The organism is Pseudoclavibacter sp. VKM Ac-2867, from assembly GCF_015351275.1.
Classification (GTDB): Bacteria; Actinomycetota; Actinomycetes; order Actinomycetales; family Microbacteriaceae; genus Pseudoclavibacter.
This window is the reverse complement of the sequence record NZ_JADKSL010000001.1, coordinates 388,439-445,535: the sequence shown is the minus strand read 5'-3', so window position 1 is coordinate 445,535 and position 57,097 is coordinate 388,439. Positions and strand designations below refer to the sequence as shown.

The following is a 57,097-nucleotide window of genomic DNA, read 5'->3' as shown; positions in this document are numbered from 1 at the left end:
CTTCGCGTCGACCGAGCCGTCCGCGACCATGATCTTGCCCGTGTAGCCGGCCGATCGCAGCTGCTGGGTGATCAGGCCACCCTCCTGGTAGTAGCCGGTCCAATACATCATGTCGGGGTTCGCCGAGACGACCTTGTTGACGTTGGCCGCGTAGTCGGACTCGCCGGCGTTCACCGACTCCTCGAGCACGACCTCGATGCCGAGCTCCTTCGCCTGCTCGGAGGCGGACTTCGCGAGGTCCGTCGAGTAGTCCGTGTTGTCGTCGACGAGTGCCAGCGTCTTCACGCCCTGCTTCTCGGCGTACTTCAGCATCGCCTGAGCCTGCTGCGTTCCCGTGCCGTTGATGAGGAACACGTTGTCGAGGCCGGCTGCGACGAGCTGGTTCGAGTTGGCGGCCGGGATGACCATGGGAATCTCTGCCGTGTTGAAGATCGGCAGCGTCGGAAGCGTGGCGCCTGAGCAGTAGCCGCCGACCGAGGCGACGACACCGTCGGTGACGAGCTTGTTCGCGGCGGCGGTCGCACTTGTCGCGTCGCACGCGTCGTCGGCGGTGACCAGCTCCAGCTGACGGCCGAGAACTCCGCCGGCTTCGTTGAGCTCGTCGACGGCCATCTGGGCGCCGTTCTCCATGTACGGGCCGAAGGCAGATTCTGACCCCGAGAAGGGTGCCGCGAGTCCCAGCTTGATGGGTCCGTCCTCGGACGCGGCGTCTCCGCCTCCGGCGACACCCCCGGAGCATCCGGTGAGGGCGAGTGCGGCCGTGGCGAGCAGGGCTCCGGGGAGGAGCACCCTCTTCCAGATGCCAGCACCCCGAGGGCTGGTGGAACGACGTGCAGTCATGGTGAGTTCCTTCCGAACAGACGTCAGAATCGCCGGACCATCTCCGGTGATGGGATGTCACACATTACTGTTCGGTAGAAGTCCGCAGAAGGCCCTTCCACAGCCTTGAAACAGAGTTGTTACAAAGTGTTTCGCTGTGTGGAGGGTTTGTTAAGCCTCTTCGGGTAGCCCTGCCCACCAGCCCACGACGTGGCCGATGTGCCGGTGCATGAGCTCTGCAGCCTCATCTGCCTTGCCCGCCTCGAGCAGCACCAGCAGATCCGCGTGCTCACGAGACGACGCCGTGAGCTCCTCCGAACCGAGCATCTCGGTCAGGCCCGTGAGTCTTGTCTGCCTGCGCAGCGCCGTCACGATGGACACGAGACGCTCATTGCCGGACAGCCCGAGGAGCTTCGCGTGGAACTCGATGTCGACCGCCAGGTACAGGGGAAGATCCCCCGCCGCGGACGCCGCGTCGATCTGGGTCGCGAGCTCGCGCAGCTCGGCGCGAGGGGCCTCCGGGAACTCGACGGCGAGCTCGCGCACGATCGGCACCTCGAGCATCTGCCGCACCTCGACGATCTGTCGCAGCTCCTCGACGGAGACGTGCGTCACCCGGAACCCCTTGTTGCGAACCGGCTCCACGAACCCCAACTTCTCGAGGTTCAGCATCGCCTCCCGCACAGGAGTCGCCGAAACCTCGAAGCGAGCCGCGAGCGCTGGAACGGAGACGAGCTCACCCGCCGCAAGCCCTCCCGAGACGATCGCAGCAGCGACGGAATCCTCGATAGTGGCACGCAGGTTCGACTGCTGCGCCGCTGGCTTGAAGTCCAACGCGTCGATCATGGGCACTCCGCTCGTAAGGCTCGCTCTGGTCGGGAAGCGTAAGCACACCTCAGGGGTGTTCATTACTTCCACTCAATAATGTGTCACATGCGTCAACAAAACACGGTCTTCAGCAAACATCTGGCCACGGACGCTCAGAAGCGAATCGCGTACGGATCCTCGCCTGGGTCCCGATCGCGCTGATCCCCAGACGGTTCCGACTGCGCGAGACCGGTCTCGCGGATGAGCCCCATCCCGAGCGCGCTCGGCTCCGGAGACGGCCGCCTGACCGCGTCCTCGAAGATCTCGAAGTCCCGACGAGACAGCTCGAGCCAGCCGGCGCGCAACCGCTCCCCCCAGTACTTGTCATTCCGCGTCAGATCCAGCAGATCACGCAATGGCCGAATGAGTGCAGGACGCGCCTCGCGCATCCACTGCACCTCCCTGCGCCACGGCGACGACCCCCTCCCGCCAGCACGATACGGCTCGTCGTCGAGCACGTAACCCGCCTGCACGACGCTGCGAAGCGGCTCCCCATCCGGATTCACCTCGCGCGGACAGTAGAGAGCAACACCATCGGACACGCGCATCTGCTCGACCCCCTCGAGCGCACCCCACGGCGCCTGCACGAAACCGCCCTCCACCATCGCGAGGGCGCGATCGAAGGGCTGCACGACAAGCCAGTAGCGGATAGCCACGGTCAGATGGTCGAAGGGCTGGAGGCTCTGGGGCCCCTACGGCCAGAGGCCGAGGTGGCCGATCGCCGTGCGAAGCACCTGGCCGCGGCCACCCTCGAGCTCCTCGAGGAGGTCGGGGTCGAGTGCCTGCTGCGGAGTCAGCCACGTGATCTCGAGCGCGTCCTGACGAGGGTTGCATTCCCCGGCGACCGGAACGATGAACTCGAGCGCCACGGCATGCTGGCGCGAGTCGAACAGCCCAGAACCGGGCATCGGCGAGAACTCTGCCACCGTGAACGGGGCGAGCGCCTGCGGCAGAGCCGGGAACGCCATCGTGCCGAGATCCTTCTCCAGGTGCCGAAGGAGGGCGCCCCGAATCGACTCCCCGTACTGCACGCGCCCGGAAACGAACGAGCGCGTCATGACGCCCTGGTTGTCGGCCCGAAGCAGCACCCCGAGGTGCTCGACCTTGCCCGAGGCGTCGACACGCACCGGGATGGCCTCGACATACAGCATCGGCACGCGACGCCGCACGAGCGCGAGCTCGTCGTCGTTCATCCAGCCGGACTCAGGATCAGGAGTGCGCACCGTCATGACCCCATTGTGGACCATGTATGTTTCCCGGGTGAGCACAGCATCCACAGGTATCGATCCCACGACGCTCCTCTGGCGGGGCGGCGACACCGAGACGGCGGCCACGAGCACGCTCCCGCTCGTCGTCGGACTTCACGGCTACGGCGCAGACGGAACGGACATCCTCAGCCTCACCGGGCAGCTGCCCCAGGGGGTCAGGTACGTCTCCGTGCCGGCACCGCACCCGCAGCCGGAAGGCGGCCGCGAGTGGTTCCCCTTGCGTTTCGCGGACCCGGCGACGGGTGAGGTCGCGGTCGACGCCGACGCCCAGATCACTCTCGAGCAGGGCGCGAACGACGCCGCGGCGGCCGTCATCTCACTCCTGGACACGCTCGGCGTCCTCGACTCGGGTGCGCCACTCGCGCTGCTCGGCTACTCGCAGGGCGGCATCGTCGCCATGCAGGCGCTCCGCCAGCGTCCCGCAGCATTCCGGGGAGCCCTGCTGCTCTCGGGCCTCGTCGCCGTGGGCACCGTGCCAGGGGACGCCGAGCTCGCGGAGTCCCGGCCGCCCGTCTTCTGGGGTCGGGGTGACGCCGACACGGTCATCCCCTCGCTCGCTGTCGAGCACACGGCAGCATGGCTCGAGGCCCACTCCGACGCAGAGGTCTACGTCGAGGCGGGCCTCGGTCACGCGGTCTCCGAGAGGGAGCTCGTGCGCATGGCGAGCTTCCTCGAGCGCACGCTCGGGTAGCTCACCGCTGCTCTAGTCGTTCGGGATGAGCAGCCAGAGTGCCAGGTAGATGATGACCTGGGGGCCGGGGATGAGGACCGACAGGACGGTCAGCAGGCGGACGACAAACGGCGACCAGCCGAATCGCTGCGCGATTCCCGCGCAGACTCCGGCGATGACGCGGCCGCTACGGGGGCGGACAAGACGCTTCATGTGAGATCACTCCTTCAGAACGTGGTGCATCCAGCTTCGCGCATACCGGCTGAACGATCGTCCCCCGGGAGGTTGATCCGGTCCTCCTGGAGGCTGATGTCGGTGGTGTGTGGTTCTGTTGTCGTCATGCCTGAAACGACCGCGCTCGACGCGTTCTCCCCCGCGACACGGGAGTGGTTCCGCGGCGCATTCGTGAGCCCGACCGCGGTCCAGGAAGCGTCCTGGCGCGAGATCGCCGACGGGCACCACACCCTGGTCGTGGCACCGACCGGCTCGGGGAAGACACTGAGCGCGTTCCTGTGGGCGATCGATCAGCTCGCGGCCGAGCGCGGCGCACAGAGCGAGGAAGCGAAGGCCGAGCGGCGCACACGCGTCGTCTACCTGTCCCCCCTGAAGGCGCTCGGCGTCGACGTCGAGCGCAACCTGCACTCGCCGCTCGTCGGGATCACCCAGACCGCAAGGCGGCTCGGCTCGGTGGCACCGGACATCCGTGTCGGAGTGCGCTCAGGAGACACGAGCCCAACCGAGCGCAGACAGCAGCTCCGCAATCCTCCCGACATCCTCATCACGACGCCCGAGTCGCTCTATCTCATGCTCACGTCTCAAGCGCGGAAGACGCTCACCGGTGTGACAACCGTCATCATCGACGAGGTGCACGCCGTCGCCTCGAGCAAGCGCGGCGCGCACATGGCCCTCACGCTGGAGCGCCTCGACGCGCTCCTCGACAAGCCGGCGCAGCGCATCGGCCTGTCCGCGACGGTGCGGCCCCTCGACGAGATGTCCCGATTCCTGGCCGGAAACGCACCGGTCAAGGTCGTCGCCCCGCCGAGCACGAAGACGTTCAAGCTCGAGGTGCGAGTTCCCGTCGAAGACCTCAGCGACATCGGCATGACCCGAGCCGGGGCCGCGACTCCGACCTCCGCCGACGCATCCGGAGCCATCGCAGATGCAGACCCGTTCGCGGACTTCGAGGCGGGGGCCGCCGCTGGCTCACTGCGCGACCCCGCAGCCGACGCAGAGGCGTCCGGCTCGGTGTGGCCGCACATCGAGGAGGCCATCGCCGACCTCGTCGAGTCGCATCGCTCCACGATCGTGTTCGTCAACTCGAGGCGCCTTGCCGAACGGCTCACGGCCCGACTCAACGAGATCGCCGACGAGCGAGCGTCGGCCGATGCCCCGTCGGTCGAAACGGCGGAAGCACCAGACCCCTACAGTGCGGCAGCACCTGGCGTGCGCTGGTCCTCCGGCGACCACAGCGCCAGCCCGAAGGCCGCGCCGAAGCGACCGCCCGCCGCGTCCATGGGGCAGGCGGGCCAGTCCTCCGGTGCCCCGCTCTCCTTCGCACGCGCCCACCACGGCTCCGTCTCGAAGGAGTCTCGCGCCGAGGTCGAGAACGCACTCAAGAGCGGCACCCTCCGCTGCGTCGTCGCCACCTCCAGCCTGGAACTCGGCATCGACATGGGAGACGTCGACCTCGTCGTCCAGGTCGAGTCGCCTCCCTCGGTCGCAAGCGGACTCCAGCGCGTGGGTCGAGCCGGACACCAGGTCGGCGAGACCTCCGAGGGCACGATCTTCCCCAAGCACCGCGCCGATGTCCTGCACTCCTCCGTGCTCGCATCGCGCATGGTCACCGGGCAGATCGAGCGCATGCGGGTGCTCGCCAATCCCCTCGACGTGCTCGCCCAGCAGACGATCGCCGCAGCGGCGATCGAAGACCTCGACGTCGAGGAGTGGTTCGACCTGGTGCGGCGCTCGGCACCGTTCGCGTCCCTGTCACGCCCCCTCTTCGAGGCGACCCTCGACCTGCTGTCCGGCAAGTACCCATCCGACCAGTTCTCCGAGCTGCGGCCACGCCTCGTCTGGGACCGCGACCAAGGCACCCTCACTGGCAGACCCGGTGCGGCGAGGCTCGCCGTCACCTCCGGAGGGACTATCCCCGACCGGGGCCTCTTCGGGGTCTTCCTGGCCGGTTCTGAAGACGCCGACGCGCAGCGAGGGCCGCGCCGCGTCGGCGAACTCGACGAGGAGATGGTCTACGAATCGCGCGTCGGCGACATCTTCGCGCTCGGGGCGACCAGCTGGCGCATCGCCGAGATCACCTTCGACCGAGTGCTCGTGACCCCGGCATACGGCCAGCCGGGACGACTGCCGTTCTGGGTCGGCGACGCGCTCGGGCGACCCTCCGAGCTCGGCCAGGCCATCGGCGCCATCACCAGGGAGATCGCCGCCAAGGGGCAGGTGCCAGGGGCACTCGCCGCCCTCATGGACGACAACGCCGTGCAGAACGCCGTCGCCTACGTGCGCGAGCAGCAAGACGCCACCGGCCAGGTACCCAGCGACCACACGCTCATCGTCGAGCGCACGCGAGACGAACTCGGCGACTGGCGCATCATCCTGCACTCTCCGTACGGCTCTCCCGTGCACTCGCCGTGGGGCCTCATCGTGGCGGCGCGCATCCGCGACCGCTACGGCCTCGACGGCGGAGTCGTCGCAAGCGACGACGGCATCATCGTCCGCATTCCGGAGGGCGACGCCGAACCGCCCGGGGCAGAGCTGTTCGCCCTGGAGGCCGACGAGATCGAGCAGATCGTGGCTCGCGAGGTGGGCGGCTCGGCCTTGTTCGCGTCGCGCTTCCGCGAGGCAGCGGCCCGTGCGCTGCTCCTGCCGCGCCTCAACCCCGGCAAGCGCTCGCCGCTCTGGCAGCAACGGCAGAAAGCTGCCCAGCTGCTCGACGTCGCAAAGCAGTATCCGACCTTCCCGATCATTCTGGAGGCCGTGCGCGAAGTCCTGCACGACGTCTACGACCTCGACGCGCTCGTCGACCTCGCGAAGCGCGTAGCGGGCCGCGAGGTACGCCTCGTCGATGTGACCACCGAGCAGGCATCGCCATTCGCGCGGACGCTGCTCTTCGGCTACGTCGGCGCGTTCATGTACGAAGGCGACAGTCCGCTCGCCGAACGCCGAGCGGCCGCACTTGCGCTCGATACGAGCCTGCTGGCCGACCTCCTCGGCAGGGTGGAGCTGCGGGAGCTGCTCGACGCGAAGGTCATCTCGAGACTCGAAGCCGAGCTGCAGCGCACGGCCCCCGACCGTCTCGCGCGGGACGCCGAAGGGGTGGCCGACCTCCTGCGCGTGCTCGGCCCGCTCAGCGTCGACGAGATCGCAGACCGCCTGCGCGGCGAAGATGCCGGCACCGCTGGCGACGTTCCTGGCGACGGCGACGGCGACGAGCACGAGCACGTGCACGTGCCCACGGCCACCGTCGCCGTCGCTGGAGAACACGTCTCGGCTCTCGTGACAGCGAAGCGCGCGCTGCGGGTTCGTATCGCGGGGGTCGACCGCATCGCCGCGATCGAGGATGCCAGCCGCTTGCGTGATGCCCTCGGCGTCGCGCTCCCCATCGGCGTCCCTGTCGCGTTCATCGACCCGGTAGACGACCCGGTCGGTGACCTCGTCTCCCGCTACGCTCGCTCGCACGGCCCCTTCTCCGTCACCGAGGTCGCCGAGCGCTACGGCACGGGCCAGGCGGTCGTGCGCGAGGCGCTCACGAGACTCGAGCTCGCCCGTCGTGTGGTGGAGGGCGAGTTCCGACCAGACCGCGAAGGCTCGGAGTGGGTCGACGAGACCGTGCTCAAGCGCCTCCGCGCCCGTTCCCTCGCCGCGCTCCGCAGCGAGATAGAGCCCGTCGACCATTCCGCGTTCGCCCGGTTCCTGCCGGCTTGGCAGCACGTCGGCGGCGAGCTGCGCGGAATCGACGGCCTGATCACCGTCATCGATCAGCTCGCGGGCGTGCCCGTCCCCGCCTCGGCGCTCGAGAGCCTCATCCTCCCCGCCAGGGTGCGCGACTACCACCCGAGCATGCTCGATGAGCTCACCACGGCGGGCGAGGTCCTCTGGCGTGGGCATGGCGCGATCGGTTCGAGTGACGGCTGGATCAGCCTGCACCTCGCCGATACGGCGCACCTCACACTCCCCGACCAGCCAGAGGGCGAACCGGATGCGCGCGGCAGGCACATCCTCGACGCCCTTGCCGGGTCCGGGCCGGGCTTCTTCCCTCAGCTGTCGCGGCACGTGCGGCTCATGCTCGAACCCGAGTCGACCAGCGACCGCGAACTCTCCGACGCCCTCTGGGCGCTCGTCTGGCAGGGACGCGTGACCAACGACACCCTCTCTCCGCTCCGAGCGCTGATCTCCGGCGGTCCCGGCTCGGCAAGCACCTCAGCGCATCGGGCTCCCAGCCGAGCCGCACGCGGCAGGCTCTACCGTGGCCGCGTCGCCATGGCGCCGAGCGACTCCGCCGGAAGCCCAACCGCTTCCGCCTTCGCCTCCCAGCGGCCCGCGCCATCGCAGCCCCACACGAGCGGCCGCTGGACCCTCGGCCTGCAAGGCGTGAGCGACGCCACCGAGCGTGGCCTCGCCATCGGTGACCTGCTGCTCGACCGCTACGGCATCGTGACCCGCGGCAGCGTCATGGCGGAGGAGGTGCTCGGCGGGTTCGCGCTCGTCTACCGAGTCCTCGCCCGCTTCGAGGAGTCGGGGAAGGCCAGACGCGGCTACTTCATCGAGAAGCTCGGCGCCGCCCAGTTCTCGACCGTCGGCGCCGTCGACCGCCTGCGCGGGTTCACGCAGGAGCTCGATGCCGAGAAGCAGTTCGAGACGCTCACGCTCGCCGCGACCGACCCCGCCAATCCCTACGGGGCGGCGCTCGCGTGGCCGAGCGACGAAGACTCGCAGACCAAGCATCGGCCCGGCAGGAAGGCTGGCGGGCTCGTGACGATGGTCGACGGTGCCCTCGCGCTCTACGTCGAACGCGGCGGCAAGACGCTCCTCACCTTCACCGACTCCGACGACGTCCTGCGGGCTGCAGCGAGGTCCCTTGCCGACACGGTCCGGCGGGCGCGCATCCCGAACCTCGTGATCGAACGGGTCGACGGCACGTTCGTGCTCGAGACGCCCCTCGCGAGCATGCTGCAGGAGGGCGGGTTCTCGCTCACCACCCGCGGCCTGCGCATGCGGCCTGGCCAGTGAGCCACGCCACGACGTGCGTCAGGACCCAGACCAGACCAGACCCAGAAGCAAAACCGACAGCAGAGGCGGCACAGTGGCGACAGCACGCGGACGACGAGGAAACAGGGCAGGCGGCACAGAGCCGAGGATCGAGGCGCCGTACCTGCCGGAACTCGACGACGCCAGCGCCGCGGACTTCGCGACGGCGCGGGTGCACGAGCTGCAGCACTTCACCGAGGTGCGCGGCGAGGAGCTCGACGCCGCCGGCGTGACGTTCTCCGAATGCCGCATAGAAGGCCTCACGGCCCGCAGGCTCCTCCTGCACTCGGGCCGGGTGAGCGAGTGCGTGCTCGAGCGCATCGAGGTGCCGGTCGTCGAGGGGCAGCGCCAGTCGTTCCGGTCCGTGAGCTGGACGGCATCCCGACTCGGCTCGGCAGACCTCCACGAGTCGGACTTCCAGAACGTCGAGTTCCGCGACGACCGGCTCGGCTACGTCAACCTGCGCGGCGCAACCCTCACCGATGTCCGCTTCGCCGACTGCGCGTTCGACGAGATCGACCTCGGCGGTGCAACGGCACGGCGAGTGGCCTTCACGGAGAGCCGCACGGGCATCCTCGACGTCACGGGCGCCCGCCTCGAGCACGTCGACCTGCGAGGGCTCGAGTTCTCGACCATCACGGGCCTCGAGGGGCTGCGCGGCGTCACCGTCTCGCCATCGCAGCTCGAGGCGCTCGCACCCCACCTCGCGGCCCACCTCGGCATCGAGGTGCGTGATGCCGGAAGGTGACACCGTCTACCGGGCGGCGACCCGGCTGAACCGCGCCCTCGCGGGCCGCGAGCTGACACGCTTCGAGCTGCGAGTGCCGAAGTACGCCGCCCTCGATCTGGCCGGCCTCGCGGTCGACGAGGTCGTTCCGCGCGGCAAGCACCTCCTGACTCGCATCGGCCCACACACCCTGCACACTCACCTCGGGATGGACGGCAGCTGGCAGCTCGTGACCGCAGGCGGGAAGTGGCCCCGTCCGGCGTACCTGGCGAGGGCGGTGCTCGGCACGACTGCCGGCAGCGCCATCGGCTTCGAGCTCGCCGTCGTGGAGATGCTCGCGAGCGAAGACGAAGCCGATGCCGTCGGGCACCTCGGTCCCGACCTCCTCGGTGACGACTGGGATGCCGAGCTCGCCGTCGCGAACCTGCGCCGAGACCCAGACGCCGAGCTCGCCGGAGCCCTCCTCGAACAGCGCAATCTCGCGGGCCTCGGGAACGTCTACGTGACGGAGCTGCTCTTCCTGCGCGGCCTGCATCCGCACACCCCGGTGTCCGGCGCCGGCGACCTCGACCGGCTGGTCGAACTGGGCCACAAGCTCATCGTCGCGAACCGCGACCGGGTGGAGCGCACGACGACCGGTGACCTGCGGCCCGGCAAGCGAACCTACGTCTACGGCCGATACGGCAAACCGTGTCTGCGCTGTGGGACGCGCATCCAGCGCGGCGTCCAAGGCCGCGAGCGGGTCGCGGCCTGGTGCCCCAGCTGCCAGCCCGCGCTGCCCGCCTGAATCCCGACTCCGCCCCCGCACCCGCTCTTCGAGCCTCAACCCCCGCACCACCCCACTCCCCACCCCACACCCGGCGCCCCGCACAGGCGCCGCAAGCCGCGAGCCCGCCCCCAGCACTCAGAGTTGTGGCTCGGCGCTGCACAACCCCTCGCCAACGACACCACGCCACAACACTGTCGCCAGGAACGCCTCATGCAGAGCGCCCGGCACCCTTCAGCCCCGGCCGAGACGCTCGGCGCGAAGCCGTTTCGCGTAGTCGGTGAAGTTCTGCAGGCCAGCGGCAGGCACGAGGTCAGCGACGGTGAGGCGCACATGCCGCATCCCCACGCTCTCGATCTCCCTGCTGCGTGTGATGTCCAGGCGCCACTGACGCTGACTTGTGCGGTGCCCGTCGCCCTCGTAGTCGTATCCGATGCGAGCCTCGCGATCAACGAGGTCGATTCGGGCCACCTGACGTGCTCCCGACATGAGCGGGACGTTGATGTCTGGTTCGGGATAGCCGGAATCCACTAAGGCGATCCGCGTCGTCGACTCCCAAGGCGACTCGACGCGCTCGCGAATGCGCAGCGTGGCAGACCGCAGCACGGCTGCACCCGCGCATCCCGACCAGGCATGAGCAGCGGATTCCAGACGATCCCGCGTCGTCAGCGCACGAGGCCGAGCGCGCCCTGGATAGTTGTCCGCGTCCGAGATGAGGGCGTCGCCGACCTGCACGAGCTCAAGCACGTCCAGGTGGCGGGCGAGGAGACAGTAGGTGAGCTCCGGTGAGGCCACCGGCAGACCCCCAAGACGGCCGATTCGCCAGAAGCGCGGCGGGATGGACCTCGCCGCCACACCCTTCGCGCGAGACGGGTTCCTCCCCTTGGGCACGATGACATGGACCAACGTGTCGGCGAGGAGTCTCAACGGAAGGGGCAGCCCATAGAGCCGGGCAGCCGAGACACCGCCGAACGCCTGGTTCGGAGACATGACCGGCCAGTAGCTGCGATCGAGCTCCTGCATCCGGGCGGCCAACGCAGCGAACTCGTCGCTGGCCCCGCGCACTCCGATGGGGGCCTCGGCAGTCTGCGGTTCCGACTGCGGCACCCGGACTCCGCGGAAGGGCCGCGCCTCAGCGCTGTTGCGCAGCCGGGACTTCGAGATACCTGCAGCTCGAGCCTCGGCCACGCTGAACGCCGCGAACCTCAAGTCGATGGGCAGCTGGATGCGCGGCTCCCGCCGGCCCCCGCGGCCTGCGCTGCCTGCTCGGCCCGCACCCGAGACTCCACGCAGGTCAGCATCATCCGCGCCGCCACCTTGTCCCATTGCTCGAACGTAGACGCGTCGCGAGCGCCACGACGATCACCGGCGAAAGCTGTGGACAGCTGGGCCAGAGGAAAGCCCGGTGCAAGAGGATTGTGGCCAACCGCGGTTGAGGGACGCACCAAGCGCATCCGCACCGCGATCCTGGTCACAGGTCGGCAGCGTGCTCTGCCGGAGGCTCGCTCCAGCCTCTCTCCGCCCCGGGGGAAAGTTGTGGCGAAGTGCCACCAGACCGATCCCCAACCGCACCAACCCACAACGCTGCGCCATGAGCGGGGCGAACCTCACGGGAGGGAGTGCACGGTGCGGGAGGGGCGAACCGCGCGGGAGGGGTCAACGTCGAAACCAGGAGGAAAGTTGTGGCCAAGTGCGACCAGACCCGCTCCCGACCGCGCTAACCCACAACTCTGCGCCGGGGGCGGGGCGAACGGCGCGGGGGTGGGGCAGACGGCAGACGGCAGACGGCAGACGGCAGACGAAGATCCCGCCGCAAGCTCTGGGCTGGCGACGGGATCGACGTGCTTGCGTGCGTGCGTGCGTGCGCTTACGCGTAGGGGTTCGGCGTGAGCGTGTACTTCGTGTACAGGTACTCCTCGATGCCCTCGAAGCCGCCCTCACGACCGATGCCGGACATCTTCACACCGCCGAACGGCGCCGCCGCGTTGGAGAGGACACCGATGTTGAGGCCCATCATGCCCGTCTCGATGCGGTCGATGAGGCGCTGGCCGCGCTTGAGGTCCTCCGTGAAGACGTACGAGACGAGGCCGTACTCGGTGTCGTTGGCGAGGCGGATCGCCTCTTCTTCGTCATCGAACGTCGTGATGGAGAGCACCGGTCCGAAGATCTCCTCGCGGAAGATCTCGCTCGACGAGGGGGTGCGGTTGAGCACGGTCGGCTCGTAGAAGGAGCCGTCGCCCTCCACGCGCTTGCCTCCGTGCAGGAGCTCAGCTCCCGCCGCCACTGCGGAGTCGACCAGCGAGGCGACCTTGTCGACGGCCTTGTCCTCGACCAGTGGGCCGATGATGACGCCGTCTTCGGTGCCGCGGCCGATCTTGAAACCGGCGACCTTCTCGGTGACCCGACGCGCGAACTCGTCCGCGACATCCGTGTGCACGAGGATGCGGTTCGCAGCCGTGCAGGCCTGTCCGATGTTGCGGAACTTCGCCGCGATGACACCTTCGACGGCCTTATCGAGGTCAGCGTCCTCGAACACGACGAACGGGGCATTTCCGCCGAGCTCCATTGACGTGCGGAGCACGTTCTTCGTGGCCTCCTTCATGAGGCCCTGCCCGACACCCGTCGAACCGGTGAACGAGATCTTGCGCAGGCGCGGGTCGGCGATGATCGGCGACGAGACCGCGGCGGTGCTGCGGGTCGTGATGACGTTGACGACTCCCTTGGGCAGGCCAGCCTCTTCGAGGATCCTCACGAAGTAGAGGGTCGTGAGCGGCGTGAGCGACGCCGGCTTCACGACCGAGGTGCAGCCTGCGGCGATCGCGGGCGCGATCTTGCGGGTCGCCATGGCGAGGGGGAAGTTCCAGGGCGTGATGAGGAACGCGGGGCCAACGGGGTGCTTCGAGACGATCATGCGCCCCGTCCCCTCGGGCTGCGTGCCGTAGCGGCCGTGCACACGGACGGCCTCCTCGCTGAACCAGCGCAGGAACTCGCCGCCGTAGGTGACCTCACCCTGAGCCTCTGCGAGGGGCTTGCCCATCTCGAGGGTCATGATGAGCGCCATCTCGTCGCGGCGCTCCTGCAGGATGTCGAACGCGCGTCGGAGGATCTCCCCGCGCTCGCGCGGTGCCATCCGGGCGAAGTCTTCTTGCGCAGCGACAGCGGCGTCGAGCGCCTGGATGCCCTGCTCGGGGTTCGCGTTGGCGATGTGCTTGAGCGGCTTGCCCGTCGACGGGTCGTTGACCGCGAACGGCTCGTCCGCACCGTCGATCCATTCGCCGCCGATGAACAGCTGGCCGGGGACCTTCGCAAGCAGTTCCGCTTCGTTGGGGTACGTCATTGTGCAAACTCCTCGGTTGTTGGCGAGCTCGCGCTTCCCGGGCCCTGAGTCTCGGGCGCGGTGGCGATGGATGCTCCAACGCTACTCGGGCGGGCTGGGCGCTTCACGAACATCTCGCCCAGCCCGGGGAGCCGAGGTAGTGCATCCGCACAATTAGGACAGCAGGTCCCTGACCATCGGGATGACCTTCGTGCCGTACAGCTCGATCGCCTTCATGCTGTGCTCGTGTGGGAGCGTGCCTGCGCTGTACTTGAGGTCGAAGCGCTGCAGACCGAGCACCTTGACCGTGGCAGCGATCTTGCGCGCGACGGTCTCTGGCGAGCCGACGTAGAGCGCCCCGCGCTCGCCGGCTTCCTGCTCGTACTGTGCGTACTGCATGGGCGACCAGCCGCGTTCCTTGCCGATGCGCATCATCATGGTGCGGTAGTTCAGCCAGTGCTCTTCACGCGCCTGCTCGTCGGTGTCCGCGATGTGGCCAGGCGAGTGCGCGCCGATCTGGCCGTTCGGGTGGCCGAACTGCTCGTTGGCCTGGCGGTAGAGCTTCGCGAACGGCGCGAAGCGCGCTGATTCGCCGCCGATGATGGCGAGCATGAGCGGCATCGAGTACTGGGCGGCGCGCACGACGGACTGGGGCGTGCCCCCGACGGCAGCCCACGTGCGCAGGCGGCCCTCCTCGAGCTGCGGATGCACGGTGACGTCGTTGAGCGCACCCCGCACGGTTCCGCTCCAGCTGACGGGCCCACCCGCCGCGATCTTCATGAAGAGGTCGAGCTTCTCGTCGAAGAGCACCTCGTAATCCTGGAGGTTGAGCCCGAAGAGCGGGAACGATTCGGTGAAGGAGCCTCGCCCGAGCATGACCTCTGCGCGCCCGCTCGAGATGGCGTCGACGGTGGAGAACCGCTGGAAGACCCGGACGGGGTCATCGGAGCTGAGGACCGTGACCGCGCTGCCGAGACGGATGCGCTCCGTGCGGGCGGCGATTGCGGCGAGCACGGTCTCCGGCGTGGAGATCGCGAAGTCGTCTCGGTGATGCTCGCCGACGGCGAAGGCGTCGATGCCGACCTCTTCAGCTAGGACGCCCTCCTCGACGACGTCGCGGATGACCTGCGCGTGTGAGCGCGGGGTGCCGTCGAGGTCGTTGGTCGCGTCTCCGAAGGTGTTGAGGCCGAACTCGATCGTGCCGGTCATGGCAGCTCCATCCATTTCAATGCGTTTACATGAACTCTAGTCGCAAGAAAAAGCGCCGCCCCGGGGGAACACGGCATCCCCGAGGCGGCGCAGCTTGTGGTCGAGTGCAACGACGGGTGACACGAGGTCGAAGGCGTCGTTCCATGCAATCGAATGAAGTTCGATGATCGTGCCAAAAATGCCATGACACGTCAACTCAGGCACCCCTCGCCGCGCCAGGTGGCCAAGTTCCGAGGTTCACTTGTCGGCGGCCAGCGGATGTGCGCGAAAACGTATATCGTCGCCCGTATCCCCCACCCGAATAGCCCACCCGAGACACCGAGAGGTCGAGCATGACAGGCGTGGCGGAGCCCCTTGACCCGAGCTCATCCGGCAAGACCCAACTGGCCTACGAGTTCATCGAACAGCGGATCTCGGACGGCACCTTCGCCCCGGGCCGCCGACTTGTCCTCGGCACTATCGCAGGAAAGATCGGCGTCAGCACGCTCCCCGTGCGCGAGGCCCTCCGGATGCTGGAGGCGGAAGGCGCAGTCACCTACGAGCGCTACGTCGGCGCTCACGTGACCGGACTCGACCCCGAGCGCTACTGGCAGGCCCTGGAATCACTCGCCGTGCTCGACGGCTACGCGACCGCGAGCGCCGCCCGATACGTCACGGACGAGGTGATCAGCGAGGCCCGCAGCACAAACGCCGAGATGGCGCACACGCTCGTCGACTCCGAGGCCTTGCGCGAGCTGCATTCGAGATTCCACCATCTCCTCTTCCGCCGGAGCCCCAACGCACACCTCGTCGACCTCGTCGAACGAACCTGGGGACACCTCGAGCGTCTGCGATCCATGGCACCGGAATCCAGCACCCGCAACACCACCACCGCGATCGCCGAGCATGATCACCTCCTCTCCCTCCTCGAGATCGGCGCGCCGAGCAGCGTGATCGAGAAGACGGTCCGCGACCACCACCGGGCGGCGTCGCGGTCCGACACGAGCGAGGTGACCGAGACGGCCTAGACCCTGCCGGCCGCTGCGATCTCGTCCATGAGCAGCGCGAAGGCGACATCGCCGCCGGCCGCTGCACCCTGCCCGATCGAGACCGGCACGTTGGCGCGAGGGTCCCCCGCGTTGCCGACGACCCAGACCCGGGACTCCGGATGCTCCGGGCCGCGGATATCCACACCGTCGAGCATCCCGGTCAGGGGCACGAAGGTCGGGTTCGTGAAGATCGCCTCGAGCTCCAGCTCGCTGCCGTTGGCGAGACGGACTCCGCGAACACGCCCGTCGGTACCGGCGAGCACTTCGTCGACCCCGGACCGCTCGACCCTCACCCCGCGGGCAGCGAGTGACCTCGCCTCCGCCTGGCCGAGCGTGAAGGAGCCGTTGACGAGGAGCACGAGGTCGCCGCTCCACTGCCGCAGCAGGTGCGCCTTCAGGTCCGAGTGCTCGCCAGCGGCAAGCACGGCAATAGGTCGATCGCGGTACTCGTAGCCGTCACAGAAGGGGCAGGCGTAGACACCTCGGCCCCAGAGCGCACGGAGCCCTGGCACGTTGGGCAGCTCATCGCGCAGCCCCGTCGCCACGACGACCGTGCGCGCCCGGAAGGCACGTCCGTCCTTCGTCGCCACGTGCACGCGTGCGCCATCGTCGTCGCCGATGGGCGTGACGCTCACCACCTCAGCCTCGTCGAAGACCCCCTCATGGGCTTCGACCTCGGCGCGACCCAGCCGCCGCAGCTCGCCGGGCGCGAGGCCCTCATGGCCGAGGACGCCGTGCATGTGGTCGGTGAATCGATTGCGGGGAACTCCGTGATCCAGCACGAGCACCCGCCTGCGCCCCCGCGTGAGCATGAGCGCAGCGCTCAGACCGGCGGGGCCGGCGCCGATCACGATCGTGTCCCAGAGCGGGTTCTCGTTCTCTGCCGCGTGCTGCGGCGCATCCAGTTGTGTCATGGCTCGAGTCTCCGGCGAGACTCTCGCTTTTAGCAACTGGGTTTGCTAGTTTCGCAACATGAGGGATGTGGATATGACGGATGCAGCGTCGAACGGCCCAGACAACCTGGACGAACCGACCACTGGAATCACCGAAGCGCTCAGCCGCGTCGCACCCCGGCTCCGCGAGATCAGACAGGCCCGAGGGATGACGCTCAACGACGTCGCCGAGGAGACGAGCCTCAGCGTTAGCACGCTCTCACGGCTCGAATCAGGCGGCAGGCGCCCCTCCCTCGACGTGCTCCTGCCACTCGCCCGCTGCTACCGGGTGCCGCTCGACGACCTCGTGGGCGCACCCTCGACCGGCGACCCGCGCATCCACCCGAAACCTGTGAAGCGCGGCGACCGCGTCTACCTCGCGCTCTCCCGCGCCACGGACGGCATGCAGGCCTTCAAGGTGCTCGTCGCACCGCAGAAACCCTCGGACCGAGATAAGCCGGTCACCCTGCGCGTGCACGAAGGCACCGAATGGTGCTACGTCCTCGCCGGAAGACTCCGCCTGCAGCTCGACGACGACGTCACGATCCTCGAACCAGGCGAAGCCGCGGAATTCGACACCACTCGCCCCCACTCCATGACCAACGACGGCGAGACGACGCTCGAGATCCTCTCGCTCTTCAGCCGGCAGGCCGAGCGCAGCCACATCCACGAAACCGGCTGAACGGATCGTCCGAATTTCGGCGCACCGAATACCCGGGAACCCCTACGATATTGAACATCGCGGTGGGGCTCTGCGGTGCGTATCGAGGGCGGAGCGCACCGGGGAATTCCGCCGTGCACCATAGAACGGCGTCACGGCGCCACCCAACGATGCAAGGTTGGATGCAATGATCGCTCCTCGTCTCCGAGACGTGACACAGCTCACCAGTTCAAAGGCCATACTCTTCGACCTCGACGGCGTCATAACGCCAACTGCCGAGGTCCACATGCGCGCATGGGCGCGACTCTTCACCGACTACCTCGCAGCCAAGGGCGCCGGTCCCGCCTACACCGACGACGACTACCTCCGCTACGTCGACGGCAAGCCCCGCTACGACGGCGTCCGCTCGTTCCTCGCCTCCCGCGGCATCACGCTCGAGGACGGCACGCCCGAGGATTCCCCGGAGCTCGAGACCGTCTGCGGTCTCGGAAACCGCAAGAACGACACCTTCAACGCGGAGCTCGCCGAGACCGGCGTGCAGGCCTACCCGGGGTCGCTCGAGTTCCTCGATGCCGCCGTCCGGCACGGCCTTCGCGTCGCCGTCGTCTCCAGCTCCCGCAACGCAGTCCCCGTGCTCACCGCGGCCGGGCTGCTCGACCGCTTCGAGACCGTGGTCGACGGCCTTGTCGCCGCCGAGAACGGCATCGCCGGCAAGCCGGCCCCAGACACCTACCTGTACGCAGCGCAGCTCCTCGGACTCACGGCCGCAGAATGCGTGGTCGTCGAAGACGCCCACTCCGGCGTCCAAGCCGGCCGTGACGGCGACTTCGGCCTCGTCATCGGCGTCTCCCGAGAGGCGAGCCACGAAGAGCTCATGTCCTCAGGCGCGGACACCGTCGTCGACGACCTCGCCGAACTCGTGCCGGTGTTCCCGCACTCAGACCTCAAGGAAGATCACGCATGAACCTCTCCACGGAAGACCCCCTGGACCGCCACCGGTTCCCCCTCGACGAGTGGGCGCTCGTCGAGCACGAATTCGACGCCAACTCGCAGGGTCTCGTCGAGACGCTCTTCGCGACCGGCAACGGCTACCTCGGCATGCGCGGCAACCTCGAGGAGAGCCGCGACGGCTACATGTACGGAACCTTCATCAACGGCTTCCACGAGACGTGGCCCATCCGCCACGCGGAGGACGCGTTCGGGTTCGCCCAGGTCGGCCAGACGATCGTCAACGTGCCGGACGCGAAGATCATCCGCCTGTTCGTCGACGACGAGCCCCTCGTCATCAGCGAGGCAGACCTGCTCTCCTACTCTCGCGTCCTCAGCTTCAAGGACGGCATCCTGACACGCGAGCTGGACTGGCGCACGCCCTCTGGCAAGCACGTGCGCATCCGCTCGCACCGCCTCGTCTCCTTCACGGACCGCCACTACGTCCTCCTCGACTACGAGGTCGAGATGGTCGACCGCGGCGCATCCATCCTCCTCTCAAGCCAGATCATCAACCGCCAGGACGGCGGGGACGAGTTCCAGCGCGGCAAGAAGGAGACCGAGGTCGCCTTCGACCCGCGCAAGGCGGAGTCGTTCACCGACCGGGTGCTCCAGTCGCGCATCGCGCGCGAAGAGGGCCTGCGCTCGATGCTCGCCTACCGCACGACCCACTCCGGCATGACGATCGCCGTCGCAGCCGACCACGACATCATCACCGACAACGAGTGGGACGCCACCACGCGCGTCGACGCCGACTTCGCAGAGACCGCCTTCCGGGTTCGCGCCGAGCCAGGTGTCCCCGTGCGCATCATCAAGCACGTGGCCTACCACACGTCCAAGAGCGTCCCCACTCGCGAACTCGCGGACCGCGCCGACCGCACCCTCGACCGCATGCGCGAAGTCCCCGTCGAGGACGTGTACCGCTGGCAGCGCGAATGGCTCGATGACTTCTGGGACCGCAGCGACATCGTCATCCACGGCCACCCCGTGTACCAGCAGGCGACTCGCTGGAACCTGTTCCAGCTCGCCCAGGCAACGGCCCGCACCGACGGCGGCGGTGTCGCGGCGAAGGGCGTCTCAGGCTCCGGCTACGGCGGGCACTACTTCTGGGACACCGAGGTCTACGTCCTCCCGTTCCTGAGCTACACGGCGCCGAACGTCGCCCGCAACGCGCTCCGCTTCCGTCACCAGATGCTCGACGCAGCACGCCAGCGCGCTCACGAGATGAACCAGAAGGGCGCCCTCTTCCCGTGGCGCACCATCAACGGCCAGGAGTCCTCCGCCTACTACGCCGCAGGCACGGCGCAGTACCACATCGACGCCGATATCTCCCACGCGCTCGTGCAGTACGTCGCGGCAACCGGTGACGACGAGCTGCTCGCACAGGGTGCCATCGACATCCTCGTCGAGACCGCCCGACTCTGGGCCGACCTCGGCTTCTGGCGCACGGGAGGCGACGACCACTTCCACATCCACGGCGTCACCGGCCCCGACGAGTACACGACCGTCGTCAACGACAACCTGTACACGAACGTCATGGCCAAGGCGAACCTGCGAGCGGCGTATGACGCGTGCGAGCGCCTCCGCGAGACCGACCCCGCCTCGTTCGAGCGCCTCACGATGCGTCTCCACCTGGCAGAAGAGGAGCTCGTCGAGTGGGCGGCTGCCGCCGAGGCGATGTTCCTGCCCTTCGACGAGAAGCTCGGCATCCACCCGCAGGACGCGCAGTTCCTCGAGAAGGAGCTGTGGGACCTCGAGAACACGCCGTCATCGCAGCGCCCGCTGCTGCTCCACTTCCACCCGCTCGTCATCTACCGCTTCCAGGTCCTCAAGCAGGCCGACGTGGTGTTGGCGCTGCTCCTGCAGGGCAACGAGTTCACGCCGGAGCAGAAGCGCAAGGACTTCGAGTACTACGACGCCCTCACCACGGGAGACTCGTCGCTCTCCGCGGTCGTCCAGTCGATCATCGCGGCCGAGGTCGGGTACGCGGACCTCGCCGAGCACTACTTCTCGACGGCGCTGTTCGTCGATATCGCGAACCTGCACCACAACACGAGCGACGGCATCCACATCGCGTCCACCGGCGGCATCTGGAGCGCGCTGGTCTACGGCTTCGGCGGCATGCGCGACCACGGTGGCAAGATCACCTTCGACCCGCGCCTCCCCGCCGACTGGCCGCACCTCGAGTTCCGCGTCACCCTGCGAGATTCGCGCATCCGCGTCGATCTCGAGCAGGACTCGATGACGTTCACGGCGGAGACCGGCTCCGGCGCCGAGGTGTTCGTGCGCGGACGTCGTGTCGCGGTCGCTCCGGGCGAGCCGACAACAGTCAAGCTGGGCGCAGTGGAAGAGCTCGCCGGCTACCCGACGCTGAGCGACATCGAGGGCTCGATCCGCGAGGACGGCTCCGTCATCACGGCCTCGATCCCGACGATCTCCGTCGACCACGCGGTGCTCGACGCCGGTCTCGACTGACGCGAGACGCGCATCCACGAACGGCGACGCCGTCTGCTCCTGCAGGCGGCGTCGTCGTTTTCGCGCAGGCCCGCCCCGCGCCCGCTTCCGCCCCGCCCCCGCGCCCGCCGATCACTGCCCGGCGTTTCGCCCTCCGGCTCTCTGCAGTGCCTCCGTTCGTGCCAGGTCCCTTCGCGCTGAGGCCGCGCCCTTGAAGTGCCCCTCGCCCTCGAACTCGATGGCGATCTTCTCGCGCACGTAGGCGAGATCGATGCGCGCTTTTCCGTGTCCGGGCACGGAGAGACTGTGCTGCATGACAGGTTCGGAGAACCCTGCGCCGATGATGAGCAGCCTGAGCTGCGTTTCCTTCGGAGACTCCGATCCTGACCTCGAGAGCTCAAGCGCGGAGCGGAGAGTCGTCGCCCCGGGGCGACCCTTCCACTGTCGCGCGGTCATGGTGAGCTCCTCGAGCGTGTGCATCGGGACGAGCTGGCTTCGACCCGGGTAGTGCTCGAACGACGTGCGGAGTGCATCCGCGAACACCACCGCCTGCGTGAGGGTGAGGCGCGCGGCAAGCTGCGCCAGGAGGGTCGCGGGCGCGAGGGTCGGGATGCCCAACAGGCCTGCCAGCACGAACCGCTTGGAATCCAGGCGATATCCGCGAATCAGCTTCCCGGTCGGCGGATGTGCGGGCTGCTCGACTGCGACGTGGGTGATCATCTCGACCTCGAGCTTCCAGGGCAGCGGAAGCCCCCAACAACGAGCGCCCGAGGCTTCAGCAAGCACTTGCCCGGGCCCGAGGCGCGCTCGAACGAGGCTCAGATCGAGGTCACGTGGCGCGACGCTCCGAGCAGATACCCGGATGCCGTGGTGCGTGGCGACGAGGTCGCTGGCTTCGAGCCGCTTCCTGGGCACATTGAGCGCCATCGCGGCTGATACGGAGAACCCCTCATCACTCGTGAGGTCATCAGGCAACGGGCGCGGCAGCGGCATGCCGTGAAGGTAGACGCGCACGACACTCCGACCGTCGCCTCGATCTCCGGCTATGCACGAGCTGCTCTCCACAGCCCCGCCGCCTCCAGAGTCGGTGGAGACGCCCACGCCGCACACTGCCCGGCGATCGCTGCCCGGCGTTTGTCCCTCTGACGACACCTACAGGGGGCGAAACGCCGGGCAGCGATGACGGGGACGAGGCAGAGGCAGGGGGCAGCTAGTACAGGAAGATCGGGAGCCAGGCGGGGTGATGGGCGTGGACGATGACGAGGAACACGACGAGGTCGAAGAGCAGGTGCACGCAGATGACGTACGTGAGCGACTTCGTCTTCGTGAAGATCCAGCCCTGGATGAGCGCGAACGGGAGTGTCAGGAGCGGCCCCCACGACTGGTAGCCGAGCTCCCACAGGAACGACACGAACACGATCGACTGCAGGGCGTTGGCGACCCAGAACGGGAAGTGGCGGAGCAGGAGCGTGAAGACCGTGCAGATGAAGAAGAGCTCGTCCCAGATGCCGACGAACCCGACGCCGACGAAGAGGCGCCCGATTTCGGATGCCGTCGTGACGGCTGGCCAGTTCTGGTAGACGCCGGAGGTGATGAAGTAGAACGGCAGGATGAGCCAGCCCAGAACCAGCACGAGGCCGAGCCAGATCTTCTCGGGTCGCGACCACGGTGTCCCTCGACGCAGCGGGAACCGCACGGCGTGGTCCTTGTAGACCCATCTGGAGATCGCATACGGCACGGCGACGGCGAGCGACAGCACGGTGCCCATGACGAAGATGTTGCCCCACGAGATGTCGGCCTTCATCGAGTGGAGGCTGATGATGCCCATACCGATTCCGATGAGCAGTAGGTCGCGCCCCAGGCTCCGATCGGCGACGAACGCGAGGGCCACTCCTGCGACGAGCGGGAGATAGCCGAGGTTGCTCTCCAGGGCGAAGAGGACGGTTGCGCTGCACACCACCAGCAGGGCGGCGACGAGGTTCAGGAGTCGGGTGCGCGGGGGCGCTTGCTCGAGGGCGCCAGTGACGGGCGGATCCTGCGCTCGTTCGCTCATTTGCCTATCCTCCCAGGCCAACTTGGGCGGATGATTGGCCCGAATGCACTCAACGATGTAACGCTCCGGTAACTATCCCGGTTCACGCTGCGATCCGCATGAGCGTAGGCGAGACGCCAGGTTGCCACCCGGCGAATGCAGCGACTTTGGCGGAAAATCAGGGCTTTCAGGCGATACCCGGGGAACCCCCCTTGCTACCGTTGACTCTCGGAGCAATCGCCGCCACACCGGTTCGGCGCCGCGATTCCCCGCGAAAGACCAACCCAGAGCGCTTTATCCGCTGCCTCAGTTAGGCAATTTTGATCGGCAGCGCGCGCCTGGGGTGGCATCCGCGCCCAATCGAGATTCTGGCGCTGATCCGCCTGGTACTCCGCCGCCACCGCGACGACCTCCCCCACCGAGGCACCGTCGAGAAGCGCTGCGACCTTTCGCGTCCGATCCATCTACCGCAGGGAGAACGCGTGAACGACACAGCTGTGTCTGTGAAGGGCCTCACCAAGGTCTTCGGGCGCAAGCCCAAGGAAGCCGCGAAGCGACTGAGCTCCGGAACGCCGAGATCTGAACTCGGCGCTGGAGTCACCGCGGCAGTCATCGACGCCACCTTCGACGTCAAGCAGGGCGAGATCTTCGTCGTCATGGGCCTCTCCGGCTCGGGCAAGTCCACCCTCATCCGGACCCTCAACGGTCTGCTCGAGCCCACCGCCGGCAGCATCGTGATCCACGGCACCGACCTCGCGACGGCCGACGCCGCCGAGGTCCGCAGCGTGCGACAGAACCACGTCTCCATGGTGTTCCAGCACTTCGCGCTCTTCCCGCACCGCACGGTGCTCGAGAACGCAGCCTTCGGCCTCGAGGTTCAGGGTGTCCCCCGCGCTGAGCGGAACGAGCGAGCCCGCAAGGTGCTCGAGCGTGTGAGCCTCGGCCAGTGGGCCGACTCGCTGCCGTCCGAGCTGTCCGGCGGAATGCAGCAGCGCGTCGGTATCGCCCGAGCTCTGACGGCCGAGACCGACATCCTGCTCATGGACGAGGCGTTCAGCGCCCTCGACCCGCTCATTCGCCGCGAGATGCAGGAAGAGCTCGTCGAGCTGCAGGCCGAGCTCGGCAAGACCATCATCTTCATCACGCACGACCTCAACGAGGCCATGTTCCTCGGCGACCGGATCGCAGTCATGCGGGACGGCGCGATCGTGCAGATCGGAACGCCGGAGGAGATCCTCACGGACCCGGCCAACGACTACGTCGCGCAGTTCGTCCAGGATGTGGACCGGGCTCGTGTGCTCACGGCCGGCAGCGTCATGGAACCCGCACGCGCAGTCGTCCCGCAGAGCGCGGGACCACGCGGTGCGCTTCGCGTCATGCGCGACACGCAGACTGGCGGAGCGTTCATCACGTCGACGGGCCGCAAGCTCGAGGGCGCCGTCATCGACCGCCACGTCATGCGCCTCGTGAAGGACGGCCAGCCCGACCTCGCGAGCGCCATCAAGCGCGACATCGCGATGGTCTCCCCCGAGACGCCGCTCTCCGACCTGTTCGAGCTGTCCGTCGACTCGACCCTGCCGATCGCGGTCGTCGACGAGAACCAGCGCCTCCTCGGTGTGGTTCCCCGCGTCACGATCCTCGCCTCGCTCGCCAACGTGCCGAGCACCACGGGCCTGCTCCCGATCATCGACCCCGTCACGAGCGTCAGCCCGGCGGACATCGCAGAGACTCTCGAAGGGAGCCACGCATGATCGCGGCCACCGCACTCACAACCCTGCCGGCCACGTTCCGGCTTCCCCTCGGCGACGGGGCGGAGGCGGTCGTCGACTGGCTGACGAACGCGCTCTCCGGCGTCTTCACCGTCATCCGCTCGCTCTTCCAGGGCATGTACGAGGGCGTCTACTGGGTGCTCGAGACGCCGCCGTTCTGGGCGATCCTCATTCTCGTCGTCGCGATCGCGTACTTCGCGAAGGGCTGGAAGCTCGCCGTCGGCAGCCTTCTCGGCTTCCTCGTCATCGTCGGCGTGAACCAGTGGGAGAACGCCATGGCGACGCTCGCGCTCGTGCTCGTCGCAAGTGCGCTCGCGATCCTCTTCAGCATCCCGCTGGGCATCTGGGCTGCGAAGTCGGATGCAGCATCGAGCGCCATCAAGCCGGTGCTCGACTTCATGCAGACCATGCCAGCGTTCGTGTACCTGATCCCCGCGCTCATCCTGTTCCGCGTGGGCGTCGTGCCCGGCATCGTGGCGACGATCATCTTCGCCATGGCACCCGGCGTGCGCATGACCGAGCTGGGCATCCGCGGAGTCGACAAGGAAGTGGTCGAGGCCGGCCGCGCGTTCGGCGCGACCCCTGGCCGCATCCTGCGTCAGATCCAGCTGCCGCTCGCGATGCCGTCCATCATGGCCGGCGTCAACCAGGTCATCATGCTCGCACTGTCGATGGTCGTCATCGCCGGAATGGTCGGCGCGGGCGGTCTCGGCGCGCAGGTCGTGCAGAGCCTCAACCGGATCGACGTAGCCCTCGGCTTCGAGGCCGGCATCTCCGTCGTCATCCTCGCGATGTTCCTCGACCGGGTGACCGCCGCATTCGCCGGGCAGAAGCGTCGCGTGCCGTCGTTCCTCCGCTCCAAGCGCACCCAGAAGCGCGAGGCGGCTGGAGATCTCGAGCAGGTCGACACGAGCTCCACCCCGACTCGGGCGCCGGTCGCGGCCGGCACCGCCTGACCACAGACCTCAACTCCCCCTAACCAGAAACGAAAGGACGCGCATGCGTACCAAGAAACGAATCATCACCGGGATCGCGGCGGCTTCCGCTGCGGCACTCGCCCTCACCGGATGCTCCGGCGACACCGCCGCTGAGACGCTCGAGAACGGCGACCAGCAGGACATCACGATCGCCGTGTTCAACGGCTGGGACGAGGGCATCGCCGCGTCCGAGCTGTGGAAGGCGATCCTCACCGAGCAGGGCTACAACGTCGAGCTCGAGTACGCGGACCCGGCTCCGGTATACTCCGGTCTCTCCACGGGCGACTACGACCTGACGCTCGACACGTGGCTGCCGGTCACGCACTCCGACTACGTCGCAGAGTACGGCGACGACATCGTCGACCTGGGCGCGTGGAACGACGAGGCATCGCTGACCATCGCGGTCAACGAGGACTCCCCGATCACCTCGCTGGAGGAGCTCGCCGGCTCGGCCGACCAGTTCGGCAACACCATCATCGGCATCGAGCCTGGTGCTGGCCTCACGCGCGTCACGCAGGAGGACGTCATCCCCGGCTATGGCCTCGAGGGGATGAACTACCAGACCTCGTCCACCGCTGCGATGCTCACCGAGCTGCAGACGGCGACGAACAACGGCGAGAACATCGTCGTCACGCTGTGGCGCCCGCACTGGGCCTACGACGCGTTCCCCGTGCGTGACCTCGAGGACCCGCAGGGTCTCCTGGGCGACGCCGAGGGCATCCACTCGTACGGCAAGGCCGACATCGTGGAGACGCACCCGACCGCGGCGGCATGGATCCAGAACTTCAAGATGGACTCCGAGCAGCTCTACTCGCTCGAGAACCTGATGTTCAACGAGAACGACACGGACGACTACGCGCCGATCGTCGAGCAGTGGATCTCCGAGAACCAGGAGTACGTGGACTCGCTCACGGCGTAGCCCGCACTTCGGTCTCGCGGAGCCCGCGAACCACACGAGCCCACCCCGATCTGTCGGGGTGGGCTCGTTGCGTTCTCGGCGCGCGAGGATGGTGGCTCGAAGCGGAGCCACCGTCCTTCAGTGGCGGTGCTGATGGCCCCGGATGAGCGCCGGGAGCTCGGCCATGTGCTCGAACGTCTGCGCACCGGCATCTTCGAGCCATGCACGTGGCGTGAGTCCGCCCGCGAAGCCGTAGGCGTGCATCCCGGCTGCCACCGCTGCCTGCACGCCGTACGCGCTGTCCTCGACGACGACGCACTTGCCGGGGTCGACGCCCATGCGGTCGGCGGCATGAAGGAACAGATCGGGCGCCGGCTTCCCGTGCTCGACTTCGGTGGCGCTGTAGATGCGTCCCTCGAAGCGCGGGTGGAGCCCGGTGTGCCCCAGCGTCTTGCTGAGCTTCGCGTGATCTCCGCTCGAGGCGACACAGCTCGCGAGCCCCAGCTCGTCCTGGATGACGGCGAGCGCCTCCGGGAGGCCGTCGACGGCCGTCAGCTCGGTGTCGAAGGCACGGAAGAGCGTCTCGCGCTGCAGCGCGAACCATCCCTCCGGCACGGGACGCCCGAGTCCTTCCTGCAGCTTCCGCTCGAAGGTCGCCTGGGAGGTGCCGAGGAACCGGGCGACGTGCTCGTCCTGCGTGAGCTGCCAGCCGAGCTCTGCGAGCATCTCCCGCTCGATCCGCACCGCGAGCACCTCGCTGTCGACCAGAACCCCGTCGCAGTCGAAGATGACGAGTTCGACCGCGCTCATGCACCAGCCCCTGGGAGGGTGCGCGTGGCGATGAGCTGCTGGTACCAGCGCCCCGAGTCCTTCCAGGTGCGCTCGAGCGTGTCGTAGTCGACGCGGAGGATGCCGAAGCGCATGTTGTAGCCGAACGCCCACTCGAAGTTGTCGAACAGCGACCAGGCGAAGTAGCCGCGAACGTCAGCTCCGGCGTCGATGGCGTCTGCGATGGCGGCGATGTGGTCACGGTAGTACGCGACGCGCTCCGGGTCGTGCACGAGCCCGTCCTCGCTGACGACATCGGGGAAGGCGGCGCCGTTCTCGGTGACCATGAGCGCCTGCCCCGGGTAGCGTTCGCTGAGCGACACGAGGAGCTCGGTGAGGCCGTCGGGGAAGATGCTCCAGCCCATCGACGTGTAGGGCGCCCCCTGGTCGACGAAGTCGATGTCGGTGACCCCCACCCAGGGGCTCGCCGCGGACTCTCCGTGGCCGTCGTTGCGCGAGCGCTCCCCCGTGCCCAGGTACTTCTTTACGCGGAACGTCGTGTAGTAGTTCACTCCGAGCACATCGATGCGCTGGTGGATGAGCTGGGTGTCGCCCGGCAGCACGAACGACCAGTCGGTCACGTGGCGGGTGTCGTGGATGAGGTCCTCGTCGTAGTGCCCCGAGAGCATGGGGCCGAGGAAGACTCGGTTCGCGAGGGCGTCGATCTGGCGGACGGCGTCACGGTCGGCGGCGGACTCGGGGTCGTCCGGGCGGATGACATGGAAGTTCAGGGTGACCGAGACCACGGCGTCTTCGCCGACCGCTGTGCGGATGGCCCGCGTGGCGAGGCCGTGCGCGAGATTGAGGTGGTGGCAGGCCGCGAGCGCTGCGGCTGGCTCGGTGCGCCCAGGCGCGTGGACGCCGGAGGCGTAGCCGAGGTAGGCCGTGCAGAACGGCTCGTTGAGCGTGGACCACGTGTGCACGCGGTCGCCGAACTCGGCGGCCATGCGGGCCGCGTACTCCGCGAAGGCGTATGAGGTGTTGCGGTTCGCCCAGCCGCCTTCGTCTTCGAGCTCCTGCGGCAGGTCCCAGTGGTAGAGGGTCGCCACGGGCTTCACTCCAGCCGCCACGAGCGCATCGAGGAGGTCGGAGTAGAAGCGGATGCCCTCCTCATTGAACGCGCCGGAGCCGCCGGGCTGCACTCGTGACCAGGAGATCGAGAAGCGGTACGCATCCAGACCCATCTCCGTGATGGTCTCGACGTCGTCGCGCCACCGGTGGAAGTGGTCGATGGCCACGTCACCGGTGTCGCCGCCCTCGACCTTGCCCGGGGTGTGCGAGAACGTGTCCCAGATCGACGGGGTCCTCCCGCCTTCTGCCGCACCGCCTTCGATCTGGTAGGAGGCGGTTGCAGAGCCCCAGACGAAATCGTCGGAGAAGACTCGAGGGGAAGATGCCGCGGTGGGTTCAGGCACGATACTCCTTGGCTGAGTGGGACGCGCGTCGTCGCGCACGCCAACTCTAGCGAAGCGGTGGACGGCGGCCGTGGCGTTCACCTCAGCCAGCTGGTCACAGCGGAGAACACCCCCGACCGACGCTGTGATGTGCTCCATCAGCAGAACCAGGAATTATTAGTGAAGAATGCGGATTTACATACATCCGGACCGATGCAGTATTGGACCGGGCTATAGTCTTGTTTTTCGTGCTGTGCCAAGGGGCCAGCAGACGGGGGAAAGACGAGAAGTGAAACGCACATTTCGAGACACCGCGGGGGCGACTCTCAAGACATTGCTCGTCGCGGCACTCGCACTCGCAGGCCTGACATTCGCTGCGCAAAGCGCGGCGGCAGCAACCGTGCAACCAACGACAAGCGGCGTCACGTTGACCAACGCAGCGGGCGAGGCCGTTGAGACGGTTTCGCCGAACCAGCCCTACAAACTGGCCTTCAGCTTCAGCATGCCAACAGGGGTGGCACCGGGCGATTCGTTCGATGTGACGCTGCCAGATGGCTTCGCCGTGGCATCGACCGAGAGTGTGGCGCTCGGGCAGATCGCCACGGCCGTCCCGAACGGCACCGGAAGAGTCACGGTCACCTTCACCGACGCCGCTGCTGGTGCCACCACCCTTTCGGGTGGCTTCGAGTACGTCATCACCTACGTGAAGGCCCCGGATGAGGGCAGCCCCGTCGACAACCGGGTCACCATCGGTGCCCAGGCCGTATATCTCCCCGTCATCAAGTTCGGTGCCGCTCCCGGCGAGAACCCCATGATGATCACCAAATGGTCGGGCAACAGCAGCGACTCGGTCAACCTCCAGCAGAAGCTGAAGCTCGATTCCTCAGCGTACGACTTCGCGTGGATCCAGCCGGCGAACAGCGGTCAGATCTTCGCGCAATGGTTCGTGGAGCTGAACAACTGGCAGACTGGCGAGCCCACGACCATCGGCCAGAACATCATCCTGAAAGACAAGCTGCAGAACCTCGGTGGGTTCGCGCCTGAGATCAAACAAGACCCGGACGACGGACGACGGACGCTCACCGCAGCCGAGCTCGACGGCCTGCTCGCTGGCCCGTACCTGAAGAACTTCCTCACACTCAGCGTCCGCGACGGAGGCACGCCCCAGTCGTTCTCCGGCCTTGCCGACAGTGAGTTCCTCACCTTCGCCACTGACCCGGACGGTTCGACAACGCTCGAGCTGCGCATCAGTGACTACCTCGCATCGCAGGGCGTGAAGCCGAGCGACAACGCCCAGTACGCGCTCTCTTACCGCACGGTGCTCCCCAAGGTGAACGCCGAGATCAAGAACTCCGCCAGCATCACGTCCACCGAAATCGATGGCGAGGTCGTCGACGGAGGTTGGTTCAAGTTCGTGAGCGCCTCAGGCTGGGGCGACACCGAGTTCGCCGAGCAGCCCACGACCTCTCTCATGCTCGCGAAGCAGTGGGCGGGCAAGTCAGAAGCCGGCGTGCGCGCCGGGACGGGTTCCTGCCCTGCAGCCCCGGCCGCGGGCCCACTCGACGTGCCTGCCGCGACATTCAAGCTCTTGGCGAACGGCGCACCCGCCGTCGGCCTCGATGGCGCCCTGCTGGCGGACCAGACGGTGACGTTGGCGCCCGGCACTCAGCACTACGTCTGGCAAAACCTGCCGACGCAGCTCGCCCCGGGCGAGCCGGTCACGTACACGATCGAAGAGGAAGCGGTCGCCGGTTACACGTCGGTTGTATCCGGGCCGTATTCGGTCGATCTCACCAAGTCGAACGCCTGTGCAGTGATCACGGTCACGAACACGCAGACGCAGACGCCGACACCGACACCGACGCCCGAGCCCACCGCAACGCCTGAGCCCACAGCCACGCCGACTTCAACGCTCGAGCCGACCGCGACGCCGACATCGACACCGAAACCGACGCCGACCTCGACACCAGGGCCCACTTCAACTCCCACGGCTACCCCAACACCCACGGCCACGCCGAAGCCCACACCGACCGGATCGCCAGAACCGACCGGAACACCTGCGTCGACCACGACGCCAACGCCCACGGCGACTGAGCCCGCTGTTCCTCCTCAGCCGCCAACGACCCCGGAGGCGTCCACGACGCAGCCCGACAAGCCCGTGCCACCTACGACGCCGCAGAACGGCGGAAGCCTCGCCACGACGGGAGGAGAGATGCCGAATTGGCTGATTCCAACCGCGGCCCTGCTGAGCCTGGCCGGGGGCGCGCTCTTCATGCTGAAGCGCCGGCGCACCGCGCGCGACTAGTCTCCCCCGAGGAGTCCAGTGCGGAAAGGCGGGTCACTCTCACGAGTGGCCCGCCTTTTCGTCTGCGGGCTGTGCTGGACTCGTCGACGATGCCGCCACGCCCAAGAACCTTCGACCGCCCTGCGCTCGACAAGCGAAGTCGACAGCGGTTTCCGCATCGATCTCGGCCCCCGAGGCAGGGGCTTCCCGAGGAGGAGGAAGTCACCTCGACACAAGCGAGCGGCAGCCTGGACAAAGCAGAGATGCCCCTCGCCACACGGGCGAGGGGCATCTCACGAAGTCTCGATTCAGCTGTCGTAGCGCTTCTTGTAGGGGCGGTCGCCCGAGTCGCGCGACGGTCCGCGGTCTGGGGTCAGCTCGATGAGCTTGCCCGAGATGCGCGTGCCGGTGAGCTTGTCGAGCACATCGTTCGACAGGTCGGCGGGCAGCTCGACGAGCGAGAAGCCGGGGCGGATGTCGATCGCACCGAAGTCGTCGCGGCTCAGGCCACCCTCGTTCGCGAGCGCGCCCACGATCTGGCGGGGCTCGACCTTGTGGCGCTTGCCGACGGCGAGGCGGTACATGGCCATGGGCTTGCCGTTCGAGCGCGAGCGGCGGGGCGCACGTTCTCCACCGCTCTCACGGCGGTCGCCACCTCGCGAGCCACGGCTGTCGCCGCCACCTTCGCGGTCACGACGCTCCTTGCGCTCGGCCTGCTCGCGCTGGTTGCGCTCGAAGCGCTCCTTGCGCTCTGCTTCCGCGTCGAGGAGCAGGGGGGTCTCGCCCTGGGCCACGATTGCGAGGGCAGCCGCGACGTCGGCTTCCGGTACGTCGTGGTGGCGCACGTAGTGCTCGATGATGTCGCGGAACTTCTCGACACGGTCGGACTGCGTGAGCGCCTCGCTGATGGCGTCATCAAAGCGCGTGAGGCGCGTCGTGTTGACGTCGTCGACGCTGGGGAGCTGCATCTGCGTGAGCTCCTGCTTGGTCGCCTTCTCGATCTGGCCGAGCAGGTAGCGCTCGCGCGGCGTGATGAAGCTGATCGCGTCACCGGTGCGACCGGCACGGCCCGTGCGGCCGATGCGGTGCACGTACGACTCGGTGTCGGTCGGGATGTCGAAGTTCACGACGTGACTGATGCGCTCCACGTCGAGACCGCGTGCCGCGACGTCAGTCGCGACGAGGATGTCGAGCTTGCCCGACTTCAGCTGGTTGACGGTGCGCTCGCGCTGCACCTGAGCGACGTCGCCGTTGATGGCTGCAGCCGAGTAGCCGCGTGCGCGGAGCTTCTCGGCGAGGCCCTCCGTCTCGTTCTTCGTGCGAACGAAGATGATCATGCCTTCGAAGTTCTCGACCTCGAGGATGCGCGTGAGCGCGTCGACCTTCTGCGCATAGCTCACGATGAGGTAGCGCTGCGTGATCGTCGACGAGGTGGTGGTCTTCGTCTTGACCGTGATCTCGGCGGGGTCGTTGAGGTACTTCTTCGAGATGCGGCGGATCTGCGACGGCATGGTCGCCGAGAACAGCGCGACCTGCTTGGTGTCCGGGGTGTCGGCGAGGATCGTCTCGACGTCTTCCGCGAAGCCCATCTTGAGCATCTCGTCGGCCTCGTCGAGGACGAGGAACTTGAGCTCGCTGAGGTCGAGCGTGCCCTTCGAGAGGTGGTCCATGATGCGACCCGGGGTGCCGACGACGATGTGCACGCCGCGACGCAGCGCGGAGAGCTGGACGCCGTAGCCCTGGCCGCCGTAGATGGGTAGCACGTGGACGCCGCGCATGCGGGCCGCGTACTTCTCGAACGCCTCGCACACCTGGAGTGCGAGTTCGCGGGTCGGTGCCAGCACGAGCGCCTGAGGCGTCTTCTGGTCGACGTCGAGCTGGGAGAGGATGGGCAGCGCGAACGCGGCGGTCTTGCCGGTTCCCGTCTGCGCGAGGCCGACGACGTCGCGGCCTTCGAGGAGGGTGGGGATGGTCGCGGCCTGAATGGCGGAGGGGGTCTCGTACCCGACGTCGCTGAGGACCTTGAGTACGGGCCCGTCAAGACCGAGATCGGCGAATGTAGGCAGGGCCTGGGCCTCTTCGGAGGGAGCCTCGGCCTCGGTCTGAACGGAAGAATTGCTAGAAGTCACGCTTTAGACTAGTCGTTTCTGTAGGAATTTGGGCAGTTTCAGTTCTGAGTATCGCATCAAGCACTGAGCGAAGCAGATCGGCGCGGTCTGCATCGCGCCCCCAGCGGACGAGCGCGTGGGCGTTGAGGCCGTCGATCATGCCGAGGATCTGCCACGCGACGGCGTCCGCCTCGCGGACTCGGAACTCCCCCGTCGCGCTTCCCTCGACGAGGATGCGCGTTATGGCAGCGTGCCATCTGTCCATCTCGGCTCGCACCCCCTCGGCGAGGATCTCGTTGCGCCGCCCGAGCGACCATCCGTCGACCCACACGTGCGTGACGGCGTCGCGGCTGCCGTCGAGGAGGGTGCTCACGAGCAGGTCGAGCCTCTTGGAGGCCGACGAGACGGGCGCGAGCTGCGCTTCGAGCTCGTCGAGCTCACCTCCCACGATGGCCCTGAACGTGGACGTGACGAGCTCGTCCATGTTGGGCTCGTAGTGGGCGACGAGGGCGGGGGCAACACCGATTCGGGTGGCGACGGCGCGCATGGTGATACCGGCGAGCCCCTCCTCGAGGGCGAGGTCGATCGCGGCCGCGGTGATGTCGGCGCGGCGCTCTGCTGCTGGCTTCCTGATGGCTCTTGACACGATGTCCCGAGTCTACGTACTCTTCGAGCACTTGTTGATCAGATGATCAACAATGCTCGCATCGAGTTCTGGAGGACCGGATATGGCCTGGAAGATGCCCGCCGAGACGGCGCCGCACGATCGCACGTGGATGGCCTTCCCCCGCGAGGGGATCACACTCGGCGACACCGCCGCGCAGCGTGAGGCCGGCTACGCCGCCTGGACCGCGGTCGCGCACGCCGTCGCGCGCTTCGAACCCGTCACGATGGTCGTCGATCCCAGCGAGCTGCACCGCGCCCGCCGGATGCTCGGCGAGGAGATCGAGATCCTCGAGGCACCCCTCGACGAGTTCTGGATGCGCGACATCGGCCCGACCTTCGTCACCGACGACGAACGACCCGGCGTCCTCGGCGCCGTCGACTGGATCTTCAACGGCTGGGGCGCGCCGGCTTGGGCCGAGTGGCAGAAATCGGCGGGGATCGGCCGCTTCGTGGCTGAGGCGAGCGGCGCTGAGCTCGTGAGCTCGCTGCTCGTCAACGAGGGCGGCGGCATCCATGTCGATGGCGAGGGCACGCTGCTCGCGACGGAGACCGTGCAGCTCGATCCGCGACGCAACCCGCTCGCCGACAAGGCGCGCGTCGAGGCCGAGTTCGCGAGGACCCTGGGCGCGACGCACACCATCTGGCTGCCGCGGGGGCTCACCCGCGACTACGACGAGTTCGGCACGAACGGGCACGTCGACATCGTCGCGACCCTCACCGCGCCTGGCACGCTCCTCCTGCACGAGCAGCTCGACCCCGAGCATCCGGACCACCAGGTCGTCGCCGGCCTGCGCGAGCACCTCGCGGGCCAGCGGGACGCCGCCGGCCGAGAACTCGAGATCGTCGGCATCCCGGCGCCGAGCACGCTGCGCGATGAGGAGGGCTTCGTCGACTGGAGCTACGTCAACCACCTCGTCACGAACGACGGCGTCATCGCGTGCGGCTTCGACGACGACGCGGCGGATGCGCGGGCGCGCGAGGTGCTCGAGTCGGTCTACCCCGGCCGCACGGTCGTGTCGGTGGATGCCCGTGAGCTGTTCGCGCGCGGGGGCGGCATCCACTGCATCACCCAGCAGCAGCCCACGCTCGGGGGCGCACGGTGAGCTTCGACGTGGTCGAGGCGACGATCGCGCAGCTGCGGACCGCACTCGAGGACGGGCGCGCGACGAGCGCCGGCCTGGTCGAGGCCTACCTCGCGAGGATCGCTGCCTACGACGTGAGCGGCCCGAACCTCAACGCAGTGGTGGTCGAGAACCCGGATGCGCTCGAGGAGGCTCGCGCCTCGGACCGGCGCCGCGCGGCGGGGCGCCTGCTCGGCCCGCTCGACGGCATCCCCTACACGGCCAAGGACAGCTACCTCGTCGAGGGCCTGACCGCGGCGTCCGGGAGCCCCGCCTTCGCGGGCCTCGTCGCGCAGCGCGACGCGTTCACGATCGAGCGCCTCCGCGCAGGGGGTGCGATCTGCCTCGGACTCACGAACATGCCGCCGATGGCGAATGGCGGCATGCAGCGCGGCGAGTATGGCCGCGCCGAGAGCCCGTACAACGCCGCGTTCCTGACGTCCGCATTCGGCTCCGGGTCCTCGAACGGCTCGGGAACCGCGACGGGCGCGAGCTTCGCCGCGTTCGGCCTCGGCGAGGAGACCTGGTCGAGCGGTCGAGCCCCGGCTTCCAACAACGCGCTGTGCGCGTACACGCCCTCACGAGGCGTGATCTCGGTGCGCGGCAACTGGCCGCTCGTCCCGACGATGGACGTCGTCGTCCCCCACGCTCGCTCCATGGCCGACCTCCTCGAGGTGCTCGACGTGGTGGTGGCCGAAGATCCCCAGACGCGAGGCGACTTCTGGCGTGCGCAGCCGTGGGTGCGCATCCCTCCCGTCTCGGAGGTGCGTCCCGCCTCGTACGTCGCCCTGCTCCCGTCGAACCAGGCGGATGCGCGTGCGAGCCTCGCGAGTACCCGCATCGGCGTTCCTCGCATGTACATCAACGCGGACTCGGAGGCTGGAACGTCGCTCGAGCCGGGTATCGGCGGCCCGACCGGCCAGAAGATCGACACGCGTCGATCCATCGTCGAGCTCTGGGAGGCGGCGCGGGCTGACCTCGAGGCGGCGGGCGCGACCGTCGTCGAGGTCGACTTCCCCGTCGTGTCGAACTACGAGGGCGACCGGCCGGGAGCTCCGAAGATCCACAAGCGGGGGCTCATCTCCCCCGAGTACCTCAAGCGGGAGATCGTCGACCTGTCGGCGTGGGGGTGGGAGGACTTCCTCGCGGCGAACGCCGACCCCGAGCTCAACTCCCTGACGCAGGTCGACGGCTCGCGCATCTTCCCGCACCCCGAGGGGGCGCTCCCGGATCGCTACACGGGCTTCGATGACGACATCGCCACCTACCCAGACCACGTGCGCGAGCATCCGGTCGCCTCGTTCGCCGACATCCCGGAGCTGGCCGCCGGCGTGCGCGGCCTCGAGGAGACTCGGCGGGTCGACCTCGAGGAGTGGATGCTCGCGCAACGCCTCGACGCCGTCGTCTTTCCCGCGGTGGCCGACGTGGGCCCAGCCGACATGGACGTCGACGTGGCCTCAGCAGACCTGGGCTGGCGCAACGGCGTGTGGGTCGCGAACGGGAACCTCGCCATCCGTCACCTGGGCATCCCCACCGTGACCGTGCCCATGGGCACGATGGCGGACATCGGGATGCCGGTGGGGCTCACCTTCGCGGGGAGGGCCTACGACGACACGGCGCTCCTCCGCCTCGCCGCAGCCTTCGAGGCGACGGGCGAGCGCCGCACGGAGCCGCCGCGCACGCCGCGGCTCTGACATCTCGCCGCACCTCGGTCCCGACAGAGTCGTGGCCCGACAGAGTTGTGGCCCGATGCGCCTCCCGGTTCAGGGAAGCGCATCGGGCCACAACTTCGTGCGACTGAGGGCGGCAGGGTGCGGCAGGCCGCAGCGAAACCGCTACTTCGACGGCTTGACGATTGCCAGTGCCCCGGTCTCCGCGAACTCCCGCTCGACGTCCACGTCGGTCGCGCTGCCAGGCTTGTGCGTCGCCAGGCTGACGCCGACGGCGACGGCCAGGTTCAGGATGAACCCGGGGATGATCTCGTACAAGTCGGTGCCGAGCGCTGACCAGATGAAGACCGTAGCGGCACCGGCGACCATGCCCGCCAGCGCGCCCCAGTTGGTGAGCTTCTTCCAGTAGAGGCTCAGCAGGATGATCGGGCCGAAGGCGGCACCGAAGCCAGCCCAGGCGAAGCCGACGAGCGCGAGGATCGAGTCGGATGGGCTGATCGCGAGCAGGCCCGCGACGACCGCGATTGCGAGCACCGCACCTCGTCCTGCCAGGACGAGTGTCTTCTGCTCCGGCTTCTTCTTCGCGATGACCATGAAGAGGTCCTCGACGAGCGCCGACGAGCACACGATGAGCTGGCTCGAGATCGTGCTCATGATGGCGGCGAGCACCGCGGCGAGGATGAACCCGCTGACCAGTGGGTGGAACAGTACCTGCGCCATGACGAGCACGATCGTCTCGGGGTCGGCGATGTCGATCCCATTCTGCTGAACGTAGGCGACTCCGACGATGCCAGCGGTGACTGCGCCCAGCATCGAGAGCAGCATCCATCCCATACCGATTCGACGGCCGGCGATCGCCGAGTGCGAATCGCGGAGCGCCATGAATCGCACGATGATGTGTGGCTGCCCGACGTAGCCGAGGCCCCACCCGAGCGCAGAGATGATGCCGATGATGACGGGCCAGCTCAGCTCGGCTGGGATGAGACCCGTGTGGTCGACGCCCGAAGCGACGATGGCTTCGCTCACGCCCCCGAATCCGCCCAATGACATGATCGCGACCACCGGGATGGCGACGAGCGCGAGGAGCATCATGATCCCCTGGACGACGTCGGTGAACGTCGCGCCGAGGAAGCCCCCGAAGAGCGTGTACGCCAATGTGACTCCGGCCACGAGGAGCATGCCCGTCAGGTAGTCCCCGTTGAAGCTGCTCTCGAAGAACACGCCTCCGGCAACCATGCCGGACGAGATGTAGAAGGTGAAGAAGACCAAGATGACGACACCGCTCGCGATGCGCAGCGCGCGCGACTTGTCGTGCAGGCGATTCTCGAAGTAGCTCGGCACCGTGATCGAGTTACTGGCGACCTCGGTGTAGGCGCGCAGTCTCGGCGCCACGAAACGCCAGTTCAAGTAGGCACCGATCAGCAGGCCGATGCCGATCCAGGCCTCGACAAGACCCGACACGAAGATCGCGCCGGGCAGCCCCAGCATCAACCAGCCGGACATGTCAGATGCTCCGGCGCTGAGCGCCGCGGTGCCTGGGCTGAGATTGCGCCCGCCGAGCATGTAGTCCTCGTGGTCTTTGGTCTGGCGGAACGCGTAGATCCCAATGCCCACCATCGCCGCGAAGTAGATCGCGAGGGCGATGAGCTGGAAGGTCAGATCGGACATCGGCAGTGACTCCTTCTGGAAGCGACGCGTCGACCCCGGTGGGTACGCGTCCTTTCCAGTGTTGCTGGCATGATTGCGGACGAATAGCGAAGATAGCCGAAACGAACTCATCGATGAAATCGAAAGGTGGTGCCGGATGTGGGACCTCCGCCGCCTCCGCCTGCTGCGTGAACTGCAGCTGCGTGGCACCATCACCGCCGTCGCGGCGTCGCTCAACTTCAGCGCATCGACCGTCTCGCACCAGCTGGCGCAGCTGCAGCGCGAGGTGGGCGTTCCCCTGCTCGTGCAGGATGGCAGGCGCGTGCGGCTGACGCCGCAGGGGGTGACGCTCGCCGAGCACGCCGCGCGTGTGCTCGACCTGGAGACCCGCACTCGCGACGAGCTCGCAGCGATGCGCACGGGCACCGAGCGGGTGCGGGTGGCCGCGCTGGAGTCGGTCGTCCGCGCGCTGCTCCCCCGGGCCTTGACGCTCCTGGAGCAGACCCGTCCAGACCTCCGGATCGAAGTGGACGCCGTCTCACCAGAAGAGGGGCTCTTCGAGCTCGAGGCGCACCGGTACGACCTCGTGGTCGCCGAGGAGTATCCGGGCCACACCAGGCCGCACGCGGAGGGCATCGAGCGTGAGGTCCTCGGGTTCGACGCGATCTCGCTCGCGACCAGCGCGGCCTCGTCCGCCACCTCGATCGCCGATTTCCGCGACAGCCCCTGGGTGATGGAGTCCCCGGGCACCGCCGCGCGGAACTGGGCGGAGCAGCAGTGCAGGGCGGCGGGATTCGAACCGGAAGTCCGGTACGTGGCCAGTGACCTGCACACGCACCTGCGCCTCATCGCCGCGGGTCACGCGGTTGGCCTCGTCTCCGAGCTCGTGGGTGCCGCCTCAGGTGGCGGGCTGCGCTTCCTGGACCTCCCGGGACGCCCCCACCGGGACATCTTCACGGCGACGCGCGGGGCGCTCCGCGATCGAGACAGCGTTCGTCTCGTCAGGGATGCGCTTGGCACGGCCTTCGCAGAGCTCGTCGCCGGAGGCGCCGCGACGGGACCCGGCGTGCAGGACTGAGCCGAGCATCCGGCTCTGCGGTGCGTCGCTAGTGCTTCTCGGTGCTTGGAGCTTCTGCGGCCGAGGCGGCCTTGGCCTTCTTCGGCAGGATGCGTCCGACGAGCAGCGTGATGCCGACGACGACGAGGCCGACGGCGAGCCCGACGATGGCGGAGATGAGCGTGTCGACGAGCCAGACGACGACGGCACCGGCGTTCATGAGGGCATGCTCGATCTCGTGCAGCAGGTCTGCCGGCGCGTGCCAGCCGACCTCGCCGACGTTGATGATGACGAGGTGGCCGCCCACCCAGAGCATCGCGACGGTTCCGACGATGCTGATGATGCGGAAGACCGCGGGCATGGAGCGCACGATGCGCACGCCGAGGTGGCGGGTGCGGCGGTCGCGGCGGGTCGCCATGTGCAGGCCGACGTCGTCGATCTTGACGAGCAGCGCCACGGCTCCGTAGACGAGGGCCGTCATCGCGAGCGCGATGACGACGAGCGCCGCCAAGCGCATCCAGAACCCCAGCTCGGGGTCGAGGTTCGAGAGCGAGATGAGCATGATCTCGGTCGAGAGGATCAGGTCGGTGCGCACCGCACCCGAGACGAGCTTCTTCTCGTCACGCGGATGGTCTTCGTCGAGCGCGTGATGGTGTCCGAACCACTCGGTAACCTTCTCCGCGCCCTCGAAGCAGAGGTACACCCCGCCCACGATGAGGAGGAAGGGCAGCACCCAGGGGGCGAAGGCCGTCAGCAGCAGCGCGATCGGGATGATGATCACGAACTTGTTGAAGAGACTGCCCTTGGCGATGTTCCACACCACCGGCAGCTCTCGTGCTGGCGTGATGCCCTGCACGTACTGCGGCGTGACGGCGGCGTCGTCGATGACAACTCCCGCCGACTTCGCCGATGCCTTCAGCGCAGCGGTGAGGATGTCGTCGACGACGGCGAGCAGGCCAACGGGCACGGTGTTCTCCTTGGTGTTCTGGTGCAGCGCGGAACGCGGCAGACAGAGCTTACCCGCGGTGTGCGAGAGCAGGGAGGTCAGGACGAATGCGCGTTCAGACTTCTCGGGAGCTCCGGCGGGATCGCCGCGAGGAGCTGCTTCGTGTAGTCCTCCCGAGGGGCACCGAAGATCTCGTCGGCTGCGGCATGCTCGACGATCCGCCCGCGCTGCATGACCAGCACGTCGTGGCTCATCTCCTCGACGATCGCGAGGTCGTGCGCGATGAAGAGGTAGCTGAGCGAGAGCTCGTCCTGCAGCCTGCGCAGCAGCTCGAGCACGCGGGACTGGATGGACACATCCAGTGACGCCGTCGACTCGTCGAGGATGACGATGTCTGGCTCGAGCGCGAGGGCCCTGGCGATCGAGACTCGCTGTCGCTGCCCGCCGGAGAGCTCGTGCGGATACCGGCCGATGAAGTCCCGCGGGAGCTCGACGAGGTCGAAGAGCTCGTCGATGCGCGCGGACCGTGAACCGCCAGCGGGGAGGCGGTGCACGCGCAGCGGCTCGGCGACCGACTGGCCGACGGACATGCGGGGGTCGAGCGAGGAGAACGGGTCCTGGAAGACCATCGCGATGCGGCGCCGCAACTGGTTGTCGGCTTTGAGCACGTCGAGGCCTTCGAGCGTCGCAGTGCCGCCCGTCGGCTTGACGAGGCCGGTGAGCGCGTTCGCGATGGTCGACTTCCCGGAGCCCGATTCGCCGACGATGCCGAGCGTCGTTCCCTGGCGCAGCTCGAACGAGACGCCGTCGACGGCGTGCACGTGGCTGCGGCCCTTTGGGGTCTGGATGGGGAAGCGCACGTCGAGCGCGGAGACCTGGAGGATCGTCGTCGCGTCCGGCTTCGCTGGTGTGGGCTTCGCCTTGCCGAGCCGGGGCCTCGCCGCGAGCAGCTCCCTGGTGTACGGGTGCCGTGGAGCCGTGACGAGGTCGATGGCGCTGCGCCGTTCGACGGCCTCGCCGTGGCGCATCACGAGCACCTCGTCGGCGACCTGCGAGATGACGCCCATGTCGTGGCTGATCCAGATGACGGCGGTGCCGTGCTCGTGCTGGAGGGTGCGGACGAGATCGATGATCTGCGCCTGCGTGGTCACGTCGAGGGCGGTCGTCGGCTCGTCGGCGACGAGCAGGCCGGGGTCACAGGAGAGCGCGATGGCGATCATGACGCGCTGCCGCTGCCCACCTGAGAGCTCGTGCGGGTAGGCGTCGAAGCGCGCTTCAGGCTCTGGGATGCCGACGGAGTCGAGGAGCTCGACGGCTTTCGTGCGCGCGGCGCGGCGCGAAAGGCGTCGGTGCGTCTCGAGCGACTCGGTCAGCTGCCGGCCGAGGGTGAGCAGCGGGTTGAGCGAGGTGCTCGGGTCCTGGAAGACGAAGCCGATCCCGTTGCCGTGCACGCTCCGCAGGGTTCGAGCGGAGGCGGCGACCAGCTCGACCTGCCCGAGCTTGTGGTCGTTGAGCGTGCTGGTGCCCGTGACGCGGGCGCCTGGCGCGTCGAGGAGTCCGGTGGCGGCGAGGACGGTCATCGACTTCCCCGATCCGGACTCGCCCACGATGCCGAGCGTTCCGCCTGGCTCGATCGAGAAGTCCAGACCCCGGACGATGTCCTTGCGGCCGATGGAGACCCGCAGGTCGGCGACGCGGAGCGCTGGAGCGGTCATCGCTTCCTCCTTGACTCGATGAGGGTGCGCTGCTTGGGGTCGAGGACGTCTCGCATCCCGTCGCCGAGCAGGTTGAAGGAGAGCGCCGTGATGAAGATCGCGACGCCGGGGAAGAGGCTCATCCACCAGGCCTGGCTGATGAAGCCCTGCGCGGCGAAGAGCATGCCGCCCCAGGAGGGTGCCGGCGGCTGGATGCCGAGGCCGAGGAAGGAGAGGGCCGATTCGGCCAGGATCGCGAAGGCCAGGGAGAGGGAGGTCTGCACGATGATCGGGCCGGTGATGTTGGGCAGCACGTGGCGGCCGAGGATGCTCGCCCACGGGGTGCCCATCGTGCGGGAGACCTGGACGTATGGCTCGACGCGGACCGAGAGCGTGCTCGCTCGGGCGACCCTCGCGAAGATCGGCGTGTAGACGATGCCGATCGCGAGCATGGTCGTTAGGAGCCCCGGCGCGAGGATCGCGACGATGGCGAGGGCGAGCAGCAGCACGGGGAACGCGAACATGACGTCGACGAGGCGCATGAGCACGGTGTCGAGGAGTCCGCCCGCGTAGCCGGAGATGACGCCGACCAGCACGCCGACGACGAAGGCGAACGTGACGGAGACGAACGCCACCTGCAGGGAGACGCCAGATGCGATCATCACACGGCTCAGCACGTCCCGTCCGAGGTCGTCGGTGCCGAACCAGTGCGCGGCGCTCGGCGGCTGGAGCTGGTTCGCGACGTCGACGTCGTTGACGCCGTATGGCGCGATCCAGGGGCCGAGGAGTGCAACGAAAACGACGATGAAGAGGAGCACCGCGCTGACGACCGTCACGGGGTTGCCCAAGAGGAGGCGCCAGGCTGCGACGCGGGTGCGTTCCTCCGGTGCGGGCGGGCCGGATTCCACCTGCCGCGTGGCTTCTGGGTTCTGTGCGGTCATGAGAGCCGGATCCTCGGGTCGACGAGCGCGTAGAGCACATCCACGATGAAGTTCACGGCGAGGAACATCACGGCGATGAGCAACACGGAGCCCTGGATGAGCGGGTAGTCGCGCGAGGAGACGGCGTCGTAGACGAGACGTCCGAGTCCAGGCCAGGCGAAGACGACCTCGACGACGATGACGCCGCCGAGGATCGTCGCGAGCTGGATGCCGGCGATCGTGAGGACGGGCACGAGCGCGTTCCGGACGATGTGGCGCATCGTCACCGTCCACGCCGAGAGCCCCTTGGACTTCGCGGTTCGGACGTAGCCCATGGACGCCACCTCGAGCACGGCCGAGCGGATGTAGCGCGTCATGATGGCGCCAGCTACGAGGCCGACGGTGAGACCGGGCAGGAGCACGTGCCTGGCCCAGTCGGCCGGGTCCTCGCTGATCGACGAGTAGCCGCTCGAGGGAAGCCAGCCGAGCGTCGACGAGAACAGCCCGATGAGCAGCATGCCCATCCAGAAGTCCGGAATCGAGACGCCGAACTGGCTCGTGACGCGGATGACGCCGTCGCTCACGCGCCCTTCCCGGAGCGCCGACCAGATGCCGGCAGGCACGGAGATGAGGAGCGCGATCACGAGCCCGACGCCGGCCAGCGAGAGCGTCGCCGGCAGGCGCTCGAGCAGCGTCGTCGTCACGGCGTCGCCGTTGCGGAAGCTCACGCCGAGGTTGCCCGTGAGCGCGTTGCCGACGTAGGAGAAGAACTGCTCGAGGATGGGCCGGTCGAGGCCGGACGCCGCCCGGAGCGCGTCGTACGCCTCCTGCGTGTACCTCGTGCCGAGCGCCAGCCGAACTGGGTCGCCCGGCACGAAGTGCACGAGGGAGAAGACGACGACGAGCACTCCGAGTAGCACGATCGCCGAGTAGAGCAGGCGCCAGCCGAGGAACGCGGCGATGGAGCCGAACGACATTCTCATTGGGTTCTCCCCTCGTGGACCCTGTGTCCTGGGTTGTTTTCTTGCTGTACCGCCGTCTCGCCCGGTCGCTGGGCGGGGCGGGCTACGGGGTCAGCGTGGCGTCGCGGAAGCGCGTCGCCCGGTCAGCGCGCGCCTCGTAGTCGCCGAGGGTCGGGCTCCACACCTGGATCACCGACGGGTTGTACAGGTAGATGTAGCTGGCGTCGTCGGCGATGATCGTCGCGGCCTGCGCGTACAGCTCCTTGCGCGCGGCCTGGTCGGTCTCCGTGCGGGCCGAGTCGAGCAGCGCGTCGACCTCCGGGTTGGAGTACTTCTGGGCGTTGCTGCCGCCGTCGCTGTGGTGCTGTGAGTAGTAGAAGTCGTCCGGGTCGATGTTGCCGAGCCAGCCCATCATGAGCATGTCGAAGTTGCCGGAGTTCTGCTCGTCGAGCCAGGTCGAGAAGTCGGGCTGCCTGATCTCGACGGTGATGCCGAGCGGCTCGAGGTTGGATGCGATGATCTGCGCTGCCGTGACGGTCTCGGGGTACTCGCTCGTCGCGAGCAGGTCGAGCGTTCCGCCGGTGAAGCCGGCCTCGCTGAGGAGCCGCTTCGACTCCTCGATGTCGGTCGAGTACTTGTCGTATTCCGTGTACCAGATGCTGTCCTGCGGGATGGCGAGCTGGTTGGCCTCGGCGGTGCCGTAGCTGACCGCCTGCACGATGGCGTCGCGGTCGATGGCGTAGGCGATGGCCTGGCGGACGCGTGGATCCTGCCACTGCTCCTTGCCCTCGTTGAGTGCCAAGTACCAGTAGTCGCTCGACGGGTTCTGTCCCAGTTCGATGGACTCGTCGCCGCTGAGCTCCTCGACCTGCTGCGCTGGGACGACGTCGGTCCACTGGATCTCACCGCTCTTGAGCGCCGCGAGCGCCGTCGAGGGCTCCGAGATGAACTGGAACTCGACGCCGCCGATGCTCGGGGCGCCGTCCCAGTAGTCGGGGTTTGCGGCGAGCTCGATGCGGTCGCCGCTCGTGTAGCTCGCGAGCGAGAAGGGGCCGGTGCCGACGGGCGCGTTCGCGATCTCCCCGGATTCGACGTTGGACTGCTCGACGATCGCCATGCCCTTGAAGCCACCGAGGTTGGAGAGCAGGTTCGGGGTCGGCTGCGAGACGGTGATGACGACCGTCGAGTCGTCCGATGCCTCGACGTTCGTGACGGCGTCGAACTTCCACGCGTTGGCAAGCTCTTCGTCGATGATGCGGTTGTACGAGTAGACGACATCCTCGCTCGTGAAGTCGGAGCCGTCGTGGAAGGTGACGCCGTCGCGCAGCGTGAAGGTCCAGGTCAGCTGGTCGTCGCTGGTCTCCCAGGACTCCGCGAGCGCTGGCTGCATCTCGAGGTTCTCGTCGGGTTCGACGAGGGTGTCGTAGACGTTCTCGAGCACCTGGAACGAGAAGTAGGAGGACGTCTTGTGGGGGTCGAGCTGGTCGGGTTCGCCACCGATTGCCGCGTGGAGCACTTCGCCTTCGACGGCGTCTCCGGCGCCGAGATCGACGCTCTCGCCGGCCGAGCATCCGCTCAAGACGAGGAGCGCGCCGATGGCCGCGGCTCCGATCCCTGCACTTCGTCGTTGCATGATGCACTCCACTTCGTTCATTTTCGTGAATGTTTCATCAGTATGTGGCACGCTTGGGCGAGGTACAAGGCCGCAGGGCGGCCGAAACAGGATCGTCACAAACGATTCCAGTGCCCGGGGTTCCCACCTCGAGGCGCGCTGCTGAGACGAGGACGAGCATGACCTTCACACTGCTGGCACGCGATCGCGCGGCGGGCCTCCTCGGCGCCGTGACCGCAAGCCGATCCCTTGCGGTGGGCAACGCCGTGCTCGCCATCGATCCGACCGTGGGGGTCGTCGCCAGTCAGGCGTGGACCAACAGAGCCCTGCGCGGCAGCATGCTCGACGCCCTGGCGGCCGGCGAATCACCCGACGCCGTCGTGGGCCGCGTCGCCGAATGGGACGACGCTCCCGAATTCCGACAGACGGCGGCACTCGACCTGACCGGACGCACCGGCGCGTGGGTGGGAGACCTCACGAGCCCCTGGACGGGCCAGCGCCACGGCGCCGACTACGTGACCGTCGGCAACCTGCTCACCGGGCCAGAAGTACTCGACGCCATCGCCGACTCCTTCGAGCGCAGCGCCCCGGAACCCGGATCCCCCGAACACGAGCAGACGACCGCGATCGCCGTGTTCGCGAGACGACTGCTCGTCGCACTGCACGCCGGCCAGAGCGCAGGCGGGGACGCGCGTGGCCGGCAGAGCGCGGCGATCATCGTCGCCACCAGACAGGAACGTCGCATCCACCCGCCGGAGCTCGCGATCGACCTGCGCGTCGATGACCACACCCACCCCGTCGACGAGCTCGACCGCCTGCTCGAGCTGCGCATCCAGGACCTCCATGAGGCGCTGATCTCGAGCTCGTCCGTCGACGCCGAGCCGGAAGGCTCCCGCAGGGGCGAGCGCTCGACGCAGGCCTAGCGCTCGAAGGGGCTCACGGCCCCAATGACGACCGTCTCGCCATCGTGCTCGTTCGACCACCAGTGGGCGGTCGAGCAGGCGTAGGTCACGGTGTCCCCCGCCTCGAGGACAACCTGCTCCTCGCCGTGCACCACCATGAGGCGACCGGAGAGCACGGTGACGCTCTCCGTTCCGATATGTCGGAACGGGCGGCCCGCGTTCGTGAAGCGCGGCGGCAGCACGGACCGGATGAGCTGCAGCGTCGACTCGCTGCGGGGCGTCAGCAGCTCACGGACCGCGCGCTCGTCCTCCGGGACATCGGTGGGAGTCGGCAAGCGCAGGCGTCGGTCGTGGGTGACCACGGCGAAGTCGGGTGCCGGCGGTTCCAGGAGCTGCGTGATGGGCACCCCGAGCGCGGTCGCCAGTCGCTGGATCGAGCCGAGCGACGGATTGCCGATGCCGCGCTCGAGCTGGCTGATGAGCCCGAGACTGACTCCCGCCTGCTTGGCGAGCGCGTGCACCGAGAGATCGAGGCGCTTGCGGCCCGCCCGGACCGCGAGCCCGAGCGAGGTGACCGCGAACTGCTCTTCGTCCTCGGATCCGCGCGGGTCTGCCATGCCGCGAGTCTACCGAGGCAGCGTGCCTAGGCTGGGTGCATGCGTGATCGTGCGGTTCCCAATCTCCCCTCGAGGGACTTCGACGCGACGGCCGCCTTCTACGGTTCGTTCGGCTTCGAGACGGCCTACCGGGATGCGGGGTGGCTGATCCTCGAACGCGGCACGGTCGCGCTCGAGTTCTTCCCACATCCGGACCTCGATCCCTTCTCGAGCGGCGCGATGTGCAGCATTCGCGTCGCCGACGTCGACGAGCTCTACGCCGCGATCCGGGCGACGGGTGTGGCGGAGACGCGCGTCGGGTTCCCACGACTGCACCCGATCACCCGTGAGGCCTGGGGTGGTCGGGTCGGGTACCTCGTGGACATCGACGGCACGCAGCTGAACCTCATCGGAGCATCGTGAGCAATCGCCCGATCGCCCAGCTGCCAGGTGCCGCTCGGATGCTGTGCCTCAGCCGCCGCAGCGGCGAGATCTGCACGCGTCGCGCTGGCCACGCCGGCCTCCATAACCGGACGGGGTCGAGCCTCCTCTGGAGCGACATCGACGCGGACGCGCCCAGGTGCCCGGCGAGCGGGTCGCCCGCGGTTCCGGCGCCGAGGCTCCCGGACGGCTACCCGCACGGCCGAGCCCTCTGCGGCGTCTGCTTCGCGTTCGTCACGCTCGACGACGGTGCCCTGTCGGCGCACGACTCGTGGCGCGGCGATGAGTCCCGCGAGGAGGCCGACCAACGGCGAGAGTGGATGAACACGCACGGCTGGTGAGCCTCGCACGGTGCGGGCGCGCAGTCCCCTCGCCTCCATCGCGGGCCCACCGACTGGCTAGGATCTCGTGACAGGCCGAGGAACGCCCGAGGCGGCCCCTCCCCGACTCCCCCGATCCCCGACTCCCCCGACGACTTGGAGCGCGCCCATGAGCGTCCGAAGCGAAGACCCGTCGACATCGACGTCGTTCTCCCCCTGGAAGCTCTTCTGGGAGCGCGGCGGCTGGTGGAAGGCGACGCTGCTCGTCGTCGTGTACTACGCGCTCTACCAGCTCGGGGGCCTGCTCTTCCTGCCGTTCAGGGGCGACCCTGCACCCGGTTCCGCCGCCGCCTTGCTCTTCGACTACATCCTTCCGATCGCGTTCGGCGGTGCGCTGCTCGTCGCCTTCGCGCTCTCGCTCGGCTGGCTGCGCGAGCTGTTCGCGCGGCAGCCGATCAACGGCAGGGGGTGGATGTGGATCGGCGTCGCCGTCGTCCTGGTCTTCAACGTGCTCCGCTTCGCGTCGCTCGACTACGCGGCGGCCGGGCTCGATGTCGTCGCTGCCTGGCTGGTCGCCGGCCTCTGCATCGGCTTCGCCGAAGAGGTGCTGACACGCGGCTACGTCGTGAATCTCATGCGCAAGGCCGGCCACTCGGAGCTCGCGACCGCGCTCGTCTCGGCCGCACTGTTCGCGGGGCTGCACTCGGGGAACCTGCTCGGCGGGCAGAGCCTCCTGGCAACGGGCATCCAGGTCATCTACACGTTCGCGTTCGGCATCTGCATGTACCTCACGCTGCGGGTCACGGGGCACCTCATCTGGCCGATCCTCCTGCACGCGAGCACCGACCCCAGCATCTTCCTGCTGACCACGCACCCGGGGGACGGACCCCTTGCGACGTTCGCCGGATTCGGGAACATCCCGGTCATCCTCTTCGGCCTCCTGGCGATCATCTTCATCCGCGGACGAGTCACTCCGCCCGCGGTTCCAGGACTGCAGGAAGGCGCGCACCGTGCCTGACGCGTCGACGACCGAGTCGCGGATTCGGCCCCGCATCTGGATCGGCGTCCTCCTCGCCATCGTCTACGCTGCGGTCGCCGGTGGGGTCGCCAACATGCTCACCGAAGCGTTCCCGCAGACCGATCCCGCGGCGGACTTCGCACTCGGCCACTTCCCCGTGCTCATCCCGCTGGTCGTCGGCGGCGTGCTCTTCATCCGCTGGGCAGGCTGGAGCGAGCGCGTCTGGCGGACCCCAGCCGCATTCGAGACGACACCGCGTCGGTGGTGGATGCTCGCCATCCCTGTCCTCCTGTTGGCTCAGGCCGTCCTCATCCTCGCTACGATGCCTGCCGAGCGCTGGCAGTTCTGGCTCGTCCTGCTCATTGCGCTCGGCACGGGATTGGTGGGGTTCGGCGAGGAGCTCTACTTCCGGGGGATCCTGCGCGCGTCACTGCTCGAGCGGCACGGGGAGACGCTCGCGCTGGTCGTCACGTCCCTCGCGTTCGGCGCGGCCCACAGCCTCGGGAGCCTGATCGGCGGGGTTCCCCTTGCCCTCACGGCATTCCAGGTCGCGGCCACCGCCTTCGACGGGATGCTCTACTACGGGGTCTTCCTCGCCACGGGCCGTCTGTGGGTGCCGATCGCACTGCACGCGATCACCGATTTCAGCCTTCGCGTCGCGGGCGGCCTGAACGCTGGCCCAAGCGCCGATATCGACCTCGGTCCAGCGACAGCCGTGATCGAGATCGCACTCGGGATCCTCGCGTTCTTGGTGCTCATCAGCTGCATCCGCAGAGATCTCCACCAGCGGCGCAGCGGATCCACCCTCATCGCGAGCTGAAGTCAAGGGGTCTGGAAACTCCAGGGGCGCCTGCGACGCTCAACCGGAACACACCGGGAGCCCACATGACCTCGATCTGGCACGACACCACCGCTCGCCCCATCACGGACCCCTCCGACGAGTTGCCGAGCAGAAGCGACGTCATCGTCGCGGGCGCAGGCATCGCAGGGCTGACCGCGGCGGTCCTCCTCAGCGAGGCCGGGCTGAAGGTCACCCTCGTCGAGGCGCGCACCATCGCAGCGCTCGCGACGGGGAACACCACCGCGAAGTTCTCGCTGCTGCAGGGATCGCAGCTCTCCAGCGTTCGAGCGCAGCGCGGCCACGAGATCGCGGCGGCATACGTCGAGGCGAACAGGCTCGGACTCGACTGGGCGGCAGCGTTCTGCGCCGAGGAGGGTGTGGGCTGGCAGACGAGGCCGGCCGTGAACTTCGCCACGACGAGGTCCGGGGCCAGAAAGGTGGACGAGGAGCGTGCGGTTGCCGAGGAGCTCGGGCTGCGCGTCGAGACCGGCGGACACCATGGGCTGCCCTTCACGGTCGAGAACTTCTTCGCGGTCCCCGGCAACGGGCAGCTCGACCCGTACGAGCTGTCGATCGCGCTCGTCGCCCGGGCTCGCCGGGCAGGCGCGAAGGTCGTGGAGGGTCTGACCGTCACCGCCGCCTCCCAGCACAAGGCGCACGTCGAGGTGCAGGCGACGAGGGCTCCGAACGCCGACCTCGTCTCGCTCTCCGCGTCGCACCTCATCCTCGCCACCGGCTTCCCCGTGCTCGATCGCGGCCTGCACTTCGCGCGCCTCACCGCCCACCGCTCGCACCTAGTGTCGTTCAGATCGGAACGCGAGGTGCCGACGGGAATGTACCTGTCGATGGACTCGGGCGGCCACTCGTACCGTCAGTTCCGTCGCGGCGGCGACGACTACCTCCTCGTCGGCGGGGCAGGACACCAGGTCGGGGCTTCCATCTCGTCACGAGAGCTCGTCGACGCCCTCATCACCCAAGCGCACGAGCGCTTCCCCGGCCTCAGTGAGACCCACCGGTGGGCCGCCCAGGACTACACGAACATCGACGCGACGCCGCTGTCCGGCCCCATCGACCCGCGCGACGACCGCATCCTCGCCATGACCGGGTTCGCGAAGTGGGGCATGACCAACGGCGTCGCTGCCGCCCACGACCTCGCTGCCCGCATCCTCGGCGGGCGGACCGAGTGGATGAAGACCCTCTTCGATCGTGCTCCCAGCGCGAAGGGCACCCTCGGGCTCGCTGAGCGAGGCGCGCACACCGTGGCCCGGCTCACGAGCGAATGGGGCAAGGCACTGAGCCACACCGCCGACGAGGCACCCGCGGAGGGTGAGGGGCGCGTCGGTCGCGACGGAGTGCATCCGGTCGCCACGAGCACCCTCGGCGGGACGACGCGCACGGTCTCGGCCGTGTGCCCGCACCTGGGAGGCGTCGTCGTGTGGAACGACGAGTCCTGTTCGTGGGACTGCCCCCTGCACGCTTCACGCTTCGAGGCGGACGGGACGCGGATCGAGGGGCCCGCCACGACGGGCCTGGCCGGTGCAACATAGGGCGTCTTACAAAGATCGAGTGTCTCCGTTGAGAGGCTTGCTGGGGCTCGAGCTTCCAGTTGCTTTCGAATGTGGAGTGGTCGTTGATCGAGGGTTCGTTGCCCGCCCCGACTGGGATGGTCACTGATGCTCGGACGACGGTCGAGGCAATCGCGTGCCGATATCAGACGGGGATAGCCTGGCGTGATCTTGCCGAGGTGTTCGGCCGTGGTACAGGGTGTGGACCCGGCATGGCTGCGGATGGAAGCTGGGACCGCGCTCTCGCGAAGCTGGCCGCGGCTGCTGACAGCGCGGGTTCGTCCATTGGTCGATCTCGGTCGACTCCACGATCGCTCGCGCATCAGCACGCGACGACGCCACCCGCTACGACAAACTCGCCATCGTCTACCGCGCCGCCGCGATTCTGAACGCGGGGATAGCCTCACCCAGGGCCCTGTCAGACACGCCCTCAGCGCCGCCATCGCCGCCTGCCCCGCCTCCACACCAAGTCCAGCAGCCCATTCCCTGCACCTCAGCTCGTCACGGGCGACGCGGGGATTCTTGAGTGCCGTCGCGGACAGATCGCGACAGGCTGAGTGATCGACCCAGCCGAGCAGCCGGTCGCCATTGGTGCGAGTACATGGACCGTTCCATTTTGGACGGTTTGATGCCAAGCTTCGGTCGGACGCCAACCGTGCCCCGGAAAAGAGATTCGAAAATGAAAACACGTTCACAGGCCTCCTTGCTCCTCACCTCGGTCTTGCTTGCACGAACAGTTGTGTCCGCTCCGAACATGGCCGCCGCAGCAACCTCGGACCCGGCCCTTGAGGCCTGCCAGAACAGAACCGTGTCACCGGTCGACGTGGCTGGCCAAGCAGTACCAGCGGCACAGGTCGTACTCATGGAGAAACAAGTTGCGGACTACTGCAACAGCGGCGGCTCGACGGAGGAAACCCGGAACAGGAGTCGAGCAGCCTACTCCGGCCACGTCTCCGCGTACATCACAGCGAATCCTGGTGATATGCGTATCAGCGGCTACGCAGCAGGGCTCCCGAATGTGGGGCATGAGATCTCCTGCACGTACAAGAAGTCTGGTGGCTCGTGGATGAGTTGCGGCCACGGCGTGGGTCAGACTTCTCTCAGCACATCGACAGTCAAGTTCTGTCCTGTCAAGGGGACCTCTTGGACAGCCATCGCGACGGTCTACCGCAACGGTGCGGCCAAAATCAGCGACTCTACGACTAAGTTCGCAGTGTGAACTCGAATTTGATCAGAGCCGTTGCACTCGAGATTCCTTGCACTGACGACGTGAGCGCCCTCGTGAACTTCTTGGAAGTAACACCCGATCACGTCATCGTTCGACTTCGTTTCGAAACACCGGACCAAGTACCAGGTCGAGGCTCTGGACTGCGCGTTCTGGACAGCTCAGGCAACAACCTGGAGTGGCGCAGCACCATCGGTGGCGGCGACGTATTGAGTCCAGTTGCGGACTACATTTTCGAGAGGACTCGAGGCGTTTCGCTCGGGGATCATGTTGCGATTGGTTTTCAGGGACGATCACTAAACCGCATCGAGCTGGGCGGAATCTAGCTGTTGCGACCTAGAAGATTGTGAACAGCTGACCGTTCGAGGGAAACGACAACCTCCGTGCGGCACGTGGGTTACCACACCCACCTCAAAACACGGAGGTTTCGTGCCCCACGAAAACGCACCCTCATCTCGGAAGGGCGTCGACGACTCGCCAATCCCGTACTCGAACACGGGTGGACGATGCACCGCGCGGTGGAACGCCGCATGGTCGCGTTCAAGTTCTACCAGCACTGGGGACCGCAACGCATGGCCCATGAACTGCGCTTGCATCCATTGCTCGTGAGCCGGGACTGGATGCCGTTGCCGCGCCATCTCGATCAGGCCGCGAACATCACACACCGCAGGACCCGCGCCTACCGCCACAACCCAGGCGAACTCGAGCGCTTCAACCGGGCCCTCGCGAACAAATGGGCGTATCGCCAGCCCTTCGCGAGTAACACGGCCCGACACGACGCTCTTGCGGCCTGGATCGAGCACCACACCACTGAACGGATCCACTCAGGCCACGGGCTCACGCCCGCAGCCGGAGCGTCACCAACCCCGTGACTCAGTACATCTAGTCGACGGCGTCGGCCTTCTCGAACTTCCCCCTGAGCTCATCGAGCTCCAGAGCGTCCGTGGTGACCTGCTTCTTGTCGTCGTAGACGTCCCGGTCGATCTCGTTGGTGGCGTTGGCGACGAGCATGGCGACGAACGTGTCGCCGTTCACGTTGAGGAACGTGCGGAAGATGCCCGCGAACCAGTCGACGGCGATGAGGAGGCCGACAGCCTCAAACGGGAGGCCGAGCGAGGTGGCCAGGAACATGGCGACGACGGGGAAGCCGCCCGGCACGGTGATGGTGCCCATGTTCAGCAGGATGGCGAGGGCCATGCCGAGCACGATCGTCCCGAAGTCGAGGGTGATGCCGCCCGACTGCGCGAGGAACATAACGACGATCATGTAGTTGAGCACGGCGCCGTAGGACCCCATCGTGAGGCCTACCGAGAGCGTGAAGTTGGCGACGGGCTGGCTGACGCCGACCTTCTCGATCGCCGTCTTCAGCACCGTCGGGTAGGTGACGGCAGAGCTGGTCGTCGTGATGGCGATCATCGTCTGATCGCTGAGCTTGGCGGGAAGCCGCGCGGGGTTGAGCCCCGTTCGCAGCCACACGACGATCACGAAGAGCACGAGCAGGATGAGCACCCCGATGAGGGTCGAGCCCAGGTACTTGAGTCCGCTCGTCACGACGGCGAACCCGACGGTGCCCGCGAGGTTCGCGAGCAGGCAGAAGACGCCGATCGGCGCGATGAGCATGACGAAGCGGATCATCGTGAGGACGATCTGCTGGATCTGGTCGAAGAAGTCCAGCACGAGGCGGTTGCCGGTCTTGGCGATGAAGGCGTTGAGCGCGACGCCGAACAGCAGCGAGAAGATGATGATCGGCACCATCGTGGCCGTCGACATGGCCGCGAAGATGTTCGTGGAGACGAAGTTCACCACCGTCTCCTGCCAGCCAGTCGCCTCGGCCGCGGACTCCTGCAGCGCTGGGTCAACCGCGGCGGAGAAGTCGATGCCGGCTCCGGGCTGGAGCACGGCACTGATGCACCAGGCGAGGATCGCGGCGACGACGGAGAAGCCGATCATCCACGTGAAGGTGCGGGCGGCCATCCGGCCCATGCCCGAACCGCTCATGGCCCCTGTCGCGACGATCACCGAGGTCATGACGAGCGGCACGATGGCCATCTGGATGAGCCGGATGAAGAGGTCGCCGACGAACTTGAGGTTCGCCGCCCACTCGCCCACGAGCAGACCGAACACGATGCCGAGGATGGCGGCGGACCCGATCTGGAGGGCGGGGTTCTTCAGAGTTCTCTTCACGGTGTCCTCCGGGCGACTGACGGTGAGCGGCGCAGAGCTGCGTCGGTGCGACCCAAGCTAGGGCCGCCAGAAGCCGCACTTCAGCAGATTGGTAGGACCGTTACATGCTGTTCACGTGGCGCCTCAGGCTGTAACACGCTCTTTACAGGAGCGGCCGCCTCCCGCCGCGAATGGGCCTCCAGTGCGTGCCACACTGAGGACGTGGTGACGGTCGCCACACCGCTCACGCGAGAACAGGTGGCCCCGTGACTGACACGACCGACCGAACCCTCGGTCCGCTTCCGCGCACGCGCGCTCTCATCGCGGACGACATCGTGCTCCACCTCGAACGCCTCATCGTCGGGGGTGATCTCGAGCCAGGGGCGAGCCTGCCTCCGGAGCGCACTCTGGCACTCGAGCTCGGCGTCTCGCGCAATGCGCTCAGGGAAGCCCTGACGCGACTCGAGGGCCTGGGCCTGCTCGAGCGCCGCCACGGGAGCGCCAATCGTGTCAGCCGCGCCATCCCACTCACCGCGACACTCGCCGGCAGGCTCCAAGCGGTGCAGGCGGACTACGACCACTCGGCAGAGTTCCGCGCCCTCGTGGAACCGCGCATCGCACGGCTCGCGGCCGAGCGCATCGACCGGGAGCAGCTGACGACGCTCGGAGAGCTGCTCGCGCGCTCGGCCGACGAGACCGATGCCGACCTCTCCGCCAGACTGGACATCGCCTTCCACACGGCTATCGCGCAGGCCACCGCGAACCCCCTGCTCGCGACGCTCGGCGAGCTCACCGCGTCCTGGACCGTGGAAGCACGCGTGCTCTCGCACCTCGAAGGGCAAGGGCGGAGGGTCTCCCACGACGGCCACTCGCGCATCTTCGCCGCCCTCTCCGCTCGCGACCCGGAAGCGGCCGAGTACGCCATGCGCATCCACCTCTCTGAGATCCGGGACGTCATCGAGCAGGCTCGGAGCGAGGAATCCCCTGCCAGCGCCCACACCGAAGTGCGGGTTGAGCACGGCGGTTCTGGTCCAACCAATCTCGGGCCATCGAAGAGCTGAGGGCAGCCGAGGCAGATTTCACCTCGGGTCATTGCCTTCTTCTCGCTCGTCTCATCCAAAGGTGCTCAGATCACGAGAGTGGATCGTGCCCCTTTGCTTGCTTCAACCGAGCACACCGTGCAGCGCGCCGAATGAGGGAGACCGCGAAAAGCGCAACGGACACCAGGCGGGTGACCACCAGCCCGTCGCCACGGAGCGATGGTGAGGTCGGTATAGGCCTGCACGCAGGGGGACATTTGTCGCATGGTGGTGAACGACGGGTGCTCAGCGCGAGTCACCACGACGAAGAATGGAGGAACGCCCGCTCCGCAAGCTTGGCCTTCAGCCATTCCGGTTGATGTTCCTGAACTGACCTAGGGCATGTCTCCTAAAGATCGTTGAGGTGGATGCGAGCCTGCTGTCGTGTCTCGTTTTCAGACGCTGTCGGATGCTCAGTGGGGTTTTGACGGGACCGGGTTGCCGCTCGCGATTCTGGTCACGCCGGGACAAGCGGGCGACTCCAATGTCCCTTGGACCAGCAAGGTCACCGGAAGCGGCGCGGCTCCAGAGGTGGCCGACCCGTCGATTTTGACCGAGACGACCACCGCGGGCGCAACGTCGTCGAGCGCCGCTCCTGCTACCTCGAGCAATGGCGTGGCCTCGCAACCCGCTCCGACAAACTGGCGATCACCTACCGCGCCGCCGCGGTCCTGGACGCCGTCATCGCTTGGGCAAAACGTTGAGCAGACACGCCCTAGATGACGTTCGTCGCCTGGCTCAAACGGCTTTGAGTGCGAGCGCGGGTTCAATGCGTGCGGCCCGCCTGGAGGGGATCACCGCCGAGAGTGATCCGGCAGCTACTCCCGCGAGGATGGCCAGGGCGGCCCCAACCATGTCAAAGCTCGGGGACCATCCGAGGGCAACGCTGATAGCAACGGTGGCCCCAACCCCCAACGCGACACCGGCCAGGGATCCGGCGAGTCCGATGAGAGTTCCCTCAGTCAGGAACAGGGCGCGGATGTCCCTCCGCGTAGCCCCAACGGCGCGGCGCAGGGCGATCTCCCGAGTGCGCGAAATAACGGTCAAGAACATCGAAATTGAGCTGGTCAAGCAGACGAGCATGAGCAAAATGACGGAGACAAGGAGGACCGTCAGAGCGAGGTCGGCGTTCACACCCTTGGTGAGCGTGCGTATGTCTGCCACTGTCCGCACTTGGGCAGACTCAGGGTGGGCAGGGTCGATTGCGAGCGGTAGGGCCTCCGCGATGCGGGCCGGAAGTCCCGGCTGAGTTCGAACGGTGAGATCCCAACTGAGGTTGGCGGGTTGAACGAAGTCAGCCTGAGATACCAAGACGCTCGTGAGCAAAGTGGGGTCTCTCTCTGCCCCAGTGAGATGCCCCACTACGGTCACAGGTTGCCCGGCTATTTCGATCTCGTCG

At 67.6% G+C, this 57,097-nt stretch carries 48 protein-coding genes and 3 pseudogenes (2 of these 51 cut by a window edge); 27 read left to right on the top strand and 24 right to left on the bottom strand.

Features of this window, described 5'->3' with window-relative positions; all coding sequences use genetic code 11:
* The 4 genes from ITJ67_RS01935 to ITJ67_RS01920 all read right to left on the bottom strand — a co-directional run.
* On the bottom strand, nucleotides 1-840 hold the 5' portion of the coding sequence (locus ITJ67_RS01935; RefSeq protein WP_104331878.1) for a branched-chain amino acid ABC transporter substrate-binding protein. 360 nt of this gene lie to the left of the window's left edge; 840 of the gene's 1,200 nt are visible here — the first part of the coding sequence; it begins with the start codon at nucleotides 838-840; the stop codon falls past the left edge of the window.
* Nucleotides 841-990: 150 nt separating this feature from the next.
* Nucleotides 991-1,665, bottom strand: coding sequence for a GntR family transcriptional regulator (locus ITJ67_RS01930; protein ID WP_160071224.1), 675 nt, complete (start codon nucleotides 1,663-1,665; stop codon nucleotides 991-993).
* 134 nt (nucleotides 1,666-1,799) lie between these two features.
* Nucleotides 1,800-2,342, bottom strand: a complete 543-nt coding sequence (locus tag ITJ67_RS01925; RefSeq protein ID WP_194676565.1) for an EVE domain-containing protein — start codon at nucleotides 2,340-2,342, stop codon at nucleotides 1,800-1,802.
* 36 nt (nucleotides 2,343-2,378) lie between these two features.
* Nucleotides 2,379-2,915 (bottom strand): DUF4916 domain-containing protein, encoded by a 537-nt coding sequence (locus tag ITJ67_RS01920; RefSeq protein WP_104331881.1) that lies wholly within the window; start codon nucleotides 2,913-2,915, stop codon nucleotides 2,379-2,381.
* A gap of 31 nt (nucleotides 2,916-2,946) precedes the next feature.
* Between ITJ67_RS01920 and ITJ67_RS01915 the strand changes: the two genes are divergently transcribed.
* Nucleotides 2,947-3,645, top strand: a complete 699-nt coding sequence (locus ITJ67_RS01915; RefSeq protein ID WP_194676564.1) for an alpha/beta hydrolase — start codon at nucleotides 2,947-2,949, stop codon at nucleotides 3,643-3,645.
* Nucleotides 3,646-3,657: 12 nt separating this feature from the next.
* On the opposite strand, the gene ITJ67_RS01910 is transcribed toward ITJ67_RS01915, so the two are convergent.
* The gene (locus tag ITJ67_RS01910) at nucleotides 3,658-3,837 is read right to left on the bottom strand and encodes a PspC domain-containing protein (protein WP_068479399.1); all 180 of its coding nucleotides are present in this window, start codon (nucleotides 3,835-3,837) and stop codon (nucleotides 3,658-3,660) included.
* A 126-nt stretch (nucleotides 3,838-3,963) separates the two neighbouring features.
* Here ITJ67_RS01910 and ITJ67_RS01905 point away from each other — a divergent pair, with 126 nt between their 5' ends.
* From ITJ67_RS01905 to ITJ67_RS01895, 3 genes are all read left to right on the top strand, one after another.
* A complete protein-coding gene (locus ITJ67_RS01905) occupies nucleotides 3,964-8,865 on the top strand; it encodes a DNA glycosylase AlkZ-like family protein (protein ID WP_194676563.1) in 4,902 nt (1,633 codons plus the stop codon).
* Nucleotides 8,866-8,938: 73 nt separating this feature from the next.
* Nucleotides 8,939-9,631, top strand: a complete 693-nt coding sequence (locus ITJ67_RS01900) for a pentapeptide repeat-containing protein (RefSeq protein WP_104341462.1) — start codon at nucleotides 8,939-8,941, stop codon at nucleotides 9,629-9,631.
* A complete protein-coding gene (locus ITJ67_RS01895) occupies nucleotides 9,618-10,397 on the top strand; it encodes an Fpg/Nei family DNA glycosylase (RefSeq protein ID WP_194676562.1) in 780 nt (259 codons plus the stop codon). Before ITJ67_RS01900 ends, ITJ67_RS01895 begins: the two co-directional genes overlap by 14 nt.
* 213 nt (nucleotides 10,398-10,610) lie before the next feature.
* Here ITJ67_RS01895 and ITJ67_RS01890 read toward each other — a convergent pair whose 3' ends face one another.
* The 3 genes from ITJ67_RS01890 to ITJ67_RS01880 all read right to left on the bottom strand — a co-directional run bounded on the left by ITJ67_RS01890 (nucleotide 10,611) and on the right by ITJ67_RS01880 (nucleotide 14,901).
* Nucleotides 10,611-11,702, bottom strand: coding sequence for a hypothetical protein (locus ITJ67_RS01890; RefSeq protein WP_194676561.1), 1,092 nt, complete (start codon nucleotides 11,700-11,702; stop codon nucleotides 10,611-10,613).
* A 541-nt stretch (nucleotides 11,703-12,243) separates the two neighbouring features.
* Nucleotides 12,244-13,713, bottom strand: coding sequence for an NAD-dependent succinate-semialdehyde dehydrogenase (locus tag ITJ67_RS01885; RefSeq protein WP_160073624.1), 1,470 nt, complete (start codon nucleotides 13,711-13,713; stop codon nucleotides 12,244-12,246).
* Between the two features lie 153 nt (nucleotides 13,714-13,866).
* Nucleotides 13,867-14,901, bottom strand: a complete 1,035-nt coding sequence (locus ITJ67_RS01880; protein ID WP_160073622.1) for an LLM class flavin-dependent oxidoreductase — start codon at nucleotides 14,899-14,901, stop codon at nucleotides 13,867-13,869.
* Between the two features lie 341 nt (nucleotides 14,902-15,242).
* Here ITJ67_RS01880 and ITJ67_RS01875 point away from each other — a divergent pair, with 341 nt between their 5' ends.
* Nucleotides 15,243-15,908 carry a GntR family transcriptional regulator gene (locus ITJ67_RS01875; protein ID WP_194676560.1) on the top strand — a complete coding sequence of 222 codons (666 nt, stop codon included), beginning with the start codon at nucleotides 15,243-15,245 and terminating at the stop codon, nucleotides 15,906-15,908.
* Here ITJ67_RS01875 and ITJ67_RS01870 read toward each other — a convergent pair.
* Nucleotides 15,905-16,843, bottom strand: a complete 939-nt coding sequence (locus ITJ67_RS01870) for an NAD(P)/FAD-dependent oxidoreductase (RefSeq protein WP_194676559.1) — start codon at nucleotides 16,841-16,843, stop codon at nucleotides 15,905-15,907. The genes ITJ67_RS01875 and ITJ67_RS01870 overlap by 4 nt on opposite strands.
* 73 nt (nucleotides 16,844-16,916) lie before the next feature.
* Here ITJ67_RS01870 and ITJ67_RS01865 point away from each other — a divergent pair, with 73 nt between their 5' ends.
* The 3 genes from ITJ67_RS01865 (at nucleotide 16,917) to ITJ67_RS01855 (ending at nucleotide 20,984) form a co-directional block, all read left to right on the top strand.
* A complete protein-coding gene (locus ITJ67_RS01865) occupies nucleotides 16,917-17,543 on the top strand; it encodes a helix-turn-helix domain-containing protein (RefSeq protein WP_160074322.1) in 627 nt (208 codons plus the stop codon).
* Between the two features lie 166 nt (nucleotides 17,544-17,709).
* Entirely contained in the window at nucleotides 17,710-18,486 is a 777-nt protein-coding gene (locus ITJ67_RS01860) for an HAD family hydrolase (protein WP_104242832.1), read from the top strand.
* Complete coding sequence (locus ITJ67_RS01855) at nucleotides 18,483-20,984, top strand: glycoside hydrolase family 65 protein (protein ID WP_194676558.1); 2,502 nt, start codon at nucleotides 18,483-18,485, stop codon at nucleotides 20,982-20,984. Before ITJ67_RS01860 ends, ITJ67_RS01855 begins: the two co-directional genes overlap by 4 nt.
* Before the next feature lie 111 nt (nucleotides 20,985-21,095).
* Here the strand turns inward: ITJ67_RS01855 and ITJ67_RS01850 are convergent, their stop codons facing one another.
* Entirely contained in the window at nucleotides 21,096-21,977 is an 882-nt protein-coding gene (locus ITJ67_RS01850) for a hypothetical protein (protein ID WP_194676557.1), read from the bottom strand.
* A gap of 196 nt (nucleotides 21,978-22,173) precedes the next feature.
* Nucleotides 22,174-23,016 carry a CPBP family intramembrane glutamic endopeptidase gene (locus tag ITJ67_RS01845; RefSeq protein WP_194676556.1) on the bottom strand — a complete coding sequence of 281 codons (843 nt, stop codon included), beginning with the start codon at nucleotides 23,014-23,016 and terminating at the stop codon, nucleotides 22,174-22,176.
* A 461-nt stretch (nucleotides 23,017-23,477) separates the two neighbouring features.
* Here ITJ67_RS01845 and ITJ67_RS01840 point away from each other — a divergent pair, with 461 nt between their 5' ends.
* The 3 genes from ITJ67_RS01840 to ITJ67_RS01830 are packed head-to-tail and all read left to right on the top strand — an operon-like array spanning nucleotide 23,478 to nucleotide 26,660.
* The gene (locus tag ITJ67_RS01840) at nucleotides 23,478-24,746 is read left to right on the top strand and encodes a quaternary amine ABC transporter ATP-binding protein (protein WP_104299607.1); all 1,269 of its coding nucleotides are present in this window, start codon (nucleotides 23,478-23,480) and stop codon (nucleotides 24,744-24,746) included.
* Nucleotides 24,743-25,720, top strand: a complete 978-nt coding sequence (locus tag ITJ67_RS01835) for an ABC transporter permease (RefSeq protein WP_160073950.1) — start codon at nucleotides 24,743-24,745, stop codon at nucleotides 25,718-25,720. The genes ITJ67_RS01840 and ITJ67_RS01835 overlap by 4 nt, the downstream gene beginning before the upstream one ends.
* Nucleotides 25,721-25,763: 43 nt before the next feature.
* Complete coding sequence (locus ITJ67_RS01830; RefSeq protein WP_160073948.1) at nucleotides 25,764-26,660, top strand: glycine betaine ABC transporter substrate-binding protein; 897 nt, start codon at nucleotides 25,764-25,766, stop codon at nucleotides 26,658-26,660.
* Between the two features lie 117 nt (nucleotides 26,661-26,777).
* On the opposite strand, the gene ITJ67_RS01825 is transcribed toward ITJ67_RS01830, so the two are convergent.
* Entirely contained in the window at nucleotides 26,778-27,449 is a 672-nt protein-coding gene (locus ITJ67_RS01825; RefSeq protein WP_160073946.1) for an HAD family hydrolase, read from the bottom strand.
* The gene (locus ITJ67_RS01820; protein ID WP_236558533.1) at nucleotides 27,446-28,882 is read right to left on the bottom strand and encodes a GH1 family beta-glucosidase; all 1,437 of its coding nucleotides are present in this window, start codon (nucleotides 28,880-28,882) and stop codon (nucleotides 27,446-27,448) included. The genes ITJ67_RS01825 and ITJ67_RS01820 overlap by 4 nt, the downstream gene beginning before the upstream one ends.
* Before the next feature lie 166 nt (nucleotides 28,883-29,048).
* On the opposite strand from ITJ67_RS01820, the gene ITJ67_RS01815 reads away from it, so the two are divergent.
* Nucleotides 29,049-31,166, top strand: coding sequence for a Cna B-type domain-containing protein (locus tag ITJ67_RS01815; RefSeq protein WP_228502163.1), 2,118 nt, complete (start codon nucleotides 29,049-29,051; stop codon nucleotides 31,164-31,166).
* 287 nt (nucleotides 31,167-31,453) lie between these two features.
* On the opposite strand, the gene ITJ67_RS01810 is transcribed toward ITJ67_RS01815, so the two are convergent.
* Both ITJ67_RS01810 and ITJ67_RS01805 read right to left on the bottom strand, forming a co-directional pair.
* Entirely contained in the window at nucleotides 31,454-33,274 is a 1,821-nt protein-coding gene (locus ITJ67_RS01810) for a DEAD/DEAH box helicase (protein WP_160073940.1), read from the bottom strand.
* Entirely contained in the window at nucleotides 33,264-33,899 is a 636-nt protein-coding gene (locus ITJ67_RS01805) for a TetR/AcrR family transcriptional regulator (protein ID WP_160073938.1), read from the bottom strand. The genes ITJ67_RS01810 and ITJ67_RS01805 overlap by 11 nt, the downstream gene beginning before the upstream one ends.
* 82 nt (nucleotides 33,900-33,981) lie before the next feature.
* On the opposite strand from ITJ67_RS01805, the gene ITJ67_RS01800 reads away from it, so the two are divergent.
* Together ITJ67_RS01800 and ITJ67_RS01795 are read left to right on the top strand one after the other, a co-directional pair.
* Complete coding sequence (locus ITJ67_RS01800) at nucleotides 33,982-35,022, top strand: agmatine deiminase family protein (protein ID WP_194676554.1); 1,041 nt, start codon at nucleotides 33,982-33,984, stop codon at nucleotides 35,020-35,022.
* A complete protein-coding gene (locus ITJ67_RS01795) occupies nucleotides 35,019-36,734 on the top strand; it encodes an amidase (protein WP_194676553.1) in 1,716 nt (571 codons plus the stop codon). The genes ITJ67_RS01800 and ITJ67_RS01795 overlap by 4 nt, the downstream gene beginning before the upstream one ends.
* Before the next feature lie 141 nt (nucleotides 36,735-36,875).
* Here ITJ67_RS01795 and putP read toward each other — a convergent pair whose 3' ends face one another.
* Entirely contained in the window at nucleotides 36,876-38,378 is a 1,503-nt protein-coding gene (gene putP, locus ITJ67_RS01790) for a sodium/proline symporter PutP (protein ID WP_160073932.1), read from the bottom strand.
* Between the two features lie 136 nt (nucleotides 38,379-38,514).
* On the opposite strand from putP, the gene ITJ67_RS01785 reads away from it, so the two are divergent.
* Complete coding sequence (locus ITJ67_RS01785) at nucleotides 38,515-39,435, top strand: LysR family transcriptional regulator (protein ID WP_194676552.1); 921 nt, start codon at nucleotides 38,515-38,517, stop codon at nucleotides 39,433-39,435.
* Nucleotides 39,436-39,463: 28 nt separating this feature from the next.
* Here ITJ67_RS01785 and ITJ67_RS01780 read toward each other — a convergent pair whose 3' ends face one another.
* The 5 genes from ITJ67_RS01780 to ITJ67_RS01760 all read right to left on the bottom strand — a co-directional run bounded on the left by ITJ67_RS01780 (nucleotide 39,464) and on the right by ITJ67_RS01760 (nucleotide 45,569).
* Nucleotides 39,464-40,381: a DUF808 domain-containing protein gene (locus tag ITJ67_RS01780; protein ID WP_160073928.1), complete on the bottom strand. Its 918-nt coding sequence runs from the start codon at nucleotides 40,379-40,381 to the stop codon at nucleotides 39,464-39,466.
* A gap of 77 nt (nucleotides 40,382-40,458) precedes the next feature.
* A complete protein-coding gene (locus ITJ67_RS01775) occupies nucleotides 40,459-42,075 on the bottom strand; it encodes an ABC transporter ATP-binding protein (protein ID WP_194676551.1) in 1,617 nt (538 codons plus the stop codon).
* Nucleotides 42,072-42,995, bottom strand: coding sequence for an ABC transporter permease (locus tag ITJ67_RS01770; RefSeq protein WP_194676550.1), 924 nt, complete (start codon nucleotides 42,993-42,995; stop codon nucleotides 42,072-42,074). The genes ITJ67_RS01775 and ITJ67_RS01770 overlap by 4 nt, the downstream gene beginning before the upstream one ends.
* Nucleotides 42,992-43,957, bottom strand: coding sequence for an ABC transporter permease (locus ITJ67_RS01765; protein ID WP_160073922.1), 966 nt, complete (start codon nucleotides 43,955-43,957; stop codon nucleotides 42,992-42,994). Before ITJ67_RS01765 ends, ITJ67_RS01770 begins: the two co-directional genes overlap by 4 nt.
* A gap of 82 nt (nucleotides 43,958-44,039) precedes the next feature.
* Entirely contained in the window at nucleotides 44,040-45,569 is a 1,530-nt protein-coding gene (locus ITJ67_RS01760; protein WP_194676549.1) for an ABC transporter substrate-binding protein, read from the bottom strand.
* A 158-nt stretch (nucleotides 45,570-45,727) separates the two neighbouring features.
* Between ITJ67_RS01760 and ITJ67_RS01755 the strand changes: the two genes are divergently transcribed.
* Nucleotides 45,728-46,471, top strand: coding sequence for a DUF1028 domain-containing protein (locus tag ITJ67_RS01755; protein WP_194676548.1), 744 nt, complete (start codon nucleotides 45,728-45,730; stop codon nucleotides 46,469-46,471).
* Here the strand turns inward: ITJ67_RS01755 and ITJ67_RS01750 are convergent.
* The gene (locus ITJ67_RS01750; protein ID WP_194676547.1) at nucleotides 46,468-47,067 is read right to left on the bottom strand and encodes a helix-turn-helix domain-containing protein; all 600 of its coding nucleotides are present in this window, start codon (nucleotides 47,065-47,067) and stop codon (nucleotides 46,468-46,470) included. The genes ITJ67_RS01755 and ITJ67_RS01750 overlap by 4 nt on opposite strands.
* Before the next feature lie 39 nt (nucleotides 47,068-47,106).
* Here ITJ67_RS01750 and ITJ67_RS01745 point away from each other — a divergent pair, with 39 nt between their 5' ends.
* From ITJ67_RS01745 to ITJ67_RS01705, 9 genes and pseudogenes are all read left to right on the top strand, one after another.
* A complete protein-coding gene (locus ITJ67_RS01745; RefSeq protein WP_160073914.1) occupies nucleotides 47,107-47,469 on the top strand; it encodes a bleomycin resistance protein in 363 nt (120 codons plus the stop codon).
* A complete protein-coding gene (locus ITJ67_RS01740) occupies nucleotides 47,466-47,828 on the top strand; it encodes a hypothetical protein (protein ID WP_236558532.1) in 363 nt (120 codons plus the stop codon). The genes ITJ67_RS01745 and ITJ67_RS01740 overlap by 4 nt, the downstream gene beginning before the upstream one ends.
* A gap of 148 nt (nucleotides 47,829-47,976) precedes the next feature.
* The gene (locus ITJ67_RS01735; protein ID WP_194676546.1) at nucleotides 47,977-48,825 is read left to right on the top strand and encodes a CPBP family intramembrane glutamic endopeptidase; all 849 of its coding nucleotides are present in this window, start codon (nucleotides 47,977-47,979) and stop codon (nucleotides 48,823-48,825) included.
* Nucleotides 48,818-49,645 carry a CPBP family intramembrane glutamic endopeptidase gene (locus tag ITJ67_RS20095; RefSeq protein WP_194676545.1) on the top strand — a complete coding sequence of 276 codons (828 nt, stop codon included), beginning with the start codon at nucleotides 48,818-48,820 and terminating at the stop codon, nucleotides 49,643-49,645. The genes ITJ67_RS01735 and ITJ67_RS20095 overlap by 8 nt, the downstream gene beginning before the upstream one ends.
* A gap of 65 nt (nucleotides 49,646-49,710) precedes the next feature.
* Nucleotides 49,711-51,213 (top strand): FAD-dependent oxidoreductase, encoded by a 1,503-nt coding sequence (locus ITJ67_RS19515; RefSeq protein WP_228502162.1) that lies wholly within the window; start codon nucleotides 49,711-49,713, stop codon nucleotides 51,211-51,213.
* Between the two features lie 59 nt (nucleotides 51,214-51,272).
* Nucleotides 51,273-51,661: pseudogene (locus ITJ67_RS20400) on the top strand (transposase); the annotation flags it as partial.
* A 324-nt stretch (nucleotides 51,662-51,985) separates the two neighbouring features.
* Nucleotides 51,986-52,450, top strand: coding sequence for a hypothetical protein (locus ITJ67_RS01715; RefSeq protein ID WP_194676543.1), 465 nt, complete (start codon nucleotides 51,986-51,988; stop codon nucleotides 52,448-52,450).
* 50 nt (nucleotides 52,451-52,500) lie between these two features.
* The gene (locus ITJ67_RS01710; protein WP_194676542.1) at nucleotides 52,501-52,782 is read left to right on the top strand and encodes a hypothetical protein; all 282 of its coding nucleotides are present in this window, start codon (nucleotides 52,501-52,503) and stop codon (nucleotides 52,780-52,782) included.
* A 369-nt stretch (nucleotides 52,783-53,151) separates the two neighbouring features.
* A pseudogene (locus tag ITJ67_RS01705) lies at nucleotides 53,152-53,328 on the top strand (integrase core domain-containing protein); the annotation flags it as partial.
* Between the two features lie 10 nt (nucleotides 53,329-53,338).
* Here ITJ67_RS01705 and ITJ67_RS01700 read toward each other — a convergent pair.
* Complete coding sequence (locus ITJ67_RS01700) at nucleotides 53,339-54,640, bottom strand: dicarboxylate/amino acid:cation symporter (protein WP_194676541.1); 1,302 nt, start codon at nucleotides 54,638-54,640, stop codon at nucleotides 53,339-53,341.
* A gap of 245 nt (nucleotides 54,641-54,885) precedes the next feature.
* Here ITJ67_RS01700 and ITJ67_RS01695 point away from each other — a divergent pair, with 245 nt between their 5' ends.
* Together ITJ67_RS01695 and ITJ67_RS01690 are read left to right on the top strand one after the other, a co-directional pair.
* A complete protein-coding gene (locus ITJ67_RS01695) occupies nucleotides 54,886-55,680 on the top strand; it encodes a FadR/GntR family transcriptional regulator (protein WP_194676540.1) in 795 nt (264 codons plus the stop codon).
* A gap of 506 nt (nucleotides 55,681-56,186) precedes the next feature.
* A pseudogene (locus tag ITJ67_RS01690) lies at nucleotides 56,187-56,402 on the top strand (IS5/IS1182 family transposase); the annotation flags it as partial.
* 34 nt (nucleotides 56,403-56,436) lie between these two features.
* Here ITJ67_RS01690 and ITJ67_RS01685 read toward each other — a convergent pair.
* Nucleotides 56,437-57,097 carry the 3' portion of an ATP-binding cassette domain-containing protein gene (locus tag ITJ67_RS01685; protein WP_194676538.1) on the bottom strand. 1,250 nt of this gene lie beyond the right edge of the window, so only the last 661 of its 1,911 coding nucleotides appear in the window; the start codon falls outside the window, past its right edge; the stop codon is at nucleotides 56,437-56,439.

What these genes read in the sequence shown, in the direction of transcription:
- ITJ67_RS01750 (WP_194676547.1), bottom strand. Translation starts at nt 47,067, where the DNA reads ATGGCAGACCCGCGCGGATCCGAGGACGAAGAGCAGTTCGCGGTCACC.
- ITJ67_RS01865 (WP_160074322.1), top strand. Translation starts at nt 16,917, where the DNA reads ATGACGGATGCAGCGTCGAACGGCCCAGACAACCTGGACGAACCGACC.
- ITJ67_RS01835 (WP_160073950.1), top strand. Translation starts at nt 24,743, where the DNA reads ATGATCGCGGCCACCGCACTCACAACCCTGCCGGCCACGTTCCGGCTT.
- ITJ67_RS01890 (WP_194676561.1), bottom strand. Translation starts at nt 11,702, where the DNA reads ATGGGACAAGGTGGCGGCGCGGATGATGCTGACCTGCGTGGAGTCTCG.
- ITJ67_RS01830 (WP_160073948.1), top strand. Translation starts at nt 25,764, where the DNA reads ATGCGTACCAAGAAACGAATCATCACCGGGATCGCGGCGGCTTCCGCT.
- ITJ67_RS01895 (WP_194676562.1), top strand. Translation starts at nt 9,618, where the DNA reads ATGCCGGAAGGTGACACCGTCTACCGGGCGGCGACCCGGCTGAACCGC.
- ITJ67_RS01880 (WP_160073622.1), bottom strand. Translation starts at nt 14,901, where the DNA reads ATGACCGGCACGATCGAGTTCGGCCTCAACACCTTCGGAGACGCGACC.
- ITJ67_RS01855 (WP_194676558.1), top strand. Translation starts at nt 18,483, where the DNA reads ATGAACCTCTCCACGGAAGACCCCCTGGACCGCCACCGGTTCCCCCTC.
- ITJ67_RS01800 (WP_194676554.1), top strand. Translation starts at nt 33,982, where the DNA reads ATGGCCTGGAAGATGCCCGCCGAGACGGCGCCGCACGATCGCACGTGG.
- ITJ67_RS01735 (WP_194676546.1), top strand. Translation starts at nt 47,977, where the DNA reads ATGAGCGTCCGAAGCGAAGACCCGTCGACATCGACGTCGTTCTCCCCC.
- ITJ67_RS01745 (WP_160073914.1), top strand. Translation starts at nt 47,107, where the DNA reads ATGCGTGATCGTGCGGTTCCCAATCTCCCCTCGAGGGACTTCGACGCG.
- ITJ67_RS01760 (WP_194676549.1), bottom strand. Translation starts at nt 45,569, where the DNA reads ATGCAACGACGAAGTGCAGGGATCGGAGCCGCGGCCATCGGCGCGCTC.
- ITJ67_RS01885 (WP_160073624.1), bottom strand. Translation starts at nt 13,713, where the DNA reads ATGACGTACCCCAACGAAGCGGAACTGCTTGCGAAGGTCCCCGGCCAG.
- ITJ67_RS01920 (WP_104331881.1), bottom strand. Translation starts at nt 2,915, where the DNA reads ATGACGGTGCGCACTCCTGATCCTGAGTCCGGCTGGATGAACGACGAC.
- ITJ67_RS01860 (WP_104242832.1), top strand. Translation starts at nt 17,710, where the DNA reads ATGATCGCTCCTCGTCTCCGAGACGTGACACAGCTCACCAGTTCAAAG.
- ITJ67_RS01930 (WP_160071224.1), bottom strand. Translation starts at nt 1,665, where the DNA reads ATGATCGACGCGTTGGACTTCAAGCCAGCGGCGCAGCAGTCGAACCTG.
- ITJ67_RS01715 (WP_194676543.1), top strand. Translation starts at nt 51,986, where the DNA reads ATGGCCGCCGCAGCAACCTCGGACCCGGCCCTTGAGGCCTGCCAGAAC.
- ITJ67_RS01870 (WP_194676559.1), bottom strand. Translation starts at nt 16,843, where the DNA reads ATGACACAACTGGATGCGCCGCAGCACGCGGCAGAGAACGAGAACCCG.
- ITJ67_RS01825 (WP_160073946.1), bottom strand. Translation starts at nt 27,449, where the DNA reads ATGAGCGCGGTCGAACTCGTCATCTTCGACTGCGACGGGGTTCTGGTC.
- ITJ67_RS01765 (WP_160073922.1), bottom strand. Translation starts at nt 43,957, where the DNA reads ATGAGAATGTCGTTCGGCTCCATCGCCGCGTTCCTCGGCTGGCGCCTG.
- putP (WP_160073932.1), bottom strand. Translation starts at nt 38,378, where the DNA reads ATGTCCGATCTGACCTTCCAGCTCATCGCCCTCGCGATCTACTTCGCG.
- ITJ67_RS01775 (WP_194676551.1), bottom strand. Translation starts at nt 42,075, where the DNA reads ATGACCGCTCCAGCGCTCCGCGTCGCCGACCTGCGGGTCTCCATCGGC.
- ITJ67_RS01755 (WP_194676548.1), top strand. Translation starts at nt 45,728, where the DNA reads ATGACCTTCACACTGCTGGCACGCGATCGCGCGGCGGGCCTCCTCGGC.
- ITJ67_RS01905 (WP_194676563.1), top strand. Translation starts at nt 3,964, where the DNA reads ATGCCTGAAACGACCGCGCTCGACGCGTTCTCCCCCGCGACACGGGAG.
- ITJ67_RS01770 (WP_194676550.1), bottom strand. Translation starts at nt 42,995, where the DNA reads ATGACCGCACAGAACCCAGAAGCCACGCGGCAGGTGGAATCCGGCCCG.
- ITJ67_RS01845 (WP_194676556.1), bottom strand. Translation starts at nt 23,016, where the DNA reads ATGAGCGAACGAGCGCAGGATCCGCCCGTCACTGGCGCCCTCGAGCAA.
- ITJ67_RS01910 (WP_068479399.1), bottom strand. Translation starts at nt 3,837, where the DNA reads ATGAAGCGTCTTGTCCGCCCCCGTAGCGGCCGCGTCATCGCCGGAGTC.
- ITJ67_RS01815 (WP_228502163.1), top strand. Translation starts at nt 29,049, where the DNA reads ATGCGGATTTACATACATCCGGACCGATGCAGTATTGGACCGGGCTAT.
- ITJ67_RS01785 (WP_194676552.1), top strand. Translation starts at nt 38,515, where the DNA reads ATGTGGGACCTCCGCCGCCTCCGCCTGCTGCGTGAACTGCAGCTGCGT.
- ITJ67_RS19515 (WP_228502162.1), top strand. Translation starts at nt 49,711, where the DNA reads ATGACCTCGATCTGGCACGACACCACCGCTCGCCCCATCACGGACCCC.